Annotated in this window: 49 protein-coding genes and 1 tRNA gene (1 of these 50 running past the window's edge); 23 read left to right on the top strand and 27 right to left on the bottom strand. The window is 42.6% G+C overall.

Annotated elements, in window-relative coordinates; translation table 11 throughout:
• From JMX89_RS11540 to JMX89_RS11475, 14 genes are all read left to right on the top strand, one after another.
• Window positions 1-1135: the 3' portion of a Na(+)-translocating NADH-quinone reductase subunit A gene (locus JMX89_RS11540; RefSeq protein WP_011514725.1), read on the top strand. The gene continues 218 nt to the left of window position 1, outside the view; only the last 1135 of its 1353 coding nucleotides appear in the window; its start codon lies beyond the left edge, outside the window; its stop codon occupies window positions 1133-1135.
• Window positions 1136-1140: 5 nt separating this feature from the next.
• Window positions 1141-2376, top strand: coding sequence for an NADH:ubiquinone reductase (Na(+)-transporting) subunit B (locus JMX89_RS11535; protein WP_011514726.1), 1236 nt, complete (start codon window positions 1141-1143; stop codon window positions 2374-2376).
• Complete coding sequence (locus JMX89_RS11530) at window positions 2357-3289, top strand: Na(+)-translocating NADH-quinone reductase subunit C (protein ID WP_201551619.1); 933 nt, start codon at window positions 2357-2359, stop codon at window positions 3287-3289. The genes JMX89_RS11535 and JMX89_RS11530 overlap by 20 nt, the downstream gene beginning before the upstream one ends.
• Window position 3290: 1 nt before the next feature.
• The gene (locus JMX89_RS11525; RefSeq protein ID WP_011514728.1) at window positions 3291-3962 is read left to right on the top strand and encodes an NADH:ubiquinone reductase (Na(+)-transporting) subunit D; all 672 of its coding nucleotides are present in this window, start codon (window positions 3291-3293) and stop codon (window positions 3960-3962) included.
• Window positions 3962-4570, top strand: coding sequence for an NADH:ubiquinone reductase (Na(+)-transporting) subunit E (nqrE, locus tag JMX89_RS11520; protein ID WP_011281361.1), 609 nt, complete (start codon window positions 3962-3964; stop codon window positions 4568-4570). Before JMX89_RS11525 ends, nqrE begins: the two co-directional genes overlap by 1 nt.
• Window positions 4571-4693: 123 nt before the next feature.
• Complete coding sequence (gene nqrF / locus JMX89_RS11515) at window positions 4694-5929, top strand: NADH:ubiquinone reductase (Na(+)-transporting) subunit F (RefSeq protein ID WP_011514729.1); 1236 nt, start codon at window positions 4694-4696, stop codon at window positions 5927-5929.
• A 112-nt stretch (window positions 5930-6041) separates the two neighbouring features.
• Window positions 6042-6842 carry an SDR family NAD(P)-dependent oxidoreductase gene (locus JMX89_RS11510; RefSeq protein ID WP_201551617.1) on the top strand — a complete coding sequence of 267 codons (801 nt, stop codon included), beginning with the start codon at window positions 6042-6044 and terminating at the stop codon, window positions 6840-6842.
• Between the two features lie 298 nt (window positions 6843-7140).
• Window positions 7141-8289 (top strand): FAD:protein FMN transferase, encoded by a 1149-nt coding sequence (locus JMX89_RS11505; protein ID WP_201551615.1) that lies wholly within the window; start codon window positions 7141-7143, stop codon window positions 8287-8289.
• Between the two features lie 150 nt (window positions 8290-8439).
• Complete coding sequence (gene nqrM / locus JMX89_RS11500; protein WP_011514732.1) at window positions 8440-8685, top strand: (Na+)-NQR maturation NqrM; 246 nt, start codon at window positions 8440-8442, stop codon at window positions 8683-8685.
• Window positions 8686-8967: 282 nt separating this feature from the next.
• Window positions 8968-10287, top strand: a complete 1320-nt coding sequence (locus JMX89_RS11495; RefSeq protein WP_201551613.1) for an MFS transporter — start codon at window positions 8968-8970, stop codon at window positions 10285-10287.
• 90 nt (window positions 10288-10377) lie between these two features.
• Window positions 10378-11202 (top strand): arylesterase, encoded by an 825-nt coding sequence (locus JMX89_RS11490; RefSeq protein ID WP_201551611.1) that lies wholly within the window; start codon window positions 10378-10380, stop codon window positions 11200-11202.
• Window positions 11199-11888 carry an ABC transporter ATP-binding protein gene (locus JMX89_RS11485; protein ID WP_201551609.1) on the top strand — a complete coding sequence of 230 codons (690 nt, stop codon included), beginning with the start codon at window positions 11199-11201 and terminating at the stop codon, window positions 11886-11888. Before JMX89_RS11490 ends, JMX89_RS11485 begins: the two co-directional genes overlap by 4 nt.
• Window positions 11888-14554, top strand: coding sequence for an ABC transporter permease (locus JMX89_RS11480; protein ID WP_201530656.1), 2667 nt, complete (start codon window positions 11888-11890; stop codon window positions 14552-14554). The genes JMX89_RS11485 and JMX89_RS11480 overlap by 1 nt, the downstream gene beginning before the upstream one ends.
• 200 nt (window positions 14555-14754) lie before the next feature.
• The gene (locus tag JMX89_RS11475) at window positions 14755-16104 is read left to right on the top strand and encodes a valine--pyruvate transaminase (protein ID WP_201530655.1); all 1350 of its coding nucleotides are present in this window, start codon (window positions 14755-14757) and stop codon (window positions 16102-16104) included.
• A gap of 40 nt (window positions 16105-16144) precedes the next feature.
• Here the strand turns inward: JMX89_RS11475 and JMX89_RS11470 are convergent, their stop codons facing one another.
• The 4 genes from JMX89_RS11470 to JMX89_RS11455 form a co-directional block, all read right to left on the bottom strand.
• A complete protein-coding gene (locus JMX89_RS11470) occupies window positions 16145-16537 on the bottom strand; it encodes a hypothetical protein (protein ID WP_201530654.1) in 393 nt (130 codons plus the stop codon).
• 170 nt (window positions 16538-16707) lie between these two features.
• Window positions 16708-17352 carry an imidazole glycerol phosphate synthase subunit HisH gene (gene hisH / locus JMX89_RS11465; protein WP_201551607.1) on the bottom strand — a complete coding sequence of 215 codons (645 nt, stop codon included), beginning with the start codon at window positions 17350-17352 and terminating at the stop codon, window positions 16708-16710.
• Window positions 17353-18027: an imidazoleglycerol-phosphate dehydratase HisB gene (hisB, locus tag JMX89_RS11460; protein WP_227673086.1), complete on the bottom strand. Its 675-nt coding sequence runs from the start codon at window positions 18025-18027 to the stop codon at window positions 17353-17355.
• Window positions 18028-18224: 197 nt separating this feature from the next.
• Window positions 18225-18365: a hypothetical protein gene (locus JMX89_RS11455; protein WP_201551606.1), complete on the bottom strand. Its 141-nt coding sequence runs from the start codon at window positions 18363-18365 to the stop codon at window positions 18225-18227.
• On the opposite strand from JMX89_RS11455, the gene JMX89_RS11450 reads away from it, so the two are divergent.
• From JMX89_RS11450 to JMX89_RS11435, 4 genes are all read left to right on the top strand, one after another.
• Window positions 18364-18786: a hypothetical protein gene (locus tag JMX89_RS11450; RefSeq protein ID WP_201551605.1), complete on the top strand. Its 423-nt coding sequence runs from the start codon at window positions 18364-18366 to the stop codon at window positions 18784-18786. The genes JMX89_RS11455 and JMX89_RS11450 overlap by 2 nt on opposite strands.
• Before the next feature lie 122 nt (window positions 18787-18908).
• A tRNA-Phe gene (locus JMX89_RS11445) sits at window positions 18909-18984 on the top strand.
• A 179-nt stretch (window positions 18985-19163) separates the two neighbouring features.
• The gene (locus JMX89_RS11440; RefSeq protein WP_201551604.1) at window positions 19164-19664 is read left to right on the top strand and encodes a DUF4385 domain-containing protein; all 501 of its coding nucleotides are present in this window, start codon (window positions 19164-19166) and stop codon (window positions 19662-19664) included.
• Window positions 19665-19760: 96 nt separating this feature from the next.
• A complete protein-coding gene (locus JMX89_RS11435) occupies window positions 19761-20438 on the top strand; it encodes a phosphoglycolate phosphatase (RefSeq protein WP_201530652.1) in 678 nt (225 codons plus the stop codon).
• 170 nt (window positions 20439-20608) lie between these two features.
• Here JMX89_RS11435 and JMX89_RS11430 read toward each other — a convergent pair whose 3' ends face one another.
• Window positions 20609-22159 (bottom strand): YifB family Mg chelatase-like AAA ATPase, encoded by a 1551-nt coding sequence (locus JMX89_RS11430; protein WP_201530651.1) that lies wholly within the window; start codon window positions 22157-22159, stop codon window positions 20609-20611.
• Window positions 22160-22561: 402 nt separating this feature from the next.
• Here JMX89_RS11430 and hemN point away from each other — a divergent pair, with 402 nt between their 5' ends.
• The gene (gene hemN / locus JMX89_RS11425) at window positions 22562-24025 is read left to right on the top strand and encodes an oxygen-independent coproporphyrinogen III oxidase (RefSeq protein ID WP_413786611.1); all 1464 of its coding nucleotides are present in this window, start codon (window positions 22562-22564) and stop codon (window positions 24023-24025) included.
• 97 nt (window positions 24026-24122) lie between these two features.
• Here the strand turns inward: hemN and JMX89_RS11420 are convergent, their stop codons facing one another.
• From JMX89_RS11420 to JMX89_RS11400, 5 genes are all read right to left on the bottom strand, one after another.
• On the bottom strand, window positions 24123-25508 hold the full coding sequence (locus JMX89_RS11420; RefSeq protein WP_201551624.1) for an esterase-like activity of phytase family protein: 1386 nt from the start codon (window positions 25506-25508) through the stop codon (window positions 24123-24125).
• 319 nt (window positions 25509-25827) lie between these two features.
• Entirely contained in the window at window positions 25828-26688 is an 861-nt protein-coding gene (locus tag JMX89_RS11415) for an SPFH domain-containing protein (protein WP_201551603.1), read from the bottom strand.
• 15 nt (window positions 26689-26703) lie between these two features.
• The gene (locus JMX89_RS11410) at window positions 26704-27201 is read right to left on the bottom strand and encodes an NfeD family protein (RefSeq protein WP_201551602.1); all 498 of its coding nucleotides are present in this window, start codon (window positions 27199-27201) and stop codon (window positions 26704-26706) included.
• 282 nt (window positions 27202-27483) lie between these two features.
• Window positions 27484-28071 carry a porin family protein gene (locus JMX89_RS11405; RefSeq protein ID WP_201551601.1) on the bottom strand — a complete coding sequence of 196 codons (588 nt, stop codon included), beginning with the start codon at window positions 28069-28071 and terminating at the stop codon, window positions 27484-27486.
• A 239-nt stretch (window positions 28072-28310) separates the two neighbouring features.
• Window positions 28311-28856 (bottom strand): porin family protein, encoded by a 546-nt coding sequence (locus JMX89_RS11400; RefSeq protein ID WP_201551599.1) that lies wholly within the window; start codon window positions 28854-28856, stop codon window positions 28311-28313.
• A 312-nt stretch (window positions 28857-29168) separates the two neighbouring features.
• Here JMX89_RS11400 and JMX89_RS11395 point away from each other — a divergent pair, with 312 nt between their 5' ends.
• Window positions 29169-30401, top strand: a complete 1233-nt coding sequence (locus JMX89_RS11395) for an 8-amino-7-oxononanoate synthase (protein WP_201551597.1) — start codon at window positions 29169-29171, stop codon at window positions 30399-30401.
• A 66-nt stretch (window positions 30402-30467) separates the two neighbouring features.
• Entirely contained in the window at window positions 30468-31307 is an 840-nt protein-coding gene (locus JMX89_RS11390) for a methyltransferase domain-containing protein (RefSeq protein WP_201551595.1), read from the top strand.
• 56 nt (window positions 31308-31363) lie between these two features.
• On the opposite strand, the gene dnaK is transcribed toward JMX89_RS11390, so the two are convergent.
• A complete protein-coding gene (dnaK, locus tag JMX89_RS11385; RefSeq protein WP_201551593.1) occupies window positions 31364-33307 on the bottom strand; it encodes a molecular chaperone DnaK in 1944 nt (647 codons plus the stop codon).
• Between the two features lie 290 nt (window positions 33308-33597).
• Window positions 33598-34212 carry a nucleotide exchange factor GrpE gene (gene grpE / locus JMX89_RS11380; RefSeq protein ID WP_201551591.1) on the bottom strand — a complete coding sequence of 205 codons (615 nt, stop codon included), beginning with the start codon at window positions 34210-34212 and terminating at the stop codon, window positions 33598-33600.
• Window positions 34213-34862: 650 nt separating this feature from the next.
• Between grpE and JMX89_RS11375 the strand changes: the two genes are divergently transcribed.
• Window positions 34863-36314, top strand: coding sequence for an alpha/beta hydrolase (locus tag JMX89_RS11375; RefSeq protein WP_201551589.1), 1452 nt, complete (start codon window positions 34863-34865; stop codon window positions 36312-36314).
• A 32-nt stretch (window positions 36315-36346) separates the two neighbouring features.
• Here JMX89_RS11375 and JMX89_RS11370 read toward each other — a convergent pair whose 3' ends face one another.
• The 9 genes from JMX89_RS11370 to fmt form a co-directional block, all read right to left on the bottom strand.
• On the bottom strand, window positions 36347-37495 hold the full coding sequence (locus tag JMX89_RS11370; RefSeq protein ID WP_201530643.1) for a metallophosphoesterase: 1149 nt from the start codon (window positions 37493-37495) through the stop codon (window positions 36347-36349).
• A gap of 80 nt (window positions 37496-37575) precedes the next feature.
• Entirely contained in the window at window positions 37576-38529 is a 954-nt protein-coding gene (locus JMX89_RS11365; RefSeq protein WP_227673084.1) for a metallophosphoesterase, read from the bottom strand.
• Window positions 38530-38864: 335 nt separating this feature from the next.
• Complete coding sequence (locus JMX89_RS11360; protein WP_201530641.1) at window positions 38865-39836, bottom strand: TIGR01777 family oxidoreductase; 972 nt, start codon at window positions 39834-39836, stop codon at window positions 38865-38867.
• 143 nt (window positions 39837-39979) lie between these two features.
• Complete coding sequence (locus tag JMX89_RS11355; protein ID WP_201530640.1) at window positions 39980-40624, bottom strand: L-threonylcarbamoyladenylate synthase; 645 nt, start codon at window positions 40622-40624, stop codon at window positions 39980-39982.
• Between the two features lie 98 nt (window positions 40625-40722).
• Window positions 40723-41946, bottom strand: a complete 1224-nt coding sequence (dprA, locus tag JMX89_RS11350; protein ID WP_201530639.1) for a DNA-processing protein DprA — start codon at window positions 41944-41946, stop codon at window positions 40723-40725.
• Window positions 41947-42000: 54 nt separating this feature from the next.
• Entirely contained in the window at window positions 42001-43098 is a 1098-nt protein-coding gene (locus tag JMX89_RS11345) for a LysM peptidoglycan-binding domain-containing protein (protein WP_226939318.1), read from the bottom strand.
• Window positions 43099-43434: 336 nt separating this feature from the next.
• Window positions 43435-44856: a threonine synthase gene (thrC, locus tag JMX89_RS11340; RefSeq protein WP_201530638.1), complete on the bottom strand. Its 1422-nt coding sequence runs from the start codon at window positions 44854-44856 to the stop codon at window positions 43435-43437.
• Window positions 44857-44897: 41 nt separating this feature from the next.
• Window positions 44898-46472, bottom strand: coding sequence for a transcription antitermination factor NusB (locus tag JMX89_RS11335; protein ID WP_201530637.1), 1575 nt, complete (start codon window positions 46470-46472; stop codon window positions 44898-44900).
• 70 nt (window positions 46473-46542) lie between these two features.
• The gene (gene fmt, locus JMX89_RS11330) at window positions 46543-47634 is read right to left on the bottom strand and encodes a methionyl-tRNA formyltransferase (RefSeq protein WP_201530636.1); all 1092 of its coding nucleotides are present in this window, start codon (window positions 47632-47634) and stop codon (window positions 46543-46545) included.
• A gap of 278 nt (window positions 47635-47912) precedes the next feature.
• Here fmt and JMX89_RS11325 point away from each other — a divergent pair, with 278 nt between their 5' ends.
• Window positions 47913-50843 carry a response regulator gene (locus JMX89_RS11325; RefSeq protein WP_201530635.1) on the top strand — a complete coding sequence of 977 codons (2931 nt, stop codon included), beginning with the start codon at window positions 47913-47915 and terminating at the stop codon, window positions 50841-50843.
• Between the two features lie 137 nt (window positions 50844-50980).
• Here the strand turns inward: JMX89_RS11325 and JMX89_RS11320 are convergent, their stop codons facing one another.
• The 6 genes from JMX89_RS11320 to yidD all read right to left on the bottom strand — a co-directional run.
• Window positions 50981-51652 carry a riboflavin synthase gene (locus tag JMX89_RS11320; protein ID WP_201530634.1) on the bottom strand — a complete coding sequence of 224 codons (672 nt, stop codon included), beginning with the start codon at window positions 51650-51652 and terminating at the stop codon, window positions 50981-50983.
• A gap of 372 nt (window positions 51653-52024) precedes the next feature.
• Entirely contained in the window at window positions 52025-53080 is a 1056-nt protein-coding gene (ribD, locus tag JMX89_RS11315) for a bifunctional diaminohydroxyphosphoribosylaminopyrimidine deaminase/5-amino-6-(5-phosphoribosylamino)uracil reductase RibD (RefSeq protein ID WP_201530633.1), read from the bottom strand.
• 99 nt (window positions 53081-53179) lie between these two features.
• Window positions 53180-53638, bottom strand: coding sequence for a transcriptional regulator NrdR (gene nrdR / locus JMX89_RS11310; RefSeq protein WP_020444555.1), 459 nt, complete (start codon window positions 53636-53638; stop codon window positions 53180-53182).
• A 93-nt stretch (window positions 53639-53731) separates the two neighbouring features.
• Window positions 53732-55168, bottom strand: coding sequence for a tRNA uridine-5-carboxymethylaminomethyl(34) synthesis GTPase MnmE (gene mnmE, locus JMX89_RS11305; protein WP_201530669.1), 1437 nt, complete (start codon window positions 55166-55168; stop codon window positions 53732-53734).
• 245 nt (window positions 55169-55413) lie between these two features.
• The gene (yidC, locus tag JMX89_RS11300; protein ID WP_011514771.1) at window positions 55414-57108 is read right to left on the bottom strand and encodes a membrane protein insertase YidC; all 1695 of its coding nucleotides are present in this window, start codon (window positions 57106-57108) and stop codon (window positions 55414-55416) included.
• A 218-nt stretch (window positions 57109-57326) separates the two neighbouring features.
• Window positions 57327-57671, bottom strand: a 345-nt coding sequence (yidD, locus tag JMX89_RS11295) for a membrane protein insertion efficiency factor YidD (RefSeq protein ID WP_265088695.1), incomplete at its 5' end; no start/stop codon positions are given.

Below are 57671 nucleotides of genomic sequence, written 5' to 3'. Positions count from 1 at the left end.
TAAAGTCATCGCCATTAAACGCGGTGAACGTCGTGTGTTTGAAAGTCTTGTAATTGCGGTCGACCCAAATGGTGCGGAAGTAGAATTTCAGCGCTATGACTCCCAGCAACTTGCTGACCTAGATTCTGAAGTCGTTGAAACCCAACTGCTTGCCTCTGGTGAATGGACGGCGTTCCGTACGCGCCCCTTTAGCCGTGCTCCTGAAATCGGTGCTCGTCCTCACGCTATTTTCGTCACAGCCATGGATACCAATCCATTGGCATTTGACCCGATGCTGCTGATTAACGAGCAACTGCAGGCGTTCAATGATGGTCTTGCTGTCTTGTCAACACTCAGCCCCAAGACCTTTGTCTGCCATCATGGCAATAGTCAGTTGACGCCAGTTGCAAAAACTGCAGCTAATAATGTCACTGAGTATCATAGCTTTGCGGGCAAACATCCTGCTGGTCTTGCAGGCACGCACATTCATTTCTTGCACCCTATCATGCGTGGTACAAGCGTTTGGACGATTGGTTATCAAGATGTGATTGCGATTGGCAAGCTATTTACTAGCGGGCGTTTATATACGCGTCGTCTGTTGAGCTTAGCTGGTCCTGCTGTTAGCAATCCTCATATTATCGCCACTGAACGCGGTGCGGATATTGCTGCCTTGACCAAAGGTAATTTGACAGCTGGCGAGAACCGTGTGATTTCAGGTTCAGTGCTGTCTGGGCGTCAAGTATTTGGCAATATTGCCTATCTTGGTCGCTTTGATAATCAAGTCAGTGTGCTAGCAGAAGGTCGTGAGCGTCCAGCGTTCCACTTCTTTACGCCAGGCGCCAACCGCTTCTCTAAACTGCCTATCTATATTTCGCAGTTTTTTGGTGGCAAAAAATATAACTTCACTACCACGAGCAATGGCTCACCTAGAGCGATGGTGCCAATCGGTGTCTATGAAGAAGTCATGCCACAAGACTATCTGCCAACCCAGCTATTGCGTGCTTTGATTGTCGAAGACATTATCACGGCTGTAGATTTGGGTGTACTTGAATTGGACGAAGAAGATTTAGCATTATGCACCTTCGTATCTCCTGGCAAATATGAATTCGGCGATATTTTGCGTGATAACTTAACGCGCATTGAGCTGGAGGGCTAACCACGATGAAATTTTTACACAATATGTTCGATCGTATGGAGCCGTCTTTCACCAAGGGTGGCAAACACACAAAATACTATGCCATCTTTGAGATGTTTGATACTTTTTTGCGTCAACCAAGCTCAACGACATACGCCTCATCACATGTACGCGACGGTATTGACCTTAAGCGTATTATGATTACCGTCTGGTTATGTACCTTCCCAGCGATGTTTTGGGGTATGTACAATATCGGTCATCAAGCATTGACTGCGATTGCAACCCTCGGCTTACAGCCTGAAGGCTGGCGCACCATTATCACCAGTATGGCAGGCTATAATCCAGACAGTATCTGGGCAAGCTTCGTCTACGGTGCTATGCAGTTCTTACCGATTTATCTTGTGACCTTTGGGGTTGGTATTCTCTGTGAGATTATCTTCGCCGTCGTCCGTGGTCATGAAGTCAACGAAGGCTTCTTTGTTACCTCTGTACTGTTTGCATTATGTCTGCCACCCGATATCCCATTATGGCAAGTTGCCTTAGGTATTATCTTTGGTGTTGTCGTGGCAAAAGAGGTATTCGGTGGTACAGGTAAAAACTTCCTTAACCCTGCCCTATCGGGTCGTGCGTTCTTATACTTTGCTTATCCGGCTTATATGTCAGGCGACTCAGTATGGACTGCCGTTGATGGTTTCTCAGGTGCAACGCCACTTGGTCTTGCTGCGCTCGGCGTCGTTCCACAAGATTTTGTCGATGTTTATGGCAATGCCATCACGTGGAGTGATGCATTCTTAGGCAACATGCAAGGCAGTATCGGTGAAGTATCGACGCTAGCTATCTTAATGGGTGCTGCTGTCCTACTTTGGACGCGCATTGCATCATGGCGCATCATGGCAGGTTGTGTGGTGGGTCTGATTGCCACATCTCTTGTGTTTAATATGATTGGCTCTGAAGACAATATGATGATGAGCTTGCCGTTTTACTGGCACTTAGTGATCGGTGGTTTTGCTTTTGGTGCCGTGTTTATGGCAACTGATCCAGTATCTGCTGCGCATACCAATAAAGGGCGCTGGGCTTACGGTATCTTGATTGGTTTTATGACCGTATTGATTCGTGTCATTAATCCAGCTTTCCCAGAAGGCATCATGCTAGCCATTTTATTTGCTAACTTATTTGCGCCACTGTTTGACTATTTTGTCACTCAAGCAAATATCAAACGCCAAACTGCTCGGAGGGTTCGCTATGTCCAAGCCCAAAAGTAATAACGCAAAAACCATCAGTGTGGCGTTGACGCTATGCTTGGTGTGTTCGGTATTGGTCTCAGCTGCGGCTGTGGGTCTAAAGCCTGCGCAAGTAGAAAACGCGCGCTTAGACCGTAATAAAAACATCTTGGTTGCCGCGGGTATGTTTGACCCTGCGTATGATACCAATGAAGATGTGGCGGAGCGCTTTAAAGATTTTGAGGTAAAAATCGTTGACCTAAATAAAGGCAACTACCTTGATGATGACGCGCTGACCGCTGCTGGCATCCCTGACCGTAATGCTTATGACGCCAGCCAAGCAACTAAAAATAAAGCACTGAGTGAAGATTTGGGTGGTAATGATCCTGCCGGTATCGGTCGTAAGCCTAAATATGCCAAAGTTTATGTCAAAAATGATGACGCTGGACAACCTGAAATAGTGGTACTACCGATCCAAGGCTACGGTCTTTGGGGTACTATCTATGGTTTCTTAACCCTTGAAAGCGACATGAATACCATCAAAGGTATCAGTTTCTATGACCATAAAGAAACTCCAGGTCTAGGCGCTCGTATCGAAGAGCCAGAATGGCGTGCGATGTGGAGTGGTATTCACTCTTATGATGACAAAGGTGCCGTTGCTACTGGCGTGACCAAAGCTGGTAATCCAAAAGAGAACTGGGTTGACGGTATTAGTGGTGCAACTTTGACCAGTCGCGGCGTAAGTAACATGATTCAGTTTTGGTTGGGTGAGCAAGGCTATAAGCCATACTTAGACCAGCTGCGTAAAGAAAGTGGCAAAACACTGGTAGACGCTGAAGTCAAAGCAAGTCAAAGCCCTTATAAAAAACTGGGTCAAAACTTACATCAACAGCAGGCGCATTCTGTAACCGAAATGGTAGCAGTAATACCAGCAGCACACGGCAAGGAGGCATAACATGGCTGATACAAAAAGTATTTTAACCTCGCCCATTTTTGATAATAACCCTATTGCTCTACAGATATTAGGTATCTGTTCGGCATTGGCGGTAACGACCAGTGTAGCAAATGCACTGGTGATGAGCGTGGCATTGACCTTGGTTACCGCATTTTCAAGCTTTTTTATCTCTATCATCCGTAAGCAAATCCCATCGAGTATTCGTATTATCGTGCAGATGACGATTATTGCTTCATTGGTTATCTTGGTCGATCAGATACTAAAAGCGGTCGCTTATGATGTGAGTAAAGGCTTATCGGTATTTGTTGGTTTGATTATCACCAACTGTATCGTCATGGGACGTGCTGAAGCGTTTGCGATGAGCAATCCGCCTATTCCAAGTTTCTTGGATGGTATCGGTAACGGTTTGGGTTATTCAGCCGTACTACTATTTGTCGCAAGTATTCGTGAAATCTTGGGTGCAGGCAGCTGGTTTGGTATCACTATCCTACAAACTGCGACCGATGGTGGCTGGTATGTACCAAATGGTTTATTGCTACTACCACCGTCAGCATTCTTCATTATCGCCCTGTTTATCGTGATTATCCGTACATGGAAACCTGATCAGGTCGAAGATGCTGAATTTGTAATGAAGCCGCAATCTAAAGGCATGGCTCAAGGGGGCGGTCACTAATGGGACATTATGTCAGTTTATTTATAACCTCGGTCTTTATCGAGAATATGGCGCTGGCCTACTTCTTAGGCATGTGTACCTTTTTAGCCGTATCAAAAAAAGTTTCAACCGCTATCGGTCTTGGGGTAGCAGTCGTTGTCGTGATGGCCATTACCGTACCGCTAAATAACCTACTGTTCCAGTTCATCCTAAAAGATGGTGCGCTGGCATGGGCAGGTTTCCCTGATATCGACTTAAGCTTCTTAGGCTTACTCAGTTATATCGGTTTGATTGCTGCCACCGTACAGATTCTAGAGATGTTCTTGGATAAGTTCGTCCCAAGTCTGTATAACGCACTCGGTGTGTTTTTGCCACTTATTACCGTTAACTGTGCCATCTTAGGTGGCGTACTGTTCATGGTAGAACGTGACTATAACTTTGGTGAATCAGTGGTGTACGGTGTCGGCGCAGGCTTTGGTTGGGCACTGGCGATTACCGCATTGGCAGGTATTCGTGAAAAATTGAAATACTCAGACATTCCAGCGCCGCTGCGCGGTCTTGGTATTACCTTTATCACGGTTGGTCTGATGTCACTTGGCTTTATGTCGTTTGGCGGTATGTCAATTTAAACCGCTGAGCTTAAAAGCTTATTTAGCGATTTGACCTATTTAATTCATTTATTCGGTAGGGGTTCAGAGAAAACGCAATGACGTCTTTTCGCTCCCCTACTCCATAGATTAAGGATACCTACCATGGATTACGCTACGGCGATTGGTGGCGTTGCTATGTTTACCTTGATCATCATGGGTCTCGTTGCCATTATTTTGGCAGCGCGCTCAAGACTGGTCAGTTCAGGCGATGTTACTATCCATATCAATGATAATCCCGAGAATGACGTTGTAACACCTGCAGGCGGCAAACTGCTACAAACATTAGCAAGCGAAGGTATTTTCTTATCTTCAGCTTGTGGTGGCGGTGGTACTTGTGCCCAGTGTCGGTGCCGCGTGATTGAAGGCGGCGGATCTATTCTGCCTACCGAAGAAGGTTACTTTACCCAAGGTGAGATTCGCAATCATATGCGTCTTGCCTGTCAGGTAGCTGTTAAGCAAGACATGAAAATTGAGATCGATCCTGAATTCTTTGATGTGCAAAAGTGGGAATGTGAAGTTATCTCTAATGATAACGTTGCGACCTTTATTAAAGAATTGGTGCTGAAGATTCCAGATGGCGAAGAAGTGAACTTCCGTGCTGGTGGTTATGTACAGCTAGAAGCGCCACCGCATGAAGTACATTATAAAGACTTTGATATTGCCGAAGAATATCAAGACGATTGGAATAACTTTGGCATCTTTAAATACGTCTCAAAAGTTGATGAGCCTGTTATCCGTGCCTATTCAATGGCTAACTATCCGGATGAAAAAGGTTTAATCAAATTTAACATTCGTATTGCCAGTCCGCCGCCGCGTGGTCCTGATGGTATTCCACCGGGCAAAATGTCTTCTTGGACCTTTAGCCTAAAACCTGGCGATAAAGTCACAGTATCTGGTCCTTATGGTGAGTTCTTCGCCAAAAAGACCGAAGCTGAGATGATATTTGTCGGTGGTGGTGCTGGTATGGCACCGATGCGTTCGCACATTTTCGATCAGCTCAAACGCCTCAACTCTGATCGTAAGATTAGTTTCTGGTATGGCGCGCGTTCTATTCGTGAGATGTTCTACGTTGAAGATTATGATCAGCTAGAAGAAGAGTTTGCTAACTTTGAGTGGCATGTGGCATTGTCTGATCCATTACCAGAAGATAATTGGGATGGCTATACAGGCTTTATCCATAATGTCTTGTTAGAGGAATATCTCAAAGACCATCCAAATCCAGAGGATTGTGAATACTACATGTGTGGGCCACCGATGATGAATGCGGCGGTCATCGATATGTTGCACAGCATGGGTGTTGAAGATGAAAATATCATGCTTGATGACTTTGGTGGTTAATTGGGATGGTTAAGCTTAATCGTTAAGCAACCACAATTAACAGAATAATATATGCTAAATTAAGAGTCTCAATTGAGGCTCTTTTTTTATGGGCGAAACGGAAAGGATTCCTATGAAAACCAACTATAAAGATTTGACCATTTGGGTAACAGGCGCATCAAGCGGTATCGGTGAAGCATTAACCATCGCCTTTGCCAAACACGGCGCTCGTATTATTCTAAGTGGACGTGATAAAGAGAAACTAGCACTGGTAAAAAGCCGCTGTAAAAATAGTAAAAAACATATCGTTATCCCTTTTGATATAACCGATGCTGAGCAAGCAAAACAAGCATACGCTACCGCTAAAACTCAAGCAGGAAAAATCGATTGGCTGATTAATAATGCAGGTATCAGTCAACGCGCGCTTATCATGGATACCACTGAAGACGTCGAACGACAAATTATGGAGATAGATTACTTTGCGCAGACGCGTCTGAGCAGATTGGTATTGCCAGATATGCTCGAACAAGGTGGCGGCAAAATAGTGATGATATCAAGTGTTGCAGGGTTACTCGGTACACAATATCGCGGTGCTTATGGTGCTGCCAAAGCGGCTATTCATATGTGGGCGAACAGTCTGCGTGCTGAACTGCACGAACAAGGAATAGAAGTAGCAACGATATTCCCAGGATTTATTCAAACCAATATCTCTATTAATGCCTTGACTGGTGATGGTAGTGCACAAGGGACGATGGATGCGGCAACCAATAAAGGTCTGACGGCGACTAGCTTTGCTAAACAAGTCGTCAAAGCCCTTACTAGAGGGGAAGAGTATATTATCGTTGCTGGTCGCAAAGAAAAGCTCGCCACCAAGGTTAATCGCCTATCACCGCCAAAACTTTATAAGCTCATTCGTGAGTCGCAAGTCAAATAAATCTAGCATGTTAATTAACTATAGTTAGTGACATGTGATATCGCTACATCACGTAGGGCTGGTATTAATTTTTCTTGCTTGCTATGCCTACATAGACCGCAAAAAATTCATACCAGTCCTACCGTAGTTTTTTTAGATGTTTTAGCTATATATATTACATAGCAATCAATATCTGAAAATGTTTTAAGCCGACAATTGGCGTTATGGGTGACAAGGGGTGTAAAATAGGCAACGCTTAGCTTATTTAATAGCTAACGCCTCATTTATCCCTTCGCTATATCAAGTTGTGATGACTCATATGAAAAACCCAAGCATACAAAAATCAATACCACTCTCATTTTCTGTCAAATCGATGAATACCGCCCTACTACCTATTATCGCTGTAAGTGCCGCACTAGGGATGAGCGCTTGCCAGCAAAAGACCGATTATAATAATCTGAGCGGTGAGACCATGGGCACCAGCTATCATATTAGCTATCAGTTGCCTAAAGGCGCTGATGAAGCGGCCATACAAGCAGCCATCGATAAGCGCCTGCAAGATATCAATGACAGTATGTCCACTTATCAAGCGGACTCTACCATCTCTGCATTTAATCAATTAGGCAAAGATGAGCCTATTACCATCGATGAAGATTTTAATCATGTGTTGGTAGCTTCAAGACAAGTTTATGAGCTATCGGGTGGTGCCTTTGATCCTACAGTGATGCCATTGATAGACACTTGGGGTTTTGGTAGCACGATGACCGTTGAGCGTTTGCAAAGTCCACCGACGGCGCTTGAGATTGCGCAAGCCAAAGCCTTGGTCGACTTTGAAAGTATCATTCAAAAAGATAAGACTATCTATAAAGCCAAAGATGGCATTGGGCTTGATTTTTCAGCAGTGGCTAAAGGCTATGGTGTCGATGTCATCGCTGATGTGCTAAAAAACAATTATCAAATTCGCAATTATATGGTTGAGATTGGTGGTGAGGTGGCAACCTCTGGTGTCAGTGCGCAACAACAACCTTGGCAAATTGCGATTGATGCACCGATTGAAGGTAGTACCGTCAGCGAGCGTCAAACTATGGCAGTGATTCGCCAACCGATAAATAATGGCAACACGATGCATCTGGCGACCTCTGGCAACTATCGCAACTCAGTCGTCTTTGATGGTAAGCACTACAGTCATACCATTGACCCGACCACAGGTGAGCCGATTGTAGGTGGTGCGCCATCGGTAACCGTCGCGGCAGACACCGTCGCGCTGGCTGATGCTTGGGCAACCGCCTTAACTGCTATGCCTTACAAAAAAGCTTTGAGCGTCGCCAAGGAGCAAAACATAGCGGCATTGTTTGTCGTGTTGGCAAATGGTGTGAGCATAGAAGCAGCTGCGGACAGCATTGATGATTGGCAATTGGTGCAAACACCTGCTATGCAAGCATTACGTGCTGATAAAAAGTCCAGCTAAATCTAAAAACACTAATAGAAGCTAATTCGGTATCTTTCTGAAATTGTCTTACTAAGCTGAGAAGCTCAAACGGACAAGATGAATTTTTGCTATACTATTAAGAGGTTATCACACAGATAACTGTCCTACTTTTAACACGAGGTCTCCTCTATGCTTAGCCAACTGCTTCCCATGCTTGCTATCACCTTTACCGTATTCATGCTGTTTTTTATCTTTATGGGTATCGGTTATATGGTCAATAAAAAGCCGCTTAGAGGGTCTTGTGGCGGTGTTGCCAAATTGATGGGCAATGAGAAATGCTCGTACTGCGGTGATGACCCTAATAAATGCGATTCTCTAATCGCTGAACAACAAGAGAACGCTTTAAAAGCGGCTCAATTGGGCAAATCGGTATAAATAGTCGGTTTGTTACCATACGCTGGTAGTATTTAGCCGTCATTTGTTCTTATAATAGCGCCAGACCTTATAAAAAAAGGGCTGGCGCTATTTTTTATGGCGCAGCGTTATTGTTCTACATCACTACTTATAGATATTCATATTGCCTTACCTGTTAAGGTAGCAAGTTCATATGAATTGCTTTCTGCCAATATTTCGATATTCTATTTTTTCGTCTCACTCATCTTCTTTGTGAGATTTTTCGGTGTTATTTTGCAAGCGACGACTCTTCGGCGCTGTTTAATGACGTGTCCTTTTTCTTATTCTAATAATAGTCGTGCTGCCATGTCTACCTCTCCTAATGTGCAAAATGATTTGCCTTTACAGTCTCAGACGGATAATCCTTTACCGTTTCAGCTGCCCTCTTCGCGCTTTACGTTTTGGCTGGTGTTGTGTGCCATGATTCTATTGGCGACCAATATGCGCTCGCCGATTGTGGCACTAGGTTCTATAGCACCGGTGGTTCAAGGAGCGCTCAATATCTCCGAAACCCAAATTGGATGGCTTGGCGCGGTGCCGATGCTGACTTTTGCACTTGGGGCTTTTATCTCGCCAGCGATTGGTAAGCGTTTTGGGCTTGAAAACACTTTAATTGCGATGATTAGCCTCCTAACAATAGGGATGATTATTCGCAGCCTTATTCCCACTTGGATGGGGTTTTTGGGCGGCACATTACTGCTGACGTTAGCGATTGGTTTTGCCAATACCCTTGCGGCGCCTGTTATCAAGCAACGTACGCCCAATCATATTCCTTTAGTTACTGGATTATTCAGTCTCACTATGACCGTGTCGGCAGGGATTGTCGCGGGCGTGGTCTTGCCATTATCTGAACAAGTAGGCTGGCAATGGGCGCTTGGTGGTTGGTCGATTTTGGGCGTCTTTGCCTTAATAATATGGGTGCTGCTACGACTGCGTTTGGGTTCTTCAAACCATCAGCCCGTAGTACCGCTTGCTGAAGGCGTTCAAGCCCCATCGCCCATCTCTATGTGGCGCACACCCTTTGCTTGGCAAATTGCCATATTCATGGGTTTACAATCGCTGATTTTTTATACAGCTGCCAGTTTTTTACCGTCGATTTGGCTCAGTAAAGGCTTGTCAGCATTAAGTGCGGGACAGATGAACTCGGTATTCCAGTTTATGGCGCCTGTGGCAATTTTAAGCTTAACGTGGCTGGTCAATCGTGGACGACCTATTCAGGCACTGGCGGTACTTGCAGCGGTTTTAAATGTGATTGGTATCTTAGGTGTCAGCTATTTATCTGCTGATTTGGCGTGGTTGTGGTCGGCGCTGATGGGCATTGGTTGTTCAGCGATTTTTACCTTAAGTATGATGCTGTTTTCAATGCGTACTTATACCGCCAATCAATCAAGTGAGCTGTCGGGTATGGCGCAAGCGGTCGGTTATTTGATTGCGTTTTTTGGTCCATTGGGGACTGGTTGGTTACATGAAGCAACGGACAGCTGGGATTTACCCTTACTTATTATGCTGATATTGATGGTGGTCAACGTAGGATTTGCGTGGCTGGTCAGCCGTCCGGTGATGGTCGATGGCAAGCGGATTTAGTTTTTATCATGAATCAATTAACTTTTGCACCATATTGCTGCTTATCTGATTCTGCTAGACTAATGCCATCGCCTATAGGACAGCAGAATTATGATAAACAGACTTTCTCGCTTACCGCAGCACTTGATTACGGTCGCTGTCTTGACCGTCGCAATCGCAATCAGCGGTTGTCAAAAAACGCCTGATGCTAGTAATACTCAGACGGATACTGATATTCAAGCCAGCTCTCAAAACAATACTCAAAACAGCAATCAACCCTCCGATACCCAATTATCTCAAACCACATCTACAACGAACCCTGCTGAACAACAAGCGCCTTTGACCATATTGGCATTAGGTGACTCTTTAACAGAAGGGCTTGGGGTGGATAATAATGCCAATTACCCCGCCCAGCTACAAACACGCTTGCAGGAACTGGGTTATAAAGACATTAAAGTCATTAATTCAGGATTGAGTGGCGAAACCAGTACAGGCTTGGTTAATCGATTAGATTGGGTATTACAGACCAAACCTGATGTTACTATTTTGACCATTGGTGCCAATGATGCTATTCGTGGTATTGATGTCGCGACGGTTGAAGCCAATATTCGTACTGCCGTAAAGCGCTTACAAGACAATGATAGCGTGGTCATCCTAGGTGGTATGCAGATTTATGACAACCTTGGCTCTGATTATGTAAAATCCTTTGCAGCGATATATCCAAGAGTGGCGAAAGACCTGAACGTGACACTTATTCCGTTCTTTTTAGACGGTGTAGGTGGCGACCCTAAGCTTAATCAAGCCGATGCCATTCATCCGACCAAAGAAGGTTATACGCTGATCGTTAATAACAATATCTTGCCGATATTACAGCCTGAGCTTAAAAAAATAAATCCATTGAATGTGACAAATATGCCTACTGAGACTGCACAATGACATCAGCATTACCTACCTCGCAAGCAGCGCTGCTCACTGCCACTAAGCTAAATAAAACCGTACACGTTGGTGATCAGTCCTTATCTATTATTAAAGACGTTGACATTCACGTTAATGCTGGCGAGTTTGTGGTAATCATGGGTAAATCTGGCTCTGGCAAATCCACCTTGTTGGGTTTGTTAGCGGCATTAGATTATCCTGATAGCGGCGACGTTGAGTTGGCAGGTCAAACCTTAAGCCGATTAAATGAAGATGCTTTAGCGGTTATTCGTCAGCGCGATATGGGTTTTGTCTTTCAGTCTTTTCATCTGCTACCAACGTTAACCGTTGCTGAAAATATCGCTTTTCCATTGGACATCGCCCGTCGTCCAGATGCGGCGCGTGTCGATGAGTTGATTGAGGCGGTTGATTTGGGTCATAGGCGTCATAGCTTGCCAAACCAATTATCCGGTGGCGAGCAGCAGCGTACAGCAGTTGCTCGCGCATTGGTATCACGCCCAAAGATTGTCTTTGCTGATGAGCCTACCGGCAACTTAGATGAACAAAATGCCAATCAAGTGATGCAGCTATTACTAGATTTGCGTCAGAAAACTGGCTCGGCACTGGTGGTGGTCACCCATGATTCAGCACTTGCTGACATGGCAGATCGCGTTATTACCATGCATGATGGGCGGATTATATCTTGATGGATAATAAGAATATAGAAGACACCTCATCGACTGATATTACTAATACCACCATGGCTAAAGAGTCAGACACTAGTGGCGGTATCGTACGCCAGCTATTGACGACTACCCTTGGTTTACAAAAACTAGGCTTACAAGGATTGGGCGCGCAAGCACTTAGTCGGAGCTGGTGGCAGCGCTGGATATATCCAGTATTATTTTTACTGACTTTGACGCTGTCACTTGCGACCTACCTCACACTTGACTCTATCCAGCAGTCAGTTGACACCTATATCAATGACAATCAGCGCGCTTTGGTCGGTGGCGATTTAATATTAAACAGTAAGCAAGATTGGCCAAGCGAAGTATTAACGCAGATTGATACCCTTGCCGATACACAAACGGTTTTTGACTATCAGTTTAGCGCGATGGTCGTCACTGATGAGCAGACTTTGCTTGCCAGCATAAAAGCGGTTTCCCAATCCTACCCATTATATGGTGACGTCGAGCTGGCATCAGGACAGCCATTATGGCAGCAGCTTACAGCCAATAATATAGTGGTCGCCCCCGAAGTGCTCAAAAGTTTAAATGCTGATATTGGTGACCAAATCACTATTGGTGATGCGCAATTTATCATTAGTGATGTGCTGACAAAAGAGCCTGACCGTCCACTGAGCGCCTTTGGCTTCGGTGGTCGTATTTTGATGCCACAGCAGGCGTTAGAGGCAACCAATCTATTGGGACAGCGTAGCCGTATTAATTACCGTATTGAGCTGGCAGGTAATGCAGAATTGATGGCGACTCAGCGTGATAAACTGACGCAAATATTGACCAATTATCCTGATATCGAGCTCTCTGATGCAGAATCTGCGGACACCTCGGTATCGCGTATCTCTGATAATGTATTGATGTTTTTAAAGCTTTTGGTCATTGCCGTATTGTTATTGTCCGCAGTGGCTATGTATGGCGTCATCACAGCATTTGTGACCAAGCAGCAGTCGAGCAATGCGATACGTTTGGCACTGGGTGAGCCCCTTAAGTCGCTAAAACGCAGCTACTATCAGCTCCTTATTATCACTGCCATCATCGCTTGTATCGCAGCAATTTTAGTCAGCTTTGGCTTACTCAAAGTCGGTCAGCCTTATCTTGTGGCTATCTTACCAGCTGACGTCAGCTTGGCTATTAATCCTATCAGTGCCATCAAAACCACCGTCATAGCCTTGGTGCTCACGCTACTCATCGCCCAACGCGGCTTGAGCACATTGAACACCACAAAACCTGCTACCTTGCTCAATCAAGGTGCAAGCTCAGCTGTGCAACATCTGCCTTGGTATAAACGCTTGCCGTTACTTTGGTATGGGTTAATGCTGGCTGGTCTATATGTGTTTTTTGTTTATGAAGTAGGCGGATGGTTATTTGGCGCGCAGTTATTAATTGGTTTAATTGGCTTTGTGAGCGTATTTTGGCTATTGGCACGTGGCTGGCTGTGGTTACTAGCACGTATTGCAAGTAACGCTAAAATCGGCTGGATGCAGCGTATTGCGATTCATAACCTTGCGCGTAAAGGCAACCAATCGGCATTATTTTTCGTCACCTTAGCACTATCGGTGGCGGTACTGACTCTCATTACAACGCTCAATCACAGTATCAACGCCCAATTTATTAACGCTTATCCTGAAGATGCGCCCAATCTGTTTTTGTTAGACATTCAGAGCGATCAGCATGCTGAGATTGATAGCATTATTGGCGCACCAGTGAGCTACTACCCTGTTATTCGTGCTCGAGTAGTGACTGCCAATAATATACCTGTGCAGGATATCGAGCCTGCTGATGGCTTTGATGACCCTGCACGTGTCTTTAATCTCAGCTATGCAGATACAGTAATGGACACTGAATTTATTACGAATGCTGTAGCAGACAATCAGCTGTATGCACCCATTAACACTGAAAATAAAGACACAGCGTCAACCGTTGCGCCCTTATCTATTTTGGATACTGCTGCTAGCTTACTGAATGTCGGTATGGGTGATGAGGTACGTTTTAATATTCAAGGGATTGAAATCGTCGGGCAGATTACCAGTATCCGCTCGCGTTTCGAGCAAGGTCCCAGTCCTTATTTCTACTTTTTATTTGAGCCAGCCGTTCTCTCTGCTGCCCCGCAGATTCAATTTGCCACCGCCCATGTAAACGCTGATGATATTCCAGACCTGCAAGGGAAAATGGTACGACAATTCCCTGCGGTGACGACGATAGACGGGACCGCAATTGCTCAGCAAATCCAAGAGCTGGTGGTGCAAATGAGCCGTTTGGTCTACGTCTTTACGCTACTTGCCTTACTGACTGGGGTTATGGTATTGATTAGCTCGTTATTATCCACCTCACAAGACCGTCTGCAAGAAAGCGCCTCATTTAGGCTACTAGGGATGCAAAAACGCGACTTGTATATGCTGAACATACTAGAGCTTGGGGTATTGGGAATTAGTGCGGCGACATTTGCGATCATTATCGCCAGCGTTGGCGCATGGGCTGCCCTCACCCAATGGTTTAATCTACGCTTTAGTGTGCCATGGGCAAGCCTGAGTATCGGTAGTATGGCGTTAGTCGTATTGCTGTTTGCCATTGCCATTATTTATGTGAGACTGGTGATTGGGCGCGGCATTATGGCGCGAGTACGGGCGATGATTTAATATTTTCTTGTTATTAGTAAACATTTTCAAAATTTAGGTTAGCTTGAGCATTATTTAGCTTAAGCTAACCTATTTTTTAGTTTAGTATTAACCTCTTTAAATTTTGCTATTTGCTATCCTATTTTTTAAATAATACATTCCATATCACTGTATGACATTTTATATTCTCTTATAATCCTTTATAACAGCACGGTAACCTTATGAAATTCTCAAAGTTCGGTCAAAAATTTACCCAGCCCACTGGCATCTCACAATTGATGGATGATCTGGGCGATGCGCTAAAAAGCGATCAGCCAGTCAACATGCTGGGCGGTGGTAACCCTGCCAAAATTGATGCCGTCAATGAGTTGTTTTTGGAGACGTATAAGGCCCTTGGTAATGACAATGATACGGGTGAGGCCAATAGTAGCGCTATCATTAGCATGGCGAATTACTCTAACCCACAAGGTGATGCAGGCTTCATCGACGCCTTGGTTGGCTTCTTTAATCGTCATTATGATTGGAATCTGACCTCAGAAAATATCGCCCTGACCAACGGCTCACAGAACGCGTTTTTCTATTTGTTTAATCTATTCGGCGGCGCTTTCGTTGATGAAAACAGTCAAGATAAAGAAAGCCAGTCTGTAGATAAATCGATTCTTCTGCCATTGACCCCTGAGTATATCGGCTATAGCGACGTGCATGTCGAAGGTCAGCATTTCGCAGCGGTACTACCGCATATCGATGAAGTGACGCATGATGGCGAGGAAGGTTTCTTTAAATATCGCGTCGACTTTGAAGCGTTAGAGAACTTGCCAGCATTAAAGGAAGGTCGCATCGGCGCGATTTGCTGCTCACGCCCGACCAATCCTACTGGCAACGTGCTGACCGATGACGAAATGGCGCATTTAGCTGAGATTGCCAAGCGTTATGAGATACCGCTGATTATCGATAATGCCTACGGAATGCCTTTCCCTAACATTATTTATTCAGACGCTCATCTCACTTGGGATGACAATACCATTCTCTGCTTTAGTTTATCTAAGATTGGTCTACCCGGTATGCGTACGGGGATTATCGTCGCTGCTCCTAAAGTCATTGCGGCTGTTAGCGCAATGAATGCGGTAGTAAACCTAGCACCGACACGTTTTGGCGCAGCGATTGCCACGCCGTTGGTAGAAAACGACCGTATCAAGCAATTATCGGATAATGAGATTAAACCTTTTTATCAAAAGCAGGCGAACCTCGCTGTGAAGCTATTAAAAGAAGCATTGGGCGATTATCCTTTAGTGATTCATAAGCCTGAGGGTGCGATATTCTTATGGTTGTGGTTTAAAGACTTGCCGATTAGTACGCTTGAGCTGTACGAGCGCCTAAAAGAAAAAGGCACCCTTATTGTGCCAAGCGAGTACTTCTTCCCTGGTGTCGATGTTAGCGATTATCAGCATGCGCACGAGTGTATTCGTATGAGTATCGCGGCTGACAAGCAGACGCTAACTGATGGTATTAGAGTGATTGGTGAAGTGGTGCGTGAGTTGTATGATGAAGCTAAAAATAACAAAGCATCATAACTTCAATGATAAAAATAGTTAAATAGTAAAAAAAACGGACTTATGAATAGTCCGTTTTTTTCTGTCGTTTGATCATAGGTTTGACTGTATTGATTGACTGAAAAATCTTCGTCCACATGGTAAGTCCATAAAGCACATACGACAGCATACAAGTATTGATAATATCGTGGATACTTGCCATCAGCTCTGCGCTTTCTATCCCTGCGAGACCTAGCTCGGTAATGGTCTGACGGTTATCCAAATACTCGCCTAATAAAGCAATACAGGTCACCATAATTAAAGCGATAAACGCTCTGATACTGTATTTTTTGAAGATTGGACGCAGCAAAATAACGCTCAATAGATAAACACTGATGCCCACATAGATATGTAGGGCATCTTTTTCTAATCCTGTGGCACTCACGACGCCGTTTTTAAAGAGATAAAAGTCCACTATTTATTCCACATATAAGAGAGTAGGAAGTCATTAAGCTTAAAATAAGAATAAAAAAGAGTTTGCGACCATGCAAACTCTTTTGCGCGAGAGCAAAGCAGTACTGTGCTCCTTCCTCGCTCAGATTGTGCCTTTGCCAACCTGACTGCGCAACTAAGTCATACTTATTTTTAAATATCCCAGTCTACAAAATTCTTTAATAACTGCAAACCTGCGGTATGGCTTTTTTCTGGATGGAACTGGGTAGCAAATAAATTATCTTGCAAGATACTGGCACAAAACGGCTGACCATAATCACAAATAGCAGCCACTTGCGAGCTATCTGCTGGCTCGCAGTAATAGCTATGTACAAAATAAAAATGCGCCTTATCTTCGATACCACTCCATAATGGATGAGTAAAATCCATACCACTAATAGTATTCCAGCCCATATGCGGTACTTTTATTTGTACCCCTTTTTCATCTTTCCATGCCGGATCAAAAGCGGGTACTGTGCCATCTAAGATACTCAGGCAGGGCGTGCCACCATTTTCAGCAGACTGCTCAAACAACGCCTGCATGCCAACACAGATAGCCATAACAGGCTTATTAAATATCGCCTGACGTATGACCTCGTCAATACCTGCCGCATGCATGCCAGCGATACAATCACGCATAGCACCGACGCCTGGGAAGAAAATCTTATCTGCTGCCGCCACGACTTTTGGGTCATTGGTGATAGAGACTTCTGCCCCGACCGCTGATAATGCTTTGCTGGCTGAGTGCAAGTTACCCATACCATAATCTAATAGTGCAATTTTTGTGGCACGACTCATCTAAAACGCCTCTTTGGTCGATGGCAAGGTATTTAGCGCACGTTCATCGTATTCACACGCCATACGTAGCGCACGAGCAAAGGCTTTAAAGGTAGATTCGATTTGATGATGACTGTTTTTGCCTTTTAGATTATCTAAATGCACGGTCATCCACGAATGATTCACAAAACCATAGAAGAATTCGCTAAATAAATCGACATCAAAAGTGCCGACATGCGAGCGCGTAAAGGGAATATCCATATGCAGACCTGGACGACCAGATAAATCAACAACCGCACGCGTCAATGCTTCGTCTAGTGGCGCGTAAAAATGCCCATAACGACGGATACCTTTTTTATCACCTAATGCTTTGTTAAATGCTTGACCAAGCGTAATGCCTGTATCTTCAACACTGTGGTGATCATCGATGAAAGTATCACCGGTACATTTGATGTCTAAGTCAAACAAACCGTGACGCTTGATTTGGTCAATCATATGATCCAAAAACGGGACGCCAGTGTCCACAGTACCTTGCCCTGTACCATCAAGATTGACCGTACAGGTCACTTGGGTCTCAGCAGTAATACGCTCAACAGTCGCGATACGTTCAGGGCGACCATGTAAATTTAGTTTTTGCGTAGGATCTTGCTCAGCTGTATTGGGTATATTGGCTGTCGTCGTTAAATTGGCGTTCATGGCTACTCTCTATAAATGAAAAGCGGTCAATAAAATAGGGCGAAAAACGCCCAATATATTTTTACTAGTGTCTAAAATAGATAATAAAACAATCAGGCTAAAAATAAGTTCAATGCTTATTCAAAAAGCCTATTCAAAAAGCCAAAATATAAGGCTTGATGCACACAGAACCTTGTCTATCTTCATCATAGCAAACCCTACCATTTACTGCCATGACCAAGCAGTAAACCACGCACAAAATTCTCGTATTCTGCTAAAATAATAGCTTCAGTTTTATCAATCGTCACCTTTGCTGATTCTATTATGACTTGCTGTATTAAATTATAGGAATTAAACATGCCTTTAGAAGCCATTGCCATCAATAGTTTGGATGCGCCACTCATCAAAAAGCCTACTCGTGAAAACGAATTAGCCGAGCGCTTAGAGGCGCTCTATGACACCGATGATAGCCAGCCTGATGGTGCTGACGTATTGGCTATTATTGAGCAAGGTTTTAAACGTGGTCAAACGCTGTATGTCGGTATGTTTAATGACAAGCCTATCGCCGCAGTTGGCTGCTTTGATGATGGGCAGACCGATGCCAAACGCTTGCAGTATCTCACCGTACATCTGCAAAATCGCGGTCGTGCGATTGATGCTAAGTTTATCAAACTAGTCTATGATGCTGAGGTCAAAAAAGGCGTGCGTGCATTTGTTGCGGTCGATGCCGAGATTCATCGTATTATGACTGAATACGAGCTACTACGCGTCAAGGATTAATTTTAGCCTAAATAGGCTTATTTCGATGACTCGTTCATTATTTTTGCTCTTTTATTACATATAATGCAAAAACCTCTTGACAGTAAGCGCTATATTTAGTTTAATAGCGCCTCAACGAAGACGGCTCGATAGCTCAGTCGGTAGAGCAACGGATTGAAAATCCGTGTGTCGGCAGTTCGAACCTGCCTCGAGCCACCATTCGTTTAAAGTATTCTAAAAAGCCTCAAACATCACTGTTTGAGGCTTTTTTTATGCCTGCAATCATGACTCACTTCTGTTAACGCTCACTTTCACTTATCTATAACATATCTATGCTACATTTGAATCGTGTAGTCTCTTTATACTAAGGCATCTATGGATAGCCGATAGGTAAGATAATGAGAGAATTTGATTATGACTTGGATTATAAAAATTTAGATTTGCGCGCGCAGCCTGAGCTATACCGTGTCGGTCGTGGCGAGCAAGGCGTATTATTGGTAGAGCCTTATAAGTCTGAGATACTGCCGCACTGGCGTTTTGCCACCCCTGAGATTGCACTTGAGAGTAGCGATACTATTTATCAGATGTTTTTAGATTATCTAGCAGTCAATGACTTTGTAGGCGCTGATATGGCACGCAAATTTATTCAAATGGGTTTTACCCGTGCCCGCCGCTATGCCAATCATAAAGGCGGTAAAAAGTATAAAGGGGCAGTCCCTGATGATAAAAAAGGTCAAAGCGGTGCTCATGGACGTGAAGAGCTACCGCGCCAAACCGAGGACCCGATCAAAGCAGAGTCTGCACGTATTTTTAAGGAAAAATGGGATTTATGCCGTGAAAATAAAGATTATTTAGCGATGAAAGCTGAGCACCGTGAGCGCTATAAAGATATTGAATAGGATAGCAAAATTAAGGCTTACTGTTTTCTTATGCTATGGTAATCACCACCAAACAAGTATGAATAAAAAATGCAGCACTTTTAGCGGGTAGAAATAATGGATAAGCAACTTTTAATTTTTGATTTTGATGGTACCCTTATTGATAGCGTGCCAGATTTGGCGGATGCGACCAATGCAATGCTAACCACCCTTGGCAAAACGCCCTATCCTCTCAATAGCATTCGTAACTGGGTCGGTAATGGCTCAAGAATGCTTGTTGAGCGCGCCTTGGTTGGTAAGATAGAGGTGTTAGAGGGTGAATTAACTAAAGAAAGCATCGACCATGCTGAGCAAGTGTTTTTTGATGCTTATAAAAATATCAGTGGCAGCAAAACTGTCGCTTATCCCGATGTTGATAGTGGGCTCAGAAAGCTACAAGCAGCAGGATATAAACTGGCATTGGTCACCAATAAGCCGATTCGTTTTGTACCAAAAATACTGCAATCCTTTGGCTGGCAAGACATCTTTAGCGAAGTGCTTGGCGGTGATAGCTTGTCTAGTAAAAAACCAGACCCCGCGCCACTGCTACATGTCTGTGAGACGTTGAATGTTAATCCAGAACAAGCGGTCATGATTGGTGATTCAAGAAATGATATCTTAGCGGGACAAAATGCCAATATGGACACGCTCGCATTGTCTTATGGTTATAACTATGGGCAAGATATTCGTGAGCTCAACCCTACCGAAGCCTTTGATGATTTTAGCGCTTTGGTGGACTATTTATTAAAGAGTTAGCCTGCAAATATAGTCAGTCTTAAATAAAAGAAGTACAAAAATTATAAGGTACTACTGGTATCAATTTTTCTTGCTTACTGTGTCTACGCAGACAGAGGCTGCGAATAATTAATCCCAGTAGCACTGTATTCTTTTAAAAGTGTATCTACTATAATTAAATCTTAAAACTATCATTTACTACGATAACTGAGCGCTTCAGATACATGGGCGCTCGTGATATCCGCGCTGTCCGCCAAATCAGCAATCGTTCGTGCAACGCGTAGTACCCGATGGTAACCACGAGCAGATAAATTAAGGCGCTGCTGAGCGAGCTGTAATAGCTGCTGCTCGCCCGCCCCTAGCTGAATATATTTATCAATTTCACTAGGACTCAGCTCATTATTGACCTTGTTCTGTCGTATTAATTGGCGATTATGTGCTGCCGATACTCGAGTACGTACTTGCTCGGAGGTTTCTCCCGCCTGAGCATTTTGCAGATCCGCAATCGGTAATGCTGGTACGGTGATATGCAAATCAATACGATCAAGTAGCGGACCTGATAGCTTATCTTGATAGCGCTTAATCTGCTCAGCTCTGCAACGACAACGCCCTGAGCCATCACCATCATAGCCACACGGGCACGGGTTCATCGCTGCCACCAGTTGAAAATTTGCTGGAAAGGTCATCTGTGAGTTGGCACGGCTAATAGTGATTTGTTTTGCCTCTAGTGGTTGGCGCAGTACTTCTAATACTGTGCGGTCAAATTCAGGCAACTCATCAAGGAATAATACGCCCTTATTGGCAAGGGTAATCTCACCCGGTTTGGGACGTGAACCGCCACCGACCAATGCCACTGCTGATATGGTGTGATGAACTTGTCTAAAAGGTCGTGTGCCATAATCATAATCACTATCAGCAACCGAATACGTACTGGCAACTTCTAACGCATCTTCTGCACTCAAATCCGGCAAAATAGTTGGCAGGCGTGACGCCATCAAGGTTTTGCCTGAACCCGGTGGTCCTGTAAGTAACAATGAATGACCACCTGCCGCTGCAATCTCTAAGGCACGCCGTGCATGATGCTGTCCTTTTACGTCTGCCAAATCTACTTGATAGCCTATATGCTGCTGGATTTGATTCGGTTCTACTTCGATTAAGCGTTCATCCAAAAAACTGCTATCGGTAAATGATTGCAAATGATTACATACAGCCTTTAAATTTGACGCTGCCAATACGGTTATTCCTTCCACACGGCTAGCCTCTGCCCCATTGATGGTTGGGACAATGAGTTGCCGTGTTGACGACATCATCTTCTCATTACCTTTTAACAGTTGCGTCGCCAATACTTCAGCTTTCATTGCTCGTGCAACCGCCAAACTACCGCTTATTTGCCGCAGCTCACCATTGAGCGCCAACTCCCCAATAAACTCAAACCCTGACAATACCGTTGGATCTAACTGATCACTGGCTGCCAAAATACCGATAGCAATAGGTAAATCAAGACGAGCACCATCCTTTGGTAAATCGGCGGGTGCTAAATTAATCGTCAAACGTCTATTAGGAAACTGAAATCCAGAATTGAGTATCGCTGAGCGCACTCTATCCTTGCTCTCACGTACCGCCGCTTCAGGCAAACCAACAATGGTCAATGCTGGCAGTCCTTGCGACAAATGTACTTCAATGATGACCTCAGGTGCGTGCAGCCCGACTACCGAGCGGGTATAGACTTGAGCAAACGACATAAGCCTTTCCTATAGAGAGATTTATCGATCATAGAGGATTATTAATCAGTGCGCAAATGTTGCGTATTTATTAATAATTTACTTAAAAAATATTGTCAGCGAGATTCTTCATCACCTAACTATACAACTTTATAGCTATATGATTAACGTCGCTGTATAACTAACCTCGCTGTCCATGCCACTATAAGCTGTGATTTGTTATACTAGTCATTACTTATTTCAATCGCTTTTTATTAGCCTTCGTAAGAAATACAGCTATTAGCAAAGCCATAATTTTCTTATGCAAAATAGCGGTCGATACAGTCAAACGAGGAATCTCGCATGTCAGAACAACTTGCTATCAATAGCACACCTGAACACGCCATCAACGCGAGTGAGCAGCCCACTACAGTGCGTCCTGTTATGCAGCCGGACAATCCCTATGCCAGTACTCGTGGCAGCATCACCAGCAAACAGCTGCCAGCATTCGATCAAGATATCATTAATAAGTATAATCGTTCGGGACCACGCTATACCTCTTACCCAACTGCTTTAGAGTTTTCATCGATACCAGAAGGGCTTGAGACAAAAATCCTGCAAGCGCGCGAAGCTCATGCACCGCTATCACTTTATTTCCATATCCCGTTTTGTCGCCATCTTTGCTATTACTGTGCTTGCAATAAAACTGTCACCAAAAAGAATAGCGATGCAGGCGATTATTTAGAGTATCTAATTGCTGAAATTAAACATAAACGTAGCTTATTAACGCCACCAGAAGACGGTAAAAAACCACTGATTAAACAGCTACATTTCGGTGGTGGTACGCCAACCTTTTTACAAGACAATGAGTTGATACAACTGTGGGAGTTTTTGCAGACCCAGTTTGAGTTTTTACCAGAAGATCAAGGTGATTACTCTATCGAAATTGACCCGCGCGAGCTCAGTAGCGAGACCTTAAAAGTATTGCGTAATTTAGGTTTTAACCGCGTCAGCTTAGGCGTACAGGATTTAGACGAGACCGTACAAATTGCCGTTAATCGTGTACATTCAGCAGAGCTTATTGAAAATGTATTAAATGAGGCGCGCGAATTAGGCTTTCATTCTATCAATGTCGATTTAATTTATGGCTTACCACATCAAACGCCTGAAACCTTTGATAAAACCGTGCGCCGTATTATCGAGATGTCGCCAGATCGCTTGTCGGTATTTAATTATGCTCATTTGCCTGAACGCTTTAAGGCGCAGCGTCAAATCAAAGAGGACGATTTACCTACTCCATCTGATAAGCTCACGATGCTCGGTAATACCATCAATACCTTAACTGAAGCCGATTATCAATATATTGGCATTGACCATTTTGCCAAACCTGATGATGAGCTGGCCATCGCCCAGCGTGAAGGCAGGTTGCATCGTAACTTTCAGGGTTATACCATCATGGGCGATTGTGATTTATTGGGCGTTGGCGTGTCTTCAATCAGTCAAATTGCCGATGCCAACAGCAGTTATATCCTACAAAACCATACTGATTTGCAAGTATATAAAGACAATATCGATGCGGCACGTAATAACCCTACCATCATGCCAGCGGTTAACGTGATTAAAACCTCTATCAAAGATCGCTTACGCGAATACGTGATTATGAATTTACTGTGTCACGATTATATGGACTTTAGAGACATCAATCAGAAATTTGGCATCGATGCTATTACCTATTTTATTCATGAGATTCAACAGCTTGGTGAAATGCAAGAAGACCGCTTGATTGATATGGATGCTGCTGGCATTCGCGTATTACCAAGAGGTCGTTTATTGGGTCGTAATGTAGCCATGGTATTCGATGAATATCTGGATAAAAAACATAAAAACCGCTTCTCAAAAGTTATTTAAATCATTAGCCTCTAAAATATAAATAATAAAAAAGACCTCGATTGAGGTCTTTTTTTGGTTAGTGATAAATGTAATGTCTTATTATTAGAGACCGTCTTTATGCAGTAGGCATCACAAGATACAGTCGATTGGCATCCTCTATGGTTTTATCTTTATCTAGGTATTTTTGCTCAACGGTACTTGTTGCATTGATTATCTCGGTATCTGTCAGCGCAAAATCATCATCATTGAGTAAACCTAACGAGCCATCTTGGCGTAACCATAATCCTTCAAGCTTATCATGCGGATAATCTAGAGTAGCAAGTACATCGACGACCAAAGTTTTTTTAACAGGCTTGATAGTTAGCTTTTCGAGTAGTTGCCAGCTTGCTTCGTTTTCTGCTATCAATTTCTCGAGCGTTTGACCGTCAATAGTCAAGCCGAAAGTCTCATTTTGTTGGATGATATGTGGATTATCAGCACTGATAATGGTTTCAATATCTGTTGCCTGAGAGATATTTATTTTATAAATAAGTTTTTTTGCCGATTTATCTTGTAAAGGAAACTTGCGGTCATGTTCAATGAGATAAAATTCATGTTCATTGATAGCGACTATCCCTGACGCCACATGATCCGCTGCATCAAGACGATATAAATATTGCCTTATTTGCCCTGAGATTAGGTTAATAGCAACGATACGCACCAAACTAGAGCCACGACCCGATTTATCAGGATTGTCCATAGAGGACTCCATGATACCTACAAGCGTAGTCTGATCTGGCGTTATAGTTAATGCTTCCATACCACGATTGGCGCGGCACTTGGTAAACTCTGACGGTAATAACACCTGCTTACCGTTAATAATCACATTATTGCGTTCATCATGGGCAAAAGGATTGATACGGGCAATCTCTACCCCATCCGCGTCATAGTGGACGAGATGTGGACCATATTCATCACTGATCCAAAAACTGCCATCTTTGAGCGCAGCAATTCCTTCGGGATCTAAGCCATTGATATCGCTTTTAACGGGATTGGTCACTTCATCAAACGGTAAATCCGGATTCACCGTCATCGGTTGACCATTAATATCATAAGGTACTTCATTGGTGCCGCCAAAAGCTTTTGGATTCGGTAGTCCAGAGATAGGATTGCCATTGCTATCTTTAAGCAATATCTCTTTTACCTTGATGATTTTTCCGTCAGCTTGCAACTCAAACAAGCCAATAGACGGCGTATAATCGGGCACTAAAAACTGCTTACCTTTACCAGCAATACCGTCAAAGTCGGCATTGGGTCCTCGATCGGTAAGCACGTAGAATTGAGTGGCATTGCTTGGATGTGCTGCGGCGTCCGAGCCATAACCACCACTGCGAATCTCTAATTTCTGCTCAGGATAAGCGGCATTGATGTGCGTCGCATCAAGCACGCTATACGGTAACGGGCAACCTTGTGGGAAATCCTCTATTGAGATTATTCCTGTATTTAGCTTTTGCTCAGTCATGATCGTTGACATTGTTATTTTCCTTATTTATAGTCAAAATACTCTAAAAACGCTACGGTGCTGCGGGTATAAATTTTTTGCAGCCTCTGTCTGCGTAGGCACAGCAAGCAAGAAAAATTGATACCCGCAGTACATAATGTGTCGATATTACTTTTCACTGACTATAGGTATTTTTATTGCTTAGAAAACGATATTTCACGCAAAAAGAATCATCAAAAAAGTATGAGTAGATTCAGTTCCAAAAAATAGCCAGCGCGTTAGATACTCACTGACCATTTTTAAGCGTTAAATTTATAGCATATGATTAAAGGGTGGTGATTTAAACCTTGAGCTTATCACCAACCATGCCTTTTACTGTACTTAGAATGTCAGCGGGTAATACCACCATTTTTGAGTTATCGGACTCAGCCAGCTGACGAATCGCTTTAATATACTGCTCGCCCAATAAGTAGACAATCGGCATCTCTTCCGTACCCATCGCAGCAGTAATCAGACGGATAGATTCTTCTGAGCCTTTTGCCAATACCACCTGCGCCTCAGCGTCACGGCGGGAGGCTTCTAGTCTTCCGTCTGCTTCCAGGATAGCTGCTTGTTTTTGACCATCAGCACGGGTCACTGTCGCTCGGCGTAGTCGCTCGGCGGCAGCCTGTTCTTCCATTGACGCTTGCATCGTCTGCGACGGATTAATATCTTGAATCTCTACTGTCTTTAGCGTGATGCCCCAATCAGCAATATCTTCTGAGATGGCATGCTTTAGCTTCATTTTTATTTCATCACGGTTAGATAAGGCACTATCAAGATCCATCTCGCCGATGATTGAACGTAAAGACGTTTGTACCAGATTACGGATACCATACTCATAATCTTCAATGCCATATACTGCTTTATCAGGGCGAATAATATTAATATAAGCGACGGCGTTAGCGATAATAACAACGTTATCTCGGGTAATAACTTCTTGTGAGGGAATATCAAGGACGATGTCTTTGGTCGTGACTTTGTAAGAAACATCATCAACATAAGGGATGATAAGATTTAGACCCGGCTCTAACGTTTGGCTATATTTACCTAAACGCTGTACCACCCATTTATACCCTTGTGGCACGATTCGCACACCTTTAAATACGGTAAATACGACCAGTGCAACCAAAACCACCATGACAATACTAAAGCTTTCCATAATTCATCCTTATTATTATACGTGCGTATTTTGGTTCACAGCTGCCTTCGATACCATACTACTCACAATCAGCTCGTTACCAACGATATCTGTTACCACCACTCGATCACCGACCGCCACTTGCTCACCTCGGGTACGGCACATCCATTCAGCGGCACCCACAATAGGCACACTAAAGCGCACCATGCCCGCTCTATCTGGCTGCGGCTGCACAATAATCATACCCGTTTCACCAACGATCACACTGCCGCCAAGTCCAGCTTTGGTACGATCAACGGATAAAGGCTTAATAAACTTAAACCATGCCAACAAAAATATAGCGGAAAGAAGTAACCAGATAATGATTTGTACCGATACCGAAACAGGCAGCAACCATACAAGCGCAGCCACTATAATAGCAGCGGCACCGAACCAAAGGCTGGCAAAGGTTGGCACAAACATCTCGACAATCAGTAGCAAAAAGCCCAATACCAACCAATGCCAAGGCTCAATCATCCAAAGCATCTCCATCATCGCTATATTCCTTATTTTTGCTATTCTAACTTCCAATGTAGCACATTTCCTTACCTGAAAACGCTCTAAAAACAATACCTTGAAAACAATACCTTGAAAACAATACCTTGAAAACAATGCTTTAAGAACAATGCTGTAAAAACCTTTTTCTTAAATTAGCCATACACCTTCACTCTCAGCTTAATAAAAATGCCAATGCGTTATTATTCTATAAATATTTAAAACAAAAAAACGACCACCTTAAGTGATCGTTTTTTATTTTATGATTTCATAACGATAATTTTAGAATTTAAAATGGGCACCTAATGTGACGCCGCTTGCATCAAAATCATCACCATCGCCTAAATCGATTGATGGATAAAAGTTATACATAGCTTCTGCAGAGACCATAGGAGTAAAGTTATAACCTAAACCTAGACCGCCTGCAACACCTGTATCAGATTCACTGAAACTTTCATTAAGGCTAGAAGAGATTTTATTAGTTACATCTACATTTACTTCATTTTTTGCAAAACCTAAACGACCTTTAGCATATAAGGCAGTCGTTGGAAAGGCATAATCGTATGTTGCATAAAGACCTAAAACATCAGCACTATATTCTGCTTTCTCAACAGCATCTTCAAATACATCTGTGTCGCTGGTTGTTAAATACTCAGCTTCTACTCCAAACTCTGGTGTAAACTTATAACCACCATAAACACCATAAGAGGTCGCGTCATCAATGTCATCAGCATCATCAATGTCAGGGCTGTACTGACCAACTTTTGCACCGATATATGGTTGTCCGGCGTAGTCAACTGCTGCTTGAGCACTAACGCTTAATAAAGAAGCAGTTGCTAACGCTAATACTGTGGTTTGTAACATTTTCATTGGATTCCCCAAATTTGTTTAGTTGGTACTGAGCTTTCATGTAGACTATTTTTACCAAAAACTCATCTCGCCTACAGATGACGACAGTATAATAACAGTATTATCTGTTATAGAAAACAATTGTTTTGTATAACAGATAATACTCTAAAAAAAACGACCACTGAAGTGATCGTTTTTTATATAAAGAACTTAGCTACTAATATCTACTATTAGATAGCAGTCAACCTATACTGGTAAATTTAGAATTTTAAGTGCGCGCCAACTGTAAGTAGTTTGGCATCAACCTCACTATCCATCATGGCATATTCGCCTTCGATACTCATGTTAGGATTAACCATGTAACCTAGACCAACGCCGCCAGCAATGCCGGTGTCACTAGTAGAATCTGATACTCTAACTGTACCAGCAGTATAATCACCTTCTACTTCAGTTTTGGCAACACCTAGTTTACCTTTGGCATAAAGTGCAGTGTTTGGAAACTGATAACGGTACGTACCGTATGCGCCATAAGTTTTTGCGTCAAGGTCGCCGCCTCTGTAATCGGCGTCATCTGAGCCTACAAATTCAGCTTCCATACCAAAGTTAGGATCAAAATTGTAGCCTGCATATACGCCATATGCGGTTGGATCATCAGCGCCGTCAACGTCTAAATCAAATTGACCGACTTTAACACCAACGTATGGTTGACCAGTATAGCCGTTACCATAAGAAACGGCAGCTTGTGCACCAACGCTTAGCAATGAACCAGCTGCTAATGCAATTAGAGTTTTCTGTAGAGTTTTCATGTGTATCTCCTTAAAATCACTGTGGACAAACAAGTTATGTATTTATGTGGACTTTTTAGTCATATCGCCTTGTTTGCTAACGATGTATACATAGTAACAAATCATGTCAAAAACTCTGTCAGTGTTTAATGGTAAGAAAGTTAAGTTTTGCAAGTGTTTATCAGTGTTCAAGTTACAAATACCGATATATGAAATCTTTTGTTACAATCGCTCGGTTTGTGCAATAATCCGTACTTATTCTAAAGCTTATTCATAGAATCATTAAACTTAATTAGCGAAAATAGCGCTTAAATAGAAAATAAAAGGATAGCAATGACCGCTCTTATTATCAATCATCTGCAAGAGTCGCTCAACGCGCTAGTGACAGCAAATCAATATCGTCAAATACCTGATTTACAACATCATGGACGATACGTGCTTAGTGAAGGGGCGCGATTACTCAATATCGCTAGCAACGACTATCTAGGTTTGGGCAGTAATAAGCAACTACAAAGCGAGTTCCTTAATCATCTAAGTCAATCGCCGGTCGATAATATTCCTAGAATGAGCGCCACCTCCTCTAGGCTCTTGACAGGTAACGATGAACATCTGCAAGCATTAGAGTCCGAACTACAAGACTGGTATCAAAACGCTATAGAAAAGCAAAATCTAGCTTCATCAAAATCGGTACTGGTATTCAACAGCGGCTACCATGCCAATATAGGTATTTTGCCCGCACTGACGACATTGCCAATCAAAACTTTAATTTTGGCAGACAGATTGGTGCACGCTAGTATTATCGACGGCATACGCCTAAGCCAAAGTAAGCTGGTCAGCTATCGTCGATATCGTCACAACGACTATGAACATTTAGCCAAATTTATTGAGCAAGCAGACTTGAGCTTTGAGCGCATTATTATTGTCACCGAAAGTATTTTTAGTATGGATGGTGACTGTGCTGACTTGGCTCAATTGGTACAACTAAAAGCAAAAGATACTCGTATTGAGCTATATGTCGATGAAGCACATGCCATCGGTATCTTAGGTAATACAGGTTTGGGTTTGGCAGAGGAAACCCAAACACTGGCTGACATTGATTATCTGGTCGGGACTTTTGGTAAAGCTTTTGCCTCCATTGGCGCTTATATCATGTGTGATGAGGTCGTCAAACAATGGCTGATTAATCAGATGCGTCCTCTTATTTTTAGCACCGCCTTGCCACCCATCAATCACGCATGGACACGTTTTATTTTAGCGAAAATACCAAGCTTAAATGAGCAGCGTCTTCATCTCGCGCAGTTATCTACGATGATAAGTACTGCTATTCCAGAACCCTATCTTATCTCAGCAACCAATCAAAATTCAGATTATCACTCTCCTATCGTGCCTTACATATTAGGTGATAATGCACTCACTATCGCAAAGTCAAAGCAGCTACAAGCAGCAGGGTTTTATGCCTTGCCTGTCAGACCGCCAACCGTCCCTGCCAATACTGCTCGTATCCGCTTGGTGATGAATGCAGCACTGAGCTCTGATGACTGTCAGCGACTGATAGCGCACTTATAATGCTATTATTCTTTAATGAATGATTCATTCTAGCGATAATCGACTTATTTGGATTTAATAAACAATATGAAAGCTCCTACTCTGCCTGATACCTCTAGCGCAAGAAAACAAGCCATCGCACGGCATTTTGCTACTGCTGACGATTATGAACAGCATGCCCGTATTCAAAAGCAAGTCTGCCACCACTTACTAGACAATATCGCTCATACCGAGCAGAAAAGCGTATTAGAAATCGGTGCTGGCACAGGTCAGATGACACGCTTGTTGGCAGCAAATATTCAAAGTCAGCACTGGATTATTAATGAGCTATGTTCTGAACGGAAAGCGATATTACAATCGATATTACCGACCGCCAAGATACTGATTGGTGATGCTGAAAACATTCAATTATCCACAGATTTTAACTCAATAAACCCCAACCTGATAGAGCACAGCCTAATAGTCAGTGCCAATGCTGTGCAATGGTTTGATAAGCCTTTGAAATTTATAACGCAATCAGCCCAGTATTTACAAGCAGGTGGGCAATTAGTCTTTAATACTTTTACGCCAGATAATTTTTTGCAAATTAAGCAACTGACGGGTCAAGGGCTGCACTATCCAGCTATCAGTGAGTGGCAATCAGCATTAGAAGACGCAGGGTTCGAGAAGATTGAACTGTCGACCCAACGCTTTGATGTACCTTTTGCCAATCCCTACGCCGTCCTTACGCATATGAAACTGACTGGGGTATCAACCAATCAAACGCAAGAGCAATCAAATAATGGTAAGCCTTTTACATGGACTAAGGCACGCCTAAAACAATTTGAGCAAGACTATTGTCATTACTTCTCAGAATCAGATAACAATGAGCAGTACCATGTTAATTTAACTTATGATGTGCTGATCGTGAGTGCTTTTAAAGCATAAAAAAACGCACCCCTAAGGATGCGTTTTTTGTTTAACTGCTTGACTTAATAGTAGAATTATTTCTTATCTTCTTCTACTTCAGTGAACTCAGCATCGACCACATCGTCGTCTGCTTGGTTGCTCTCGCCTGTATTATCCGCACCTTGTTGGAACTGGTTTGGATCCATACCCTCGCTACCCGCCCCTGTATCAGCATAAATCTTCTGGCTAACTGGTAAGAAGGCATTGTCTAATGCTTCAAGCTTGGCTTTGATCTCTTCATGATCATCTTCTTTCGCAGCTGCTTCAAGCTCAGAGATGGCCGTTTCTACTGATGATTTTTCATCGTCAGATACTTTATCTGCAGCATCTTTTAGCGCTTTTTGTACCGCATGGATACGACCATCTGCTTCGTTACGCACTTGCGCAAGATTGGCGAATTTCTCATCTTCAGCCGCATTGGCTTCAGCATCACGAATCATTTGTTCAACTTCTTCGTCCGACAAACCAGAATCTGCTTTAATTTGGATACTTTGCGCTTTACCAGTACCTTTGTCAGTCGCTGAGATATTCATGATACCGTCAGCGTTGATGTCAAAGCTTACTTCGATTTGTGGCAAACCACGTGGCGCTGGTGGAATATCTGTTAAATCAAAACGACCAAGCTGTTTATTTTGGTTTGCAATTTTACGCTCGCCTTGATAAACCTGAATGCTCACTGCTGGCTGGTTGTCTTCGGCCGTTGAGAATACCTGTGATTTCTTAGTCGGAATCATGGTATTTTTCTCAATGATTGGCGTCAAGATGCCACCCATGGTTTCGATACCTAGCGTCAATGGTGTCACATCAAGTAGCAATACGTCGGTTTTTTCACCAGACAATACCGCGCCTTGAATCGCTGCACCGGCTGCTACTGCTTCATCAGGGTTCACGTCTTTACGTGGCTCTTGACCGAAGAACTCTTGTACTTTTTGCTGTACCAATGGCATACGAGTCTGACCACCGACTAAGATGACATCATCAATATCGCCGATTTTTATGCCTGCATCTTCAAGGGCAATCTTACAAGGACCCATCGTACGTTGTACTAGCTCTTCAGTTAAGCTCTCAAGTTTTGAGCGGCTGATAGTGACCACCAAATGCTTAGGACCAGTACTATCAGCAGTGATATACGGCAAGTTCACTTCAGTACTTTGGGCACTTGATAACTCAATCTTCGCTTTTTCTGCCGCTTCTTTTAGACGCTGCATCGCAAGAGAGTCGCCTTTTAGGTTGACGTCTTGGTCTTTTTTGAATTCAGCAACTAAGAAATCAATGAGCGCTGAGTCAAAATCTTCACCACCAAGGAATGTATCACCATTGGTCGCAAGCACTTCAAACTGCTGCTCGCCATCGACGTCAGCGATTTCGATGATTGATACGTCAAAAGTACCACCACCTAAGTCATATACAGCAACGGTGCTATCGCCTTGCTTTTTATCCATACCATAAGCAAGAGCAGCAGCAGTTGGTTCGTTGATGATACGTTTTACATCAAGACCGGCAATTTTACCCGCGTCTTTCGTTGCTTGACGCTGTGAGTCGTTAAAGTAAGCAGGTACGGTTACGACGGCTTCAGTAACCGTTTCACCAAGATAGTCTTCTGCTGTTTTTTTCATTTTCTTCAAGATTTCAGCAGAAACTTGTGGTGGTGCTAGTTTTTTACCGTTGATTTCTACCCATGCATCACCGTTATCGGCTTTGGCGATTTTATAAGGCACCATTCCGATGTCTTTTTGCACAACTTTGTCATCAAAACGACGACCAATCAAACGCTTGATAGCAAAAAGCGTGTTGTTTGGGTTGGTAACTGCTTGACGCTTGGCTGACTGACCGACAAGGATCTCGTCATCTTTATAAGCGACAATTGAAGGGGTGGTACGCGTACCTTCAGCATTTTCGATGATTTTAACTTTATCACCTTCCATTACTGCGACACATGAGTTGGTTGTACCTAAATCAATACCAATGACTTTACCCATACTAAATTGCTCCTAATTTATTTTTAAATAAAATTTTATTGCATCAGACCGTCGATCACTAGATCGTAGTCGGTCACTTGTTGCTTTATATCGGTTTGCTTATGTATTTTTTCAAGTCGCTAACCATGCAAATAATGCCTTTTGTGTGATTTTTTGTCAAAACCCTCACTAATAATAAGGTTTAGCACAGTTAAAGACTGAATATCTTTTGCCTATATACTCGATGACTATTTAGGACTACGTTGGCGACGTTATATGCTTAACCTACTATCGCTTTAGCGGCTGTCCTACTACTGACCGACACGTACCATCGCCGGACGTAATAAACGTCCATTTAAGCTATAGCCTTTTTGTAAGACTGTACCCACCGTATCAGCTGGGGCATCAGCGTCGATACCGACCGCTTCATGAAAATCAGCGTTGAATTTCTCGCCTTGTGGCTCAACCACTTCGACGCCATTTTTATTCAGCACATCTAGTAATGCTTTATGTGTCAGTCTCACGCCTTCAGTAATAGGATCGTCTGCATTGACGTTTTCAATCGCACGCTCCAAGTTATCGACCACTGCTAACAACTCTTTGGCAAATTTCTGTAGTGCAAAACGTTTGCTCTTATCCGCCTCTTGCTCCATACGCTTTTGCGCATTGTAAGTTTCGGCATTGGCACGAGCGGTACTTTCCTTAGCTTGTTTAACTTCGCCTTCTAGCTCAGCGATACGGGCTTTAAAAGTATCAAGATCAATGTCATTTTCGATGACACTTTCTTCACCAGCGTTATTTTGTGGGTCAAACTCTTTTAAGGTTTCTTCTAAGATACTCTCATCGTGTGCCACGTTGTCATGTGAGACATTGTCATGTGAGACATTTTGCTCAATCGATTCATGGTTGTTATTTTGCTCGCTCATGATAGCTCCTTGATAGCGTCATAGTTTAATAGTTCAATAGTGTCATAGTTCAATAGTTCAATAGTTTAATAGCGTCATAGTTCAATAGTTTAATAGCGTCATAGTTTATTAGCGTCATAATAATAACGGGATATAGCACACAAAAAATTGGCGCATCGCTCGCTACTGTGTGTTTATTACCAATACATTTACTCATGATTCATAGGCTTATACTGCCTACTTAACCTTTATTACTGGTTCTTTGTATAACTATATGCAATCACCGTTCAATAGCTGCTTGATAAAGGTTATGAAGGCAAATTTCAAGCCTAATATAAAGAATTTTTCTCACCAATGAGAAACCCTAGCTAAATAAAGGATAAAAAGCCCGATATTCATCTAGTCTGCATACATACTGTTGGTCTTTATTGACTGTAAATATGCAGTTACGCCAACAAAAGGTACAAAAAGTCGTCATTTATTCCCAATCATTTACGCTTTGTACCCAAACTATTACCAAAGCATACTCAACTTAATTGCTAATTATTTTATGATTACTATAACTACAATTGGTTAAATAGTAGTCAACACGCATTTGCCAAATATCAGCAACATACTAACAGTGAGTATTGACAACTAATAAATACTCACCATGATTTCTAAGAGGTGTTATGTCTCATTCAACAGTACTATCAGTCAACACCTTACTCAATAAAGCGGTGAAGACCCTAAATCTTATGTCATTTGGACAAGATAAGAATCCCAAAAGCACTGATATCAATGTATCAGCTGAAATAATGGATCTAGAAGAGAGTGCCTTGCAAAATAGTCGCGAGGATAAAAGCTTATCTATCAAAGAAAAGATACTCGAGCACCATCTGATGACCAACTATCAACCGCATCTACTGCACTATGCCATAAAAAGCTTTGGCTGCTTACCTACGCCGATTCTTGAGAGTTTGATAAAGTGTTTAGATGGACCTACTTCAAAGCAATATTTGCATGTTGATGCCCATCTGCGCTTAATACTTGCAGTCAATAGCAAGCTAAAAACGCCTTTGCAGCTGATAGAGATGTCTGAGCTGCGTAAACGCTTTGCAACAGATGCGGTCGCTATGCAAGCACCAAAAGTATGGCAGCAGGCTTCTGACAACTTGCTTAGCAATTTAAAACAGTTTCATAAAAAAGGCGATAGCGCTATCAGTTGGCAAGATAGAACGATTGCCAATGCCGACGACAGTGATATGACCATTCGCTGCTATCAAAATGAGACCTCTGATAATGGTTTTGGCTTTAAAAAAGAGCAAACCAGTAATCCTGATGAGACCGTGCTATTGTTTTTTCATGGTGGTGGATTTTGTATTGGTGACCTTAATACCCATCATGAATTTTGTCATGCCATTTGTGAACAGACGGGTTGGCCGGTCGTTAGTGTTGATTATCGCTTAGCACCTGAACACCCTGCCCCTGCTGCCGTAAGAGACTGTATCAGTGCCTATGCTTGGTTGGCTGAACATTGTGAAGAATTTGGTGCTTTGCCATCACGCATTGTATTAGCAGGTGATAGCGCAGGTGGTGGATTATCTACTTTGATGGCTCAGCAAATCATCACGCCAAATAAAGAGGCTTGGTTAGATCTAGGTGATGAAGGTCAAAAGACCTTTGATATATTACAAGGTTTACCACATCCTATGGCACAGATGCCATTATATCCTGTGACCGATATTGAGACCGATTATCCAAGCTGGGAGTTATATGGTGAAGGTCTATTACTCGACCATGCTGATGTTGCCATTTTTGATGCCGCTTGTTTAGAAAATAGTCCGTTACCGCGTCAGCATATCCTGACCTCACCGATGCTTGGGGACAATCGACAGGTTTGCCCCAGTTATGTCGTTGCGGCAGAATTAGATGTCTTACGTGATGAAGCGTTTGCTTATGCCAATCAGCTAAAGAGTTATGGTATAGCCGTACAAACCCATACGGTACTTGGCGCACCGCATGGATTTATTCACTTTATGAGCGTTCACCAAAGATTAGGGCAAGAAACTCAGCACATCATCACAGGATTTGCTAATTTTGTGCGTGAAATTATAAAAACAAGGGCGCTATTGAGCGCTTAATGAGAATTTTAATATTTGAGTGCTTATTGATCTTAAATTTGAGTACCTATATTGGTACCTATAAGATTAATGATCCAAATCTCTGATCGGGAGCCTAGTCGAAACGGTATCCCCCAAAATCCATAGCCTGAGGACACCACAAAATGTCCTTTGCCAATGGCTTCATAGCCATAACCTAAACGGTTAATCACGCTGACGATAAAATTAGCAGGGAATATTTGACCGTTATGGGTATGTCCTGATACTTGTAAATCTATTGGTAGCTGACTGTGTTCGATGATAGCGCTGGGTCTGTGATCTAAAAGAACCACTGGCTCAGCACTATTTACTTGTGCGAGCAGCTCAGTCGTTGCGACGCGCTGACGCTTGTGATTATCAAAGCGTCCCATAAGCCATACCACTTCTCCTTGATGGCTGAAGTGTGTTGCTTCATCATTTAATAACTGCACGCCCGCCGCGCGTAAAGAGTCGCTAATGGGCTGCTCATGACCATATAAATCATGATTACCCAACGTCGCATAGACACCATATGGCAAACTGGCGACAAGTTTTGCCAAGCTATCTTTCATATTATAAGTGTTAAATGCCTGTGTATTGTCATCCATGATATCGCCCGGCATCAATAAGATATCTGCTTGATACTTGCTTAGCATGATATGCAGCCGCTCAATGGCTTTATTACCAAATAGCCGACCTAAATGTAAATCACTAGCGACCGCGATACGCAATGGATTGTTTAAAGATTTATGAATATGAATCGACAGCTCACGCACAACAGGTATATAAGCGCTATATAAAGCATATGCAAATAGCCCTATAAAAAACAACAGCGCAAAAATGCGTAATCCAGTAGTAATTGTCTCTGAATGGTCAAGCGTACTATCAAGCAAAGGGATTAAAAACCAAGACCCTCCATACAATATACCAGTCGCTACCGCAGTCAGCATCATGAAATGCATTACCAACATCCAACCACTCATCCAGCGATAGCTATTAGAAAATAGCTTGGTAACGATTAGTAATAATAAAACATGAGTGATTAAAAACACCCCTATCCATACCGCAATCGATGTAGTTGTAGAATCTATCCAAGGCTGCAGCCACCACTGCAAGCTGAGCGCTGCACCCGTGCTAAAAAGCTCTAGCAGCACAATAATGGTGAGAATAAAGGCGTAACGCATGAGGAAATCCTTGAGCGGGGTTTAAGCACTGTGTGTTTATTCTGAGCTAAATTCATTTAATCACAATATATTGAAGCGCATTAGGTCGGTTGTAAAGTAATCAACCAAATCTCAGAGCGCGTCCCTAGCCTAAATGGCACCGCCCCGATACCATAGCCTGAAGTGACCAAAAACTGGCTACCATTTACTGCTTTAAAGCCATAAACCAAAGGCGTAAACCATTTTAGTAAAACGGTTAAAGGAAATATTTGACCGCCATGGGTATGCCCTGATAAATGTAAATCAACCGGCAAGTCCTTTATTTCTGCTAAAGCTTCAGGACTATGCTCCAAAAACAGCACTGGTTTATCAGTTTGAATGTCACCCATCAAATCTGCTGCCGCAGGACGCTTAGGGTCTGTCGCATCTGAACGCCCAACCAGCAATACAGCATCATCCAACCATACGCTTGTATTATCAATCACCTGTATGCCAGCACGCTCAATCGCTTCGGCAATCGCAATCTCATTACCAGAGTAATCATGATTACCCAAAGTTGCATAGACACCAAGTGGCGCTCTTAATTTTGATAAATGCTCATGCATATTGGTTTTATCATAAGCATCAGTAGAGTCGTTCATGACGTCACCGGCGATGAGCACCACATCAGGATTTTGCCCATCTATTAGCGCAACCATTTTATCTATCTGCTGATTACCAAACCATCTACCCAAATGGGTATCAGAAACTAAGGCTATTCTCATCGGTTTGACTAAGTTTTTGTCCGTTTTTACCGTCAAATGATGAATGACTGGAGAGTAGGCATTAAATACTGCCAAGCTTATAATTCCCGTATAAACAGCGACTGCAAACGCGCGAATGGATACGTTATTGAGCTTCCGTTTAAAAACCTGAGTATAAATAATAGCAATGATAGCGGTGACCAAACCAGCATACAACAGAAAGCCTTGCAAAATACTGGCGGCCAGATAGACATGAAAGCGCTCTCGCCAAAACTCACTCAGCCCGTAGATAAGAAAAGTATTATTAATCACAAAAATACTGAGGACTAAACTTATACGACTAAAGCGAGATTTTGGTTTGATTAACCACCAAAATATCATACTCGTCATAAACGCCAGTAGTTGCGTACCTATAATAAAAAGCCACATAACAAAATTTAACCAGCCAAAGACGCACGTATAGTACGTCAATATTCTTACCTGTTGAAGACAGAGTTTTTGTTTATTGAAACCTGACACTATTTATGTTTTTATCCCTTTATAAAAACCAAAAAAGCGGATTGTTTCATGTGAAACAATCCGCTTTTTTAGTCTATGAAATAGCTATAGCGCTTACTATAGATTTATTATGCCAGATTTGATGAGGACTATTTTACTGCTTGTTGTTCCAAGGCTTCTTTAAGCGTTTGATGTTTAAACTCAAACCCACCATCAAGCAAGGCTTTCGGCAGCACCTTCTGTCCATCAATAAGCAGTGTCGACATTTCACCAAATATCAACTTAAGTAAAAACTCCGGCAAAGTAAAAAAGGTCGGACGATGTAGCCAAGCGCCTAATGTTTTGGTAAAAGTATGATTAGTGACAGGATTTGGCGCGGTTAGATTATAAATTTTCGCGACTTTATTGCTTGGTGTATGGCGAGCAGTCCGCGTATTCTCATTAACCTGAAAAGTACTATCGTTAAGCTGCTGCTCTATAATAAATGTTACTGCCACTACCCAATCATCACGACTGATCCAACTCATGATTTGTTGACCATTACCTAACTGCCCACCAACACCTATTTTAAAAGGGGTTAAGAGCTTGCTAAGCATACCGCCTGTAGGATGGATGACCACACCCGTACGTACAAGCGTCACTGGCACACCAAACTCAGTTGCTTGTAGCGCCAGTTGCTCCCAGTCATCGCATAACTGATGGGCAAAATCTGTCTGGAAACCACTGCTCTCGGTCAAGGGTTTATCGCCTTGATTGCCATACCAACCAATCGCTGAACCACTAACAAGCAATTTTGGCTTTACATGACTGCGGGCAACAAATGCCAGTATATCTTTTGTCGGCTTCATTCGACTGGCTAGCAATTGCTCTTTACGATCGTCACTCCAGCGCGCATCAGCAATACCTGCGCCAGCTAGATTTAAAATCACATCAAAGTATGCATCTGAATTTGCAAGTTCATCATAGGTCATCATTGTGATATCACTAGGATGTGCTTGATTACTATCACGGGTCAACCAAGTAATCTGTAACGCTTTTCCCATCTGTTGGTAGCGCATCAAGAGCTCTTGGCTAAAAGCACTACCCAAAAATCCCGAACCACCGCTAATTAGAATATTCATCACTTATTATCCTTATTATTGATTATATTCTCATCAGTGTGACAAAAAGCACGCGATGAAAACAAGGGGACAAGTGTAGACGTTATGGCTGAGTAATGAGAATCGGAGATAGTGATACGAAATTTTAGCTATTAAATATTAGACTATCGAATAACTTGTCCTGTCAATGCATCGCCTATTTGGCTTGGCAATTGATAGCCTAGTGTTTCCCCTTTAAGATAACCAACGCACTCATTTGAGTTTACATTGTCACCTAAGAAATAACTCTGTGCTTCGATGAGTGACAGAGCAGGTGGCTTTCCTGATGGGTTGCAGCTTGTTGAGACGACAAAACCGTAAGGATTGCTAACTGACACCATTTGCGCGCACAGTTGCTTAACCAATGGATGATCAATCACACGTACGGCAACACTACCATGAGTACCCGTAATCCACGATGGAATAGTAATCGGCAGATTTTTTGGAATAGGTAGTAGCCAAGTATGCGCTTGTTTGACAGTAGCGTCTTTCGAATCAGCTTGCCAGCTATCAAGCACCCTTTGACGTTGGTCAATACTCAAACCTTCTAGCAGAGCCGTAATGCGGCTGGGACTATCAGTGACCACAATCATCCCCTTCTCTATTGGACGCTGCTTGATATTAAGTAGCCGCATGACTGCTTGCTTATTGAATGGGTCACAACCAATGCCCCACACACTTTCGGTTGGGTAAGCAAGTAGCTGCCCCTTTTTAAGCCAAGTAGCTGCTTGTATAGTAGAGTCAGTAATAAGAGGTGTAGATAAGGACATAAATAATGCCTTTAGAACAAAGAGAATGAAAAGAGATAGCGTGAATTTATTTTACAAAAAATGCAGTGCTGCAAGTATATTTAAAAACATCAGTATCATTAAATACGTAAATAGCGTCCACCTTGGACCGTCACTGCGCCCAATAGCTCTAGCTCCATCAACTGCCCAATCAATTGTGCGGGCACAAGCTCAGTCACAAGGATAAGTGCATCCAAATCTTGACCATGCCAGTCCAACTTTTCAAACAAGGTGGTTAGATGCTCAGGTACAGTAATACTAGGCGCTGGCTTCACTTCCTGAGGTTTTATTGTTTTTTTAATGGTAGCAGACTGCTTAAATACTGACTTATCAAGACTTTGTGCTTTTGAATTATGATCAAGTTGATGCTGCTTAGACTGGCTTGGCAATTGCACACTGATATCATCCAATACTTGCTGAGGATGATAAACCAAGGTCGCACCCTCACGTATTAGATGATGGCACCCTTCAGCATTACTATTGTCTATATGACTTGGAATTGCAAAAACTTGCTTGCCTTGCTCGGATGTGAGGCGCGCAGTAATTAGCGAACCACTTTTAATCGTTGCCTCAGTGACGATGGTCGCAAGGCTCAACCCTGCAACCAAGCGGTTGCGACGTGGAAAAGTATGCTTATGTGGTAGCGTATGCGGTAATAGTTCACTGATGATGCAACCACCTTGCTCAATAATTTGGCTAAACAGACGATCATGATGATTGGGATAATTAACATCAATGCCCGTCCCCATAACGCCGACTGTCCGACCTTGGCACGCTACATCGGTTTGTGCCAATGCGCCAAGATGGGCACGTTTATCCACACCAATGGCAAGTCCACTGGTAATGACGTAGCCTGCTTGTGCAAGATACTGTGCCATATCAAAGGTAATTTTTTGTGCGTGTACCGTCGGCTTGCGACTGCCAACAATAGCGATTTGCGCCCAACGCAACAATTCACTATTACCTCGATAAAATAACAGCGGCGGCGGATCGTAGATTTCTAACAATTGAGCAGGATAATTAAGTTGGTCGGCAAATAATAGACCGTACTTCTCTTCTATCAATGCTTGTTGAATGGTATCGATGCTGGCGCGCGTTTTCTCTGGGTGTTCATGACGAGTTAAATGGCTATGATGAATCCCTAATTGACGCCACGACTCTACGCCAGCTTGCCACGCAAGCTGCGCACTATCATAGTTATGAATGAGTTTATGATAAGAGGATAATGACGCATTTAACTCAAACCACAGCGCCAGTATTGCACGCTGCTCATCTGATAAAGTAAAAGTGGCTACCGTCATCATCGTATGACTCTTATAGGCTTATTTAAGATCTGCTCGCTAAAACTTAAGGCAGGGTTATAAATAAGGAGGTGGCAACAGCTGATCACCAATGCTCAGTGGCAGCTCAGACTCAAGTACATAAGCATAACTGATATTGTCAAAACTATTGAACACCATCACCATACCGCTTGGCTCACTTGGCAAACGTACCGGTGTATCATTGTCCTTGATATCACGTATGACTGCGCCTTTTTGATAAACAGTCAACACATCACCCGGCTTCGCACCATGTATGCGACCCAAGTTAATTGCCACCACACTACCTTTGGCAGCTGAGCTGATAGAATCCATCACACGAACAATCATACCACCGCGATTAACGGTTGCAGGCGTCGGATAAAAGACTGGTGGGATAGCATTGTCTAATTCAACAAATACTCGATCGCCTTCACGAACTTCTTTACCGTAACTGTCGATAAGCTGCAAGCTCGTCACGCCATTGGTTGCCGTAGACGTAACCAATCCCGTTGCCACTTGTGTGACTTCTAAACCAATGACTTTTTGCGTTTTTGGCTCGATATACATCTCGCCTTCACGGTAGATACCATAACGTTGACCTACAAGCAGTGGCACGCCTTTGGCATAAACCTTGTCACCACTAGCCGTAATTAAATTGCCTTTTTTAGAGGCTAGAATATAAGGCGTGGTATTAAAATCTTGCGGATTGACAATCAGTGTCTTATCAAGCCAATGCTGAATGGCAGACCAAGGAATCGGCGGAATGCTATTGACAGCAGAGGTAACAGCGACTGTCGTAGTCACCACATTACCTGTTAACTGTTTTTCAATCCCTGCACAACCCTCGCCCGTATCAACGCCGATCAGAGTTTTACCTTGTATGACGCATAAAATCAGAACGTCATTAGGATAAATAAGATGAGGGTTTTTGATTTGCTTATTGGTCGCCCAAATTTCTTTCCAGCGCCATGGACTATCCAGATAACGTCCTGAGATATCCCACAAAGTATCGCCTTTTTTGACAATATAGCGATTGGGCGCATCCGCTTTAATGGTCGGCGGTGGATTATTAGCGTGGGCGGTGCTCATCAGCATTGCACCACTAAAGGTTGTCACCAATAGCGCTTTTACGATATTTTTTAAGCTCATCTTCATGGTTATATCCACAATATGTAACGCTGTTAGCGCCATAATCAAGGCTACTTAAGTTGGCTTATTTTACCTTTATTTAAAAATAACAACAAAGAATTAAGGAAAAATAAAGACTTATAGCACCTTATCATAACGTCTATAGAGCAGCTATTCAGTGTTAGTGACTGATATGAGTGACAGGTATGATTGCTAAAAAAGCGTCTGGTAAACCGATGACCTACTGACGCGATTTCTAATATTACAATTATATCCACCATAACACAATCATAAACACTTTTTTACAATAGCGTAACCTTAAACTGGATATTCATTTTAACAATTAACTAAAAATAAAATCGACTAGGCAGGATTTGGCGTGACCTGTTGACGGATTTGCTCAGCAACCAACTCAGCATCATTATCAAGCACCACCACATGTTGCGGTAAGCTCTCTAAACCTTCAGTATGGGCTGGACGAGCAATATCTATTTGACCTATTGCTTCAACAATCGTATCGGCAAACTTAACCGGTAATGCTGTTTCGGCACAAACAATCACTTCACCTTCGCGCTGTAACTCTTTAGCAACTTTGATACCATCAGCGGTGTGCGGATCAACCAACTCTCCATGCTGCTCATAAAGCGCTTTAATGGTTTGTAAACGGTCATTATGGGTCGACTTACCTGCTGCAAAACCGTAGCGAGTATTGACCGCCTCCATCAAATCAGGCAAATCAAAACCTTGACCAGATTTCACACCTTCAAACAATTCATGAACGCGCGCGCTATCTTTATCTAATAACAAATAAACAAAACGCTCAAAGTTAGAAGCTTTAGAGATATCCATTGAAGGACTTGAAGTAATATAGGTTTTGGCAGTCGGACGCGGCTGATACGCACCTTGATTAAAGAAGTCGTTCAGTACATCGTTCTCATTAGTCGCGACGATTAGACGATCAACTGGCAGACCCATTTCACGTGCAATGTGACCAGCACAAATATTACCAAAGTTGCCTGATGGCACACTAAAACTAACCTTTTCATCGTTACTTGAAGTCACGGCAAAGTAAGCTTTAAAGTAGTAAACAATCTGCGCTAGGATACGACCCCAGTTAATCGAGTTAACTGTACCTAAGTTATAAGCCGCTTTGAAATCAGCATCTTGTTGTAGCGCTTTGACGATATCTTGGCAATCATCAAACATACCGTCGATGGCAATATTATGGATATTTTTATCAGTCAGGCTATACATCTGCGCGCGCTGAAATTCGCTCATTTTGCCGTGCGGTGACAGCATAAAGACTTCGATATTTTCTTTACCGCGTAGTGCATATTCTGCTGCACTGCCCGTATCGCCACTGGTTGCACCAATAATAGTAATACGCGCGTCTTTTCTTTTGAGCACATATTCAAAAGCATTACCTAAAAACTGCATGGCAACGTCTTTAAATGCCAGTGTCGGACCATTCGACAAGCCTAAAATATGTAAATTGTCTTCAAGCTTGCGAACAGGAACAATCTCATCAGAGCCAAATATATCAGCGGTATAAGTGCGCTCAATAATATCCTGCAAATCAGTCGCAGGAATATCAGTCGCAAAGCGCTGCATAATCGCCATCGCAAGCTGTGGATAGCTCAGCGCGCGCCACTCAGTAAGCGTCGCACTATCAATATTCGGATAATGCTCAGGCAACATCAAACCACCGTCTGGTGCAAGACCCATTAATAACACATCACTAAAATCCATCGGCGCTGTCTGACCACGGGTACTGATATATTTCATTAGATTGTCCTGTCTACAATGAGATTATTAGTTGAAACGGTTTATTCAGCAGTTTTCTGCAGCAAGGCATAATAAAAACCATCACCGCTTTCGCTATCAATGGGCAAGCACTGGCGACCAATCGCTTGTTCGATACCCCAGTTGCAACCGTCGCTAAATTCAACAGCTGCTACATTATTATAATGAGTCATGAAATCCTGCATCTGCTCGACGTTCTCTTGCTTTAGGATAGAGCAAGTAACATATAACAGGTAACCGCCAACCTTAAGTTGTGGCCATAGATTATGCAAGATATCGGCTTGCAAAAGTGCGGTTTGTTCGACGTCTTCTTCAGTACGCAAGATACTGATATCAGGATGACGACGAATCACGCCAGTCGCCGTACAAGGTGAATCTAGCAATATAGCGTCAAATACGAGCTTGCTCTTTTTCTTACCAGCCCCTTGCCATGTCGTCGCATCAGCACAGACGATATTGAGCTCGATGTTTTTCTCAGCTTGCTTCAAGTCGTGCTGACTTAAATTTAAGCGCTGTAAATTAGTATGAATGCGCTCGATACGTGGCGCTTCATTATCTATCGCAGTAATCTTCACTTTCGAAATCACAGGCAACGTTTCAGCATTATCTTGTTTCACGTGAAACAACGAAGACTCATTTGAGCTGATTAATTCTAACCAATGAGCAAGCTTACCACCGGGCGCGGCACAAGCATCTAAAATACGGACTTCGTCGTTGCTTGTATCTACATCGCCGTCTGTATCATTGTTTTTAATACTCAGTTTATTAAGTAGAGCATTATGGATAAGCGGCGCTGCAAGCTGAGCATGCATATCTTGTACACTAGCAGCGCCTTCAGCGAATTGAGGCAAAGCATTGACTGCGGTACTTTGATGCAATCTTAACCCTTGGGTTAATATGCTATTAGATGTCGCTGTAGCCGACGATTTCTCAAGTTGTAAACCACTGGTTAGCTCAACCAAATCTGCTTCAACTTCAAATTCTACTAATGCTTGCTGGTAATCTTCTACCGAGGTAACCGCTGTATTCACTCGCAAAAACATCGGCGCAGGTTGACGTAAACCTTGCATCAAATCTTCATACTGCTCACTCCAATCTTGCTTAAGTTGATAGGCAAGCCAATTCGGTAAGCTGTGTTTTTTATCACACTTCTTACGGAACTTACTTGGGTTCTTAGCAACCTTACGCAAGATGGCATTGATTAAACCCGTCGCATGCGCAAATTCGATTTCTTTTGCTGCTTCAACCGTTTCATGAATTGCCGCATGGTCAGCCACTTGCAAATAGAGCAGCTGCGTCAAACCTACTTGAATCGTCGTACGTACTTCTTTTTCATCAATCGAGTTATCAGCCAGACTATCGAGTAGACGCTCAAGGGCATACCACTGGCGCAACGTGGTTAGCAATAACGCATGAGCAAAACCTTTATCACCGTCATGCAAACTGTTTAGTAACGGATCAAGGACGCTTGCAAGCGACTGACCATTTTGAATAGCCAGTAAAGTACGAATGACGCGAACGCGGACGCTACCATTCATGATAAGGTTGCTTGATGGTTTGAGCTTGTTGTTTCTTGGCGCAGTGCTGGTTTGTCTCATTAAATTGAATTTCCTTGACGTCTAATAGTTAGCGTCTTGTGCGATTTGGATTAAGTATATCTAAATGGAGTTATTTCGCTTCTTTACTAAACTGGTCGCCATCATTGAGCTGATTGCCATGGCAGATTTGTTCGGCGCTCACAGGTTTGCTACCTGCAAACTGTAGCTGAGTGATCGCTAAAGTACTGGCTTGCAGCGTATTAGCGTCTATATTAATATCAATATTATCGTTATGACCACAAGCGATTAAAATCGCCTTGCGTCCCACACTAATAACTGTACCTGCTTGTTTATCGGTTGGTTGCGATGCATTCACAGGCAAGCTGGCTAAAATTTTGACACGCTGACCTGCCAAAAAGGTATAAGCACCAGGCCAAGGAGTTAAGCCACGAATTTGTCGTTCAATCACAGTGGCAGACTGCGTCCAATCAATTTCACCCTCAGTTTTGACTAACTTTTCAGCATAATTGGCTTGACTGTCATCTTGTACTATAGCCTGAGCTTGATAGTGTGGTAAATCTTGTAGCACAGTAATAATGGCGGTCGCACCAAGCTCAGCCATTTTATCATGTAGGCTGGCAGCCGTATCATCAGACTCAATACTAGCACTGACTTTATAAAGCATGTCTCCAGTATCAAGCCCTTTATCCATCTGCATAATGGTAATGCCAGTCTCACTATCACCCGCCAATAATGCGCGGTGAATAGGCGCTGCACCACGCCAGCGTGGTAATAATGAGGCGTGGATGTTTAAGCAACCATAAGTCGGCGTATTTAAGACACCAATAGGAAGAATCAACCCATAAGCAGCAACAATCATTACATCGGGTTGATAATCTTTCAAGGTTTGCCTTGCTGTCACCCCTTCTATACTTGATTTTTTAAAAGTCTCTGGCTGCTCAACAGCGATATCATGTGCCAATGCTACTTGCTTGACCGCAGATGCCGCCAGCTTTTGTCCGCGGCCAGCTTTACGATCAGGCTGACTATAGACCGCTACAATACTGATATTCAATGCCTGTTGCTGCTTGATTAATGCCTCAAGACTCACGGCGGCAAACTCAGGCGTGCCAGCAAATACCACTCTTAACGGCTCTGTACACGTCGGTTTAAAGTTATCATTATTAAGAGATACATCAGGAGTACAAGCAAGTGTGGTCATAGTTAGGCAGTATTAATAAGTAATAAAGCTATTATAGGGGAGTTTGTAGCGTTGTGCCATGACTGTAATAGCCACAATCAAGCGCTACTAATGCGCCTGATTATCTTTATAATAGCAATAAGATTCAGTCTCATTTTTCACATTGTCATATACTAGCTAGCTATCAATATTGTTTATTGCTTTGTTGTAGGCTAATAATAAAGAATATAGCAGTAAAATCTAACGAAACCATTTTAAATTTACTGTGTATTATTATGCCGACTTAGGGTCATGCCTTTATGCCACAATTTCAGTCTCTGCAACGCCTGTTGGCTTTCTATACTTTGACATTACTTGCCATGTTGTCATTGTATTATTTCATCATGTTTCATGAAATGAAGAATGAGAGTAAGCAGCACAGTGTAGAGACGTTTCATACCCTGCAGTATCAGATTTCCGAGCTTAATAATCCTATAAACCCCGCCGTTAAAAAGATAGTAGAGAAGCCTTTTTTGGCAGGAATCAGTTATCAGCTGATTTTTATGATGCCCTCCGGCCAAACTTTCATTTACCATCAAACTGAAGCTGATGAACCTGAATTTACGGGAATTATGTTTCCAAGCATTGAGACTTCGCTATTATCAAATAAGAATACTCATAGCACCTATACGTTATCCAACGAAAAACTAGTCGGGACCATCGAGCTTAAAAGTGGTCATAAATTTTATACCATTTTGCGTCATAAGCCGCTCAATATTAACTGGGTATCTTATCGCTATTGGTTGCCTTTAATGACCGCCATCATGTTTTTTACTTTGGCACTACTATATACCTTAAAACGCCGCGCCAATTGGGTACAGTTACTGCTTTATACCGACAACTTAAGCAGTCATGCAAAAGAGGCGTATACACCACCACCGTTTGTCAGCAAAGAATCTACGCCTGAATTTTTGCAATTGGGTCATGCACTTAGTCGGATTAACTATCAATTGCATAACAATCATCGTCATATTACCACTCTAAAGCATCGCCTAGAGCGTTTGGTTGATCATGCCCCACTACCGATGCTGATGGTTATGAGACAAGGTCAAATTAGCTTCTTTAATCAACGTTTTGAGCAAGTATTCTCTACTGCCTTTCAAAATGACAGCAATTATAAATTAACAGATTTTGTTTTTACTGAAGATGAATCTACCCAGTTACTGCTGCAACAACTAGAAAATCTTCGTGTTACGCGTACGTTTATGGTACATGGGCTGGCTAATAAAAAAGCTTATCAGCTACATATTACCCCGTGGTTTGGTGAGCATGGTCAGGTTCACGGTTTTACAGTCTTACTGAATAATGTTAATGATTTGATAAGTCAAAACGAACAGCTGCAGCAACAAAATATAGAAATACAGCGACAACTCGATGAATTTAATACACTCAAATCAACGATGGGTCATGACTTACGGCTGCCATTAGAGGCTATGATTGATACTTTGGAACCGATTGATACTAGCGTTTTGACTGTCAAAGAGCATCAGATTGTCAATACTCTGATTGAAACCAGTCATGCTATGCTTATTATGCTCAACGAGATGCTGGATATAGGGGAGATAGAAGTTCGAAAAACTCGTTTGAATATTGAAACTGTCGACATTTATAAAATAGGGCAACATGTCAGTCATTTAGTCACAAAAGATGCGAGACAACATGGGCTTGAATTACTATACTTTTTCACGCCTGATTGCCCTCGCCTCATTGATACCGACCATAAACGTCTGCAGACAATCTTACGTAACTTACTGGATAACGCTATTAGATATACCAGTTCAGGTTACGTTGTACTGACGATTGAAGCTGTGAATACAGAACAACTATCAGCCAAAAATACCATTCTGGTTAATGATTTAGTGAACGGTGCAACTAATAAATTAGTGCCTAATAATACCAATAAAAAAACAAACCCAGCGCATGACTGGGTTCGCTTTAGTATTCAAGATAGTGGCATTGGCTTAGAGACAACCCAGAGAGATAAAATTCATAGTTATTTTAATCAAACAGCTCAACTAGGAAACACGCAATTAGACCAGTCGAGTTACTCGCAAAAAGCCAGCCAAATTCATACTCAAGTCAGTCAAGCAGATGTAGGACTAACAACTGCTCATAGTTTTGCTAAATTATTGGGTGGTTTTATAGAGTTACACAGCACACCTGATATTGGAAGTACCTTTGATCTTTATCTGCCTTGCCAAAATCCAAACTACCAACCCATCTACCATCTCAATCAACAGTTAACGCGATTGCATCTTATTGCCATCATCAATCAGCCACTTGCCGCTGAACATCTAAAACGCCTATGTACCCATTTATCTATAACAGTCACTATTTTTACGTCTACTGATAGCGTGACCCTACAGCAGCTCGACGACGAACTGATGCAAAACCAGCGTACACTTGCTCCAATATTGCTCCTCGACTACGATTATTATGAAAGCATTACGCTTGCTTTATCTAATCAATCAAAGATGAAAGATGAAAAAAGCATCCATGCCAATATGGTAGAGGAACAAATAAAAGAAGAAGAGTTAGCAAATACGTTATCTAGCAATATTGACAGACAGCATACATTAAATCACTTATTGGCTAATGTATCGCTACCAAAGATATTACTCAGTATGAAGTCTGAGCGCCGTATCGCTTCTATACTACTGGATAGATGTGATGGATTTTTAACCAAGCCGCTAGATGTGAATTTACTGCTCTCTGAGCTACTGCGCTTAACACTTCCTACCAGACAGATACTCATACAAGCAGCAGATATTAAGTATAACGACAGCGTTGTAGTGTCAGCAGATAATAGGTCTGATGAAATCATCTCACCTCTGATTTTAGTGGTAGAAGACAGTCCTACCAATCAAAAAATTGCCTGCAAAATGCTCGCCAAACTTGGTTATCGTAGCGTGGTGGCAGAAGACGGTCAGCAAGCATTAGATATACTGCAAGCGCAGCGTCGAGAGATTGATCTTATTCTGATGGATTGCCGGATGCCAGTGATGGATGGATTGCAAGCAACTCAGGCAATTAGAGCGCAAGGTGATGATATTCCTATCGTTGCACTTACAGCGAACAATACTGAAGAAGACCGCTCAGCGTGCTTAAAGGTAGGTATGGATGAGTTTTTAGCCAAACCTATTAATAAGGATAAACTACAAGACGTCTTAACAGCACTAATTAAACCCTAAAAAATACCACTAAAACTCATAAAGGATGTTAGTGATCACTTACACAAAACCATGCCAAAAAAAGATAGCTTCCATACTTCTCACTTACTGCTAATATAAAATTTGCAGTAAGATAAGACTGTTGTATCAAATATGACTTACTTCATAAAGCCATTATCTGCTAAAAAAGCTTCAGTAATATTGCTTTGCGGGCTAATATTTGCAGTGTCTTCCTGCGACTTATTTAATAAACGCTCCAAATACCTAGCCACAATATCTACCTCCACATTGACCTTGTCTCCTACCAACCAATGCTGTGCAATATTGGTCACTTGAGCTGTATGCGGAATGATATTGAGTGAAACAATATTATCACGCACTAAGTTAGTCGTGAGGCTAATACCATCAAGAGTAATAGATCCTTTCGTCGCTGTATAATGCGCCAGCTCTTTTGGTATCTCAATTTCGATATATATAGAACGTGCATCCTTTTGCAACTTACTAACGACCCCTACTCCATCGACGTGACCTGCGACAATATGCCCACCAAAACGTGTAGTCGGTAGCATTGCCTTCTCTAAGTTGACAATATGCCCCGGTTTCAAATCTTCTAACGCTGTTCGCGCCATAGTTTCACGTGAAACATCAACGGAGTAATGATTACGACCGAAATCTACAACCGTCAGACAGATACCGTTAGAAGCTATAGAGTCTCCAAGCTTCACATCGCTAAAATCTAAGCCATCAGACTCTATAGTCAAGCGAATGTCGCCGCCTGTAGGTTGCATCGACTTAACCTTTCCCACACTTTCTATAATTCCGGTAAACATATCAACCTCTTCTCATTATTTTATTGTCGTTATACATAGCTTTTCTCAGCAATAAACGTGCTATATCACATATATTTCGGGATAAACTGTGGATAAGTAATGGATAATACTTACCTGCAAGCTTAAAAGCCTTAGTTATTAACAAGTTATCCACAATTAATATTGTTTTGACTCAATATTTATATATCTAATCGCTACTATGCAAGTATTTGATTTTACTATAATTTATCTATATAAATAACATTTAATCAAAATCAAAAGTTTCATGTGGAACAAAGTTATACACAGTTTCATGTGAAACTAATATTAGTAGTCATTATTTATTCCTAACCATCATATCTTGCATTAAAAATGTGGATAGATAATTAACAATTAAATGGGTAATAAGGTCAATTTTAGATCAGAACCAAGCTGTTCATGACATTGAATATCAAAACGCAACTGCTGCGCTAGCGATAAGGGGTTAATTTCAACCATCGCTCGCGCTTTTTGCCCTAACAGACATGGCGCCTGATACACAATCAACTCATCTACCAATTGCTGTTGTAAGAAGCTACCAGCAACACTGGCACCTGCTTCTATCAATACGTCATAACACTGATACTCAGTGACTAATACCCTTAATAACTCTCTTAAATTATCTTCACGCCAATACAGGGTATCTGGGCGACGACATAACTGATAGTCAGACTGTAGATCATGCTTTAAACGACCTCGCCTATCAAGTATCACCACTTTAGGATGTGGAACTTGTTCAATTGCTATACTTAGTTGGTTAGAGCGTACATTTAACTGAGGGTTATCGACAATAACCGTTTCGCTACCAGTAATGATAGCGCCACTTTGCGCACGCAGTTTTTGCACGTCTTCGCGCGCAGCTGGACCTGTAATCCACTTTGATTCACCTGTCGCCATCGCCGTACGACCATCAAGGCTGGTCGCAATCTTAAGCCTGACATAAGGCATTTGGGTACGCATGGCCTTTAGAAAACCTTTATTTAACGCTTCTGCCTGCGCGGTAAGGATACCAACCGTCACCTCAATACCCGCTTGTTCTAACAATTTCACACCGCGACCTGCCACCTGTGGGTTTGGATCTAGCCCAGCAACGACAACCCGTATGACGCCAGACTCTATCAGTGCTTTTGCACAAGGCGGCGTACGACCCGTATGACTACAAGGCTCTAAAGTGACATAAGCGGTAGCACCAATTGTTCTTATACCAGCATCTTTTAGAGCAAATACCTCAGCATGCGGCTGACCGGCTTTAGGATGGAAGCCTTGACCGACAACTTCCTCTGCTTGAACAATGACGCACCCTACAGCAGGATTGGGTCGAGCGGTATACAAGCCAAGCTTTGCTTGCTCGATAGCAAGCATCATAAAATAGCGGTCTTTCGCATCTTGAGAATGGTCTAAATTTGACATAAAAAAGGGCTTAATAAATGATGAGATATTATCATCAATGGTTTCATGAAGTCACATAAAATTATAGGCTTAAGAAAGCATCAAAACCTTAACTCAATGTTATTTATCATTAGGGCGTATATTGGCAATCTCTTGATGAAAAGCATCAATATCCTGAAAGTCACGATAAACACTAGCAAAGCGCACATACGCAACATCATCAAGCGTTTTAAGCTCACTCATAATGATTTCACCTAAGACTTTACTGCTGACCTCACGCTCACCCATTTGCCGTACACGCTTTTCAATTCGGCTAATCATCCCTTCTTGCTCATCGATAGTAATAGGACGTTTTTGTAATGGTAATAAAATTGAGCGTCGTAGTTTATCATTATCATAAGGCTCAATCTTACCACTTGATTTAATGATACGCGGCATCACCACTTCGACCACTTCAAAGGTAGTAAAGCGTTCTTGACAGCTATTACAAGATCGTCGGCGGCGCACTTGCGCACCTTCAGCAGCAAGACGCGAGTCGATTACCTTTGTCTCTGACGCATTACAATAAGGGCAATGCATACGGCTTTCCTTGTCTTTATATGAAGCACTATTAAACGAGTCATAATCCCATCTTTACAGCTACATCATTCAAATTTATAACCGTAAATAAGATTACTTACCAATGCAAAAACTGCCAAAAATCTTGCCCAACAAATCATCTGCACTAAATTCCCCGGTAATTTCGCCCAGACTATGCTGAGCTTGACGCAAACTTTCAGCGACTAACTCACCCGCTTTAAAAACGGTTAGCTGCTCATGAGCTTCTGCTAAATATTCGGCCGTTCTTCTTAATGCATCTAAATGACGCGTACGAGCAATCAGGCTATTTTCGGGTGGATGAAACCCTACTTTGGCACACAGAGTTTCGACTAAATCATCAATACCTGCGCCTGTTTCACATGAAACGTTAACTTGCTCGTAACCGCGATTATGAATCTGTTGTTGCGAAATAGAGGTTATTTCTTTGCTGCTATTATTGTTTAATAAATCACTTTTATTAGCGATAATTAACAAGCGCTTGGCTTCTGGTAGCTCGCCAAATAGCTGCTCAGCGAGCTGTAATGGGGTACTTTCTTCTTCAAGATCACGGGTTACATCATAAACCATTAACAGCATATCTGCCTGAGCAATCGCTGTCCGCGCGCGCTCAATGCCGATACGCTCGACCGTGTCTTCTGTCTCGCGCAGGCCTGCCGTATCAGTCAAGTGTAGCGTCAAACCATTGAGGACAACGGTTTCTTGTAGTGTATCACGCGTTGTACCCGCCACATCAGTGACGATAGCACGCTCTTGCCCTGCCAAGCGATTGAGCAGGCTTGATTTACCAGCATTAGGTCTACCTGCCAATACCACATGAATACCATCACGTAATAATTGTCCCTGCTTAGCAGTCGCCAAGACCTGCTGGATTTTTTCTTGTGTCTGTTCAAGCTTACCTTGTATGACCCCATCTGATAAAAAATCAACGTCTTCTTCATCAGGAAAATCGATGGCTGCTTCAACATGCAGACGCAGATGAATTAACTGCTCAAGTAGCTGATTAATCTTTTGTGAAAACTCGCCGCTGAGTGACCGAATAGCACTGCTAGCAGCGGCGGCGCTGGTAGCATCAATCGCATCTGCAATGGCTTCTGCCTGTACCAAATCCAACTTATCATTATCAAAGGCACGATAAGAGAACTCTCCAGCACTTGCTTGTTTTGCCCCTAACTCAAACACACGTGCCAACAACTGATTTTGCAAAATCATGCCGCCATGACCTTGCAGTTCAATCACATCTTCGCCAGTAAACGAGTGCGGACCCTTAAAATACAGCACCAACCCTTCATCGATAACCGTACCATCTGCTTGATAAAATCGGCAGAAGCTCGCCATGCGCGGTTTAAATGCTGACTTACCTGTCAGCGTACAAGCAATGCTATACGCACGTGTGCCAGACAGACGAATAACCCCAACCCCACCTCGTCCAAGCGGTGTAGCAATAGCGGCAATGGTAGGTAGACTCGAAAAACCGAGATTTTTTGATGACTCAGGGGCGGCTAACGCCAACTCTTGGGAATACACAAGCACTCTCAATAACTAAAAACTCCATTATAGACGGCTTAACGCACACTGACAAAACAATCTTTAAAGAGCGTAATCTCCTCATTGTAAGTCTTTTCCAATATCATCTAGCTTGACTGCAGCGACTATGGCGTAGTCTTAAGTAGGTATTCATACCAGATATGACATTAAGGCCATAAAAAAACCACCGCCGTAGCGATGGTTTTTTGAACTTCTAAACTATTAAATGATTAATCCAGTACCTTAACCGTACGAAGCTTTTGCTCTTCTTCTACTTTTTTATTGACGATATATTGATGCGTCATACTAAATAAGTTATTCACAGTCCAGTATAGTACTAGACCTGCTGGGAAGAACAGCATGAACGCGGTGAAAATAATCGGCAAGAATTTCATGACTTTCGCTTGCATCGGATCAGCTGGCTGTGGATTAAGCTGCTGCTGAATAAACATCGATGCACCCATTAATAGTGGCAAAATAAACCACGGATCCATCGCTGATAGATCTTGAATCCACAAAATCCACGGTGCATGACGTAGCTCAACACTCTCAACCAGTACCCAATACAAGGCTAAGAAAATCGGCATTTGCATTAGAATCGGCAAACAACCCGCCATTGGATTGACTTTTTCTTCTTTGTACATTGCCATCATTTCTTGCGACATTTTCATGCGATCGTCGCCATGCTCTTCTTTTAATGCAGCAAGGCGCGGTGCAATCGCACGCATCTTCGCCATTGAGTAATAGCTCTTGTTTGAGAACCACATCAATGCCAGCTTCACTAAGATAGTCAATAGAATAATTGACCAGCCCCAGTTACCGATGACTTTATGAATGCCATCCAAAATACCAAACAATATCTTTGATATTGGCCATAACAGACCATAATCGACCGTCTGATTTAACCCTACTGCTACATCCTTAAGCTCAGATTGTACCTTTGGTCCTGCGTATAGCGTCGCATTTAAGGTTACTTGCTTGTTTGGTGCAACATTGACAGGCTGACTGTTAAAACCGATAAAGTAATCATCACCGGTTTCGCGGCTAAAGAATTTACCAGTAAAGTTTTCAGGCGTCCATGCTGACACAAAGTAATGCTGTACGATGCCAACCCAACCTTTATCACTGGTTGTGGTCAATTCACCATCATTAAACTTACCAAACTTCAGCTTATTATAGGGATCATCGGGTGTACCCCAAGCGCCGCCCAAATAGGTTGCCATACTAAGCGCACCTTTATCAGACATACCGGGATCTTTACTATCATCACGCTTTAGCTGCGCAAACATCTGACCTTGCCACGCCGCTGTAGAAGCATTTTGAATCTTATAGCTGATATCAATAGGATATTTATCGTGTGTAAAGGTAAAAGTCTTAGTGACTGTCACGCCATCTTTTTTATACGTAAGCGGCACTGATAACGTTTGCTGGCCTTTTTCCATCACGTAATTGTTAGCGGTATGGCTGTATTTGGCACGACCTTCTGCAGTATCGATACCATTTTGACCAATCAGACCAGACTGAGCCACGTAAACGCGGTTACTGTTGTTTTCTAGCAATACAAAAGGCTTATCGCTATCAAGGGTCGCATCATACTGCTTTAGCGCAGCATAAACGATGTCACCGCCTTCTGGATTGATTTTGATGTCATAACGATCAGTAGTGACTGTGATTAGTCCTGCATCAGTAGCAGGTGTAGCAGTCACAGCGCTATCAACTGTACCGTTGTCGACAGGTAGCGTCTGTACTGGAATATCACCTGCTGCACCGCTAGTAGAAGGAATATCGGCTCCTACTGAAGCTGCAGTTTCTGGCACCGTGTCTACAGCTGGGGCATCTGCATAATCATCACGCCATGCCAAAATCAGCAGATAAGCGGTGATTAACATCGCAATGATGATCATCACCCGAAATATCTTTTGCATAAACCTTTCCTAGATTAAAAAATTAGGGAATAAAAAAACTAGGGCATGTGTTATGACCACCACACAGCATTGGCCCAGATAGTGAACGGTAATGTCAGCAGTCAATCACATAAAATGTTCATCATTTTACTAAAAAACGATTCTAAATGATACCAACAGTGTGGATAACTTGTGGGTAACTAGGTAGATATGCTGAAACGCCTAGTAAAGCTTACGTCTTAGGTCAATTTCATCATATGATTTAGGCGAGTAACATAGCCATGATTATCTCGATAAACATAAAAACCATGAAACTGTCCATGAGCTACTAGATTACGGGACAAGTATTGATAACGATAAGAAGCCAAAGGTAGAGGCACAAAATCAATTCCATGTCCCCCTAATGGATGACAGCGACTAATGCGTTTTAATAACAGTAAACTCCCATTCCAAACACCATACCAAACTAGAGCTTGCTTACCATAGTTTGAACAGGTTGGATAATATCGACAACGAGCAGGTAATATAGGACTTATTATTTTTTGATAAAAAGCTATAAAATTATATATTAATCTATATAAGTA

Source organism: Psychrobacter sp. DD43 (assembly GCF_904846555.1).
Taxonomy (GTDB): Bacteria; Pseudomonadota; Gammaproteobacteria; order Pseudomonadales; family Moraxellaceae; genus Psychrobacter; species Psychrobacter cryohalolentis.
The sequence above is the reverse complement of the archived record's forward strand: the minus strand, read 5'-3'. Positions and strand labels throughout refer to the sequence as shown.

Excerpts from the sequence above, each read along its gene's own strand:
- JMX89_RS11530 (WP_201551619.1), top strand. The coding sequence starts at position 2,357 with ATGTCCAAGCCCAAAAGTAATAACGCAAAAACCATCAGTGTGGCGTTG.
- JMX89_RS11450 (WP_201551605.1), top strand. The coding sequence starts at position 18,364 with ATGCCTTTAGAAGCCATTGCCATCAATAGTTTGGATGCGCCACTCATC.
- yidC (WP_011514771.1), bottom strand. The coding sequence starts at position 57,108 with ATGCAAAAGATATTTCGGGTGATGATCATCATTGCGATGTTAATCACC.
- JMX89_RS11395 (WP_201551597.1), top strand. The coding sequence starts at position 29,169 with ATGACCGCTCTTATTATCAATCATCTGCAAGAGTCGCTCAACGCGCTA.
- JMX89_RS11320 (WP_201530634.1), bottom strand. The coding sequence starts at position 51,652 with ATGTTTACCGGAATTATAGAAAGTGTGGGAAAGGTTAAGTCGATGCAA.
- JMX89_RS11485 (WP_201551609.1), top strand. The coding sequence starts at position 11,199 with ATGACATCAGCATTACCTACCTCGCAAGCAGCGCTGCTCACTGCCACT.
- hemN (WP_413786611.1), top strand. The coding sequence starts at position 22,562 with ATGCAGCCGGACAATCCCTATGCCAGTACTCGTGGCAGCATCACCAGC.
- dprA (WP_201530639.1), bottom strand. The coding sequence starts at position 41,946 with ATGATGACGGTAGCCACTTTTACTTTATCAGATGAGCAGCGTGCAATA.
- JMX89_RS11430 (WP_201530651.1), bottom strand. The coding sequence starts at position 22,159 with ATGTCGTTTGCTCAAGTCTATACCCGCTCGGTAGTCGGGCTGCACGCA.
- JMX89_RS11405 (WP_201551601.1), bottom strand. The coding sequence starts at position 28,071 with ATGAAAATGTTACAAACCACAGTATTAGCGTTAGCAACTGCTTCTTTA.
- nqrM (WP_011514732.1), top strand. The coding sequence starts at position 8,440 with ATGCTTAGCCAACTGCTTCCCATGCTTGCTATCACCTTTACCGTATTC.
- JMX89_RS11505 (WP_201551615.1), top strand. The coding sequence starts at position 7,141 with ATGAAAAACCCAAGCATACAAAAATCAATACCACTCTCATTTTCTGTC.
- JMX89_RS11525 (WP_011514728.1), top strand. The coding sequence starts at position 3,291 with ATGGCTGATACAAAAAGTATTTTAACCTCGCCCATTTTTGATAATAAC.
- JMX89_RS11480 (WP_201530656.1), top strand. The coding sequence starts at position 11,888 with ATGGATAATAAGAATATAGAAGACACCTCATCGACTGATATTACTAAT.
- JMX89_RS11415 (WP_201551603.1), bottom strand. The coding sequence starts at position 26,688 with ATGGAAAGCTTTAGTATTGTCATGGTGGTTTTGGTTGCACTGGTCGTA.
- JMX89_RS11355 (WP_201530640.1), bottom strand. The coding sequence starts at position 40,624 with ATGTCCTTATCTACACCTCTTATTACTGACTCTACTATACAAGCAGCT.
- JMX89_RS11490 (WP_201551611.1), top strand. The coding sequence starts at position 10,378 with ATGATAAACAGACTTTCTCGCTTACCGCAGCACTTGATTACGGTCGCT.
- thrC (WP_201530638.1), bottom strand. The coding sequence starts at position 44,856 with ATGAAATATATCAGTACCCGTGGTCAGACAGCGCCGATGGATTTTAGT.
- JMX89_RS11420 (WP_201551624.1), bottom strand. The coding sequence starts at position 25,508 with ATGACTGAGCAAAAGCTAAATACAGGAATAATCTCAATAGAGGATTTC.
- JMX89_RS11435 (WP_201530652.1), top strand. The coding sequence starts at position 19,761 with ATGGATAAGCAACTTTTAATTTTTGATTTTGATGGTACCCTTATTGAT.
- JMX89_RS11455 (WP_201551606.1), bottom strand. The coding sequence starts at position 18,365 with ATGTTTAATTCCTATAATTTAATACAGCAAGTCATAATAGAATCAGCA.
- JMX89_RS11335 (WP_201530637.1), bottom strand. The coding sequence starts at position 46,472 with ATGAGACAAACCAGCACTGCGCCAAGAAACAACAAGCTCAAACCATCA.
- JMX89_RS11360 (WP_201530641.1), bottom strand. The coding sequence starts at position 39,836 with ATGAATATTCTAATTAGCGGTGGTTCGGGATTTTTGGGTAGTGCTTTT.
- JMX89_RS11510 (WP_201551617.1), top strand. The coding sequence starts at position 6,042 with ATGAAAACCAACTATAAAGATTTGACCATTTGGGTAACAGGCGCATCA.
- nrdR (WP_020444555.1), bottom strand. The coding sequence starts at position 53,638 with ATGCATTGCCCTTATTGTAATGCGTCAGAGACAAAGGTAATCGACTCG.
- JMX89_RS11370 (WP_201530643.1), bottom strand. The coding sequence starts at position 37,495 with ATGCGTTACGCCTTTATTCTCACCATTATTGTGCTGCTAGAGCTTTTT.
- JMX89_RS11400 (WP_201551599.1), bottom strand. The coding sequence starts at position 28,856 with ATGAAAACTCTACAGAAAACTCTAATTGCATTAGCAGCTGGTTCATTG.
- JMX89_RS11375 (WP_201551589.1), top strand. The coding sequence starts at position 34,863 with ATGTCTCATTCAACAGTACTATCAGTCAACACCTTACTCAATAAAGCG.
- dnaK (WP_201551593.1), bottom strand. The coding sequence starts at position 33,307 with ATGGGTAAAGTCATTGGTATTGATTTAGGTACAACCAACTCATGTGTC.
- nqrE (WP_011281361.1), top strand. The coding sequence starts at position 3,962 with ATGGGACATTATGTCAGTTTATTTATAACCTCGGTCTTTATCGAGAAT.
- JMX89_RS11325 (WP_201530635.1), top strand. The coding sequence starts at position 47,913 with ATGCCACAATTTCAGTCTCTGCAACGCCTGTTGGCTTTCTATACTTTG.
- JMX89_RS11390 (WP_201551595.1), top strand. The coding sequence starts at position 30,468 with ATGAAAGCTCCTACTCTGCCTGATACCTCTAGCGCAAGAAAACAAGCC.
- JMX89_RS11495 (WP_201551613.1), top strand. The coding sequence starts at position 8,968 with ATGACGTGTCCTTTTTCTTATTCTAATAATAGTCGTGCTGCCATGTCT.
- fmt (WP_201530636.1), bottom strand. The coding sequence starts at position 47,634 with ATGACCACACTTGCTTGTACTCCTGATGTATCTCTTAATAATGATAAC.
- JMX89_RS11345 (WP_226939318.1), bottom strand. The coding sequence starts at position 43,098 with ATGAAGATGAGCTTAAAAAATATCGTAAAAGCGCTATTGGTGACAACC.
- JMX89_RS11475 (WP_201530655.1), top strand. The coding sequence starts at position 14,755 with ATGAAATTCTCAAAGTTCGGTCAAAAATTTACCCAGCCCACTGGCATC.
- ribD (WP_201530633.1), bottom strand. The coding sequence starts at position 53,080 with ATGTCAAATTTAGACCATTCTCAAGATGCGAAAGACCGCTATTTTATG.
- grpE (WP_201551591.1), bottom strand. The coding sequence starts at position 34,212 with ATGAGCGAGCAAAATAACAACCATGAATCGATTGAGCAAAATGTCTCA.
- JMX89_RS11440 (WP_201551604.1), top strand. The coding sequence starts at position 19,164 with ATGAGAGAATTTGATTATGACTTGGATTATAAAAATTTAGATTTGCGC.
- nqrF (WP_011514729.1), top strand. The coding sequence starts at position 4,694 with ATGGATTACGCTACGGCGATTGGTGGCGTTGCTATGTTTACCTTGATC.
- hisB (WP_227673086.1), bottom strand. The coding sequence starts at position 18,027 with ATGAACGCCAATTTAACGACGACAGCCAATATACCCAATACAGCTGAG.
- JMX89_RS11410 (WP_201551602.1), bottom strand. The coding sequence starts at position 27,201 with ATGATGGAGATGCTTTGGATGATTGAGCCTTGGCATTGGTTGGTATTG.
- hisH (WP_201551607.1), bottom strand. The coding sequence starts at position 17,352 with ATGAGTCGTGCCACAAAAATTGCACTATTAGATTATGGTATGGGTAAC.
- JMX89_RS11535 (WP_011514726.1), top strand. The coding sequence starts at position 1,141 with ATGAAATTTTTACACAATATGTTCGATCGTATGGAGCCGTCTTTCACC.